Raw genomic sequence first — 57671 nt, forward strand, 5'->3', positions numbered from 1 at the left:
ACATCGATGTTTTTCTTATGTAAAGCGTCAATTGCAGACTTCAATTGTGCTTTCGTCCCATATTTCGTCCGCACTGTTCCCTTTTGATTGAATTCCCCCAAATCATATAAATCATATGCTCCATATCCTACGTCATTTTGCGTAGTTCCTTTATATGCAGGTGGTATCCAAACAGATGTAATTCCTTTTTGCGCTAAATTTTCAGCATCAGTACGCAAACGATTCCAATGATCCCCATCATTCGGAGCATACCACTCAAAATACTGCATTAACGTTCCATTGTTAACTGTATCTGCATATGCTTTACTCCCCTCATATATACTAGGTAAAAACATAACAACTGACAATCCGACTATTGTTACTCTTTTAAACATCTGTACACCATCCCCTTCTAAGAAAGCGTTTGCATAGTTTATCAGAATTATTATAATATTCGTTCCACCGTTAGTAAAGTAGCAATCTCTCACTCTCCCACATTATTTTTAATCTCACTTCAAATATTCAACGTAGTTTTAATTTCACATCCTATTCAAGATTGTTTACAATTTACCTATAAAAACATAACGGAGGGATTTCTATGACAGACTTTCAAAAACAATTTTTCGCACGATTATATATAGAAGAAAAAGACACAGTTTCATTTGAAGATTTATCTAACATTATGTACGCAATGGCACAAACTGTTCCTTTTGAAAACTTAAATATTCTCGAAAAGAATTTTAAAGAAATATCAAAAGAAAATTTGAAAGAGAAAATTTTAGTAAATAACCGTGGCGGTCTTTGTTATGAACTCAATCCTACTATGTATTACTTCCTGAAAGATTCTGGATTCGATGTTCATCTCGTTTCAGGAACAGTTTATAACGCTACAAACTCCATATGGGCTGTTGATTCTGGCCATATTGCAACCGTTTTAACACATCATAATGAACTTTATTTAATTGAAGTAGGATTCGGATCATACTTACCTCTTGCCCCTGTCCCTTTCTCAGGTGAAGTCATTCACTCTGTTACAGGAGATTATCGTATTCGTAAAGAAATGACCGAAAAGGGAAACTACATTTTAGAGATGCGGAAAAACAATGAGTTCTTGGATCAATCTTCTGCTGATGATTGGACGTTAGGCTATGCATTTTATATAGAAGAAGTGGATGAAGAAAAAGCAAATACAGCACAAAAAATTATCGTTGAACATGAAGGATCACCCTTTAATAAAGTACCTCTTATTGTAAAACTAACTGAAGATGGGCATGCCTCTTTAACGAAAGATAGCCTTACAGTAGCGAAAAATGGTAAAAAAACGAAAGAAACCGTTACAGACATGCAATATACAAACCTTTTACATTCAAAATTCGGAATTACACTATAAGTATGTAAGCCTTGTTATTTTAGCAAGGCTTTTCAATTTTCAGCAGGGATTTTTTGCAATTTGTTGTATTTCATAGTTATATAGAAATATAACTACATGTTTAGAAAGGAAATGATTATGACAGAACTTAAAGATCGATTACAAGTAGCTGATATAGAAAAATGGGATTTAACAGACATTTACCATACAATTGAAGATTGGGAAAGTGATTTTCATAAAATTGAAGTATTAACGAAAGAATTACACGAGTTTAATGGCAATATTCACGATGGCAATAGTTTATTAGCTTATTTAACGAAGAGTGAAGAAATTTCTAGCATAATATCTTTAATGTTCGCTTATGCACGATTACAATCTGACCTTGATACACGCGATACTGACGCGCAATCTCTTGTCGATAAAGTATCACAATTACACGTAAAAGTAAGTGCAGCTAAATCTTTCTTTTCCCCCTTCTTACTTAGCATAGACGAAAGCACATTACATTCTTACATAGAAGAAACAGAAGGCTTACAATATTATAAAGAAGACTTATTTGAATTATATCGTTATAAAAAACACGTATTGAATAAGGACCAAGAAGCAATTTTATCACAGATGGGTGAAGCTCTTTCTTCTCCACAGCACACATTTGGTATGTTAAACAATGCAGATATATTATTTGGTGAAGTGACGACTGACGATGGAGAAAAAGTGAACTTAACACGCGGAATGTATGCAAAGTTAATAGAAGATACGAATCGTGAAAAGCGTAAAGAAGCTTATAAAGCATATTACAAACCATATGTTCAGTTAAAGAATTCCATCGCATCTACTTTATCCGCTGCTATTAAAAATAATGTTACCGTTTCGAAGCTAAGAAACTATCCATCAGCGCTAGAGAAATCATTATTTGGCGATATGGTTCCGAAAGAAGTATATGAAAACCTTATTGATACAACGAAAAAAAACATTCAAACATTACATACATACAATGAAATTCGAAAAGAAAAATTAAACGTAGATGAACTAAGACAATACGACTTAGGCGTCGATTTAGTAGAAGGTGCAAAACAAGACATCCCATATAGTGAAGCATTTGACATTATGATTGCATCACTAGCTCCTTTAGGAGAAGAATATATTGAGACATTAAAAAGTTTTAAAGATAAACGATATATAGACGTAAGAGAAACACCAGGAAAACGTTCTGGTGCTTATAACTTTGGTGTATATGGTGTTCATCCTTTCATTCTTTTAAATCATCACGATGATTTAAATAGCCTGTTCACTCTTACTCATGAATGCGGGCACGGTATGCATACGCACTATTCACATGGATACCAACCAAGAATTTCTGCACATTATTCTATCTTTGTGGCAGAAGTCGCTTCTACAGTAAATGAAGTGTTATTAATTCACTATTTATTAAAAGAAGCAAAAGAAACGAACGTGCGTAACCATTTAGTTAACCATTTTATTGAAAAATTCAAAGGTACTTTCTTTACACAAATTATGTTTGCAGAATTTGAAAAAATCACACATGAAATGGCGGAACAAGGTAAACCATTAAATGCACAAGTCTTCAGTGAAATTTATGAAAAACTATTTAAAGAATATAACGGTGATTCACTTGTATTTGATGAAGAAGTAAAGTACGGATGGGCTAGAATCCCTCATTTCTACCGCCCGTTTTACGTATACAAATATGCAACTGGATTCGCATCTGCCATTCAAATCGCTGATAAACTATTAAGCGGTGATCCGAATGCTCAGAAAAATTATATTGAATTCCTGAAAGGTGGAAGTTCTGATTATCCACTAAACCTATTGAAAAAAGCTGGTGTTGATTTAACTACGCCAGAACCGATTGAAAGTGCATTGAAACAATTCACTCAACTTGTTGAGGAGTTTTCAGCATTATAAAAAGCATGCAGAGTATATGCTCTGCATGCTTTTTCATTTGAATTACTCTATTCTATATGCTGCTGCGTCACACAGTGAATCATACCACCATACGCATACAATTCATTCACATAAATACCGACAATTCTTCTTCCTGGAAACTGACCTTCAATAATTTGCAGCCCTAACTTGTCATGTTCATCACCATATACAGGAACTAATACGACTTCATTACCAATATAAAAATTCAAATATGAACCCTTACAGTCTGCTTCTTTTACCACTTTTCTTGTTACTGGTACTGGAATGAGCTGAAATGGCTTTCCATCTATATTTTTCGCTTGTCGCAATTCTTGATAATGCTTTTCGTACGCCTCCAAAAGGTATGGCTCTCCTTCACCGAAAGGATCATATTCATACAGTATCGTATTTTCATTTACAAACCGTGCCGCGCCATCAATATGATAATCCGTATCTTCATCATAATTATCTTCTCCGCGTATACCAGTTATCCATATAAAATTCGTTATTCCTAAATATTTCGTTAATTCCATTTCAATTTCTTTCTGACTTAGTGTGGGATTTCGATTTTCATTTATAATAGACGTTTTCGCCGCCATTAAGGTCCCGTTTCCGTTTATCTCAATTCCCCCGCCCTCTAGACAGACACTAGATTCAACTTTTGGAATGCGATACATTTCACTTATTTTATTCGGAATATTAGCGTCTTTTTCGTACGGATATTTATTTCCCCAACCATTAAATATCCAGTGCGTTAGGCAGCGATTCCCTTCCTTATCCGTTACAAAGATTGGTCCGTTATCTCTTATCCAAATATCATCAGTTTCTTGAATTAAGAAATCAATTTTATCCATATTTACATTAGCTTCCATTAACTTCGATTGGACATGTATTTTCTCTTCTTCATCACATACAACAATATGGACATTTTCTCCATAGTGAAGCTCCTTTGCCATCGATATCCAAATATCATCTAACTTAGCTCTATAACCTTCACCTCTATGTGCTTTATCATGTGGCCATTGGAGCCATGTACCTTCATGTTTCTCCCATTCCGCAGGCATATAAAACAAACTATTTTCTATATTTCTCATACGTGTTCACCCCTTATATGAATGTACGTACAGTCTATACTTTGACATCGTGTTAAGGTCAACAGGAATATCTTCATTTACTTGTAGCAACTTTATAAGGTGACTCTTTATTTCGCCTTTTTATTATGATAAATTGCTTTCGTACATAGAATAAGGATTGACATAATATTAATGTCAATCCTTATTCTCATTCTATTTTCGTAACTAAAAAACAAATTTGTGTCACATACTCTTCTGCTAAACAATCACATTCAGGTCCCTTTATATAAACCTCATATGGCGAATTAACTATTACATACCCATTTTTTTCAACCCATTCTTCTAACGCTATATAAGCGTAACCTATATAGTCGTAACTTCCATAATGCATAGTAGTAACGATTTGATGTGGACTTAGTTTTTTCATTTCATATTCTTGTACTACATCTTCATCATTCCCCTGCATAACCGGGATTCTTAATTCAATATCACTGTTACTTGGAATATATTCTTCATCATAAAAGACTGCAGATGGCGAACCGACTATTTGAAAGTTATTTTTTTGTACCTCTTCATATAAATCATAAAAATAATCATCTATATCATCTATATCATCTATATCTATTTTTACTCTTTGAGTAATTATCGTTACTTCGTTCCTCATTCCCATTAATATATCGTAACTTCTATGGCGAGCAATATTTAGACTACTATTCACCATTACCATTTCATTCATTTCTGAAATAACCTGTAAATTTTGCTTCACTTCATGAGACAACTCGATAATTTGTGATTGTATATGTTGAACAAACGAATCTTGATCCGATGATTGCAAAACAATTTTAATTTTTGGAAGAGGAAATTTATACTCCCTTAGCTTTTTTATTTTCAATGCTACTTCCAGCTGCTCTTGTTCATAATACCTATACCCATTAACCGGATTCACATATGCCGGTTTTAATATCTCCTCTTTGTCATAATGTCTTAACATCCGCGTACTCATTTTACAAATCCGAGAAAACTCAGCGATGGTATACATATCAATACTCCTTGAATATATTTTCTTTTCATTACTTATTTATTAAAACCAATCAAAAATCTTCATTCTGATTTTTCAATCTTCTCATTTTCGAAGGTAACAAATGGCTTGGACAATACCACGTTAAACAATTCATTGCGCCTCCCATTGTTGATATTTCTCCTACATGAATTTGAATAACTTGCTTCTCCGTATACTGTTGAATATATCGTAAAACTTCCTCATCTTTAGCTAGTCCAAACTTAGGAACATAAAGAGCATCACATGATTCTAACATATTTATATACAACCCTTTTGCTGATGCTATCTCTTGATCATATTGTCCTTTCTCTGTATATGATGAAGGAACAACTATAAATGCAGCTTCTGGCATTTGTTCTTGAATAATCTCTTGAACACTATATCTAAATTCATGATCCCCTAAAAAATCACTAATAAACATTGTATGTTCATAAATAAATTTAACCATTCCGTCTGCGTGTGCTAGTACATCCCCTTCTTCAGCAGGAATAATAATAACTCGGCTCACATCTAAATCCCATTCTAACTGCTCAATAATTTCCTCTTCTGTCCAATCATCGTTATCATCAAATATACGTTCTGTTAATATTACGGTATCTTTTTTATTCCAAATAAGATTACCACCATCTAATATTAATGGGGATTTCACATATTCAAAGTCATTCTTTTTCAACCATTTATTAAACTGTTGATCTAAATATCGCCCCTGATCATCTGGCAAATAATTGGGTCTATATTTAAATTTAACTAGATGAGTTGTGACAACCGGTGCAACATCTCTTAGCCAAATATCATCATACTCAAAACAGCTCGTATGAAAGTCTTGTTCTTCAACAGATAAAGATATAAGTTGATCCGCAATTGATTTCTTTTCATTTAAACATTCATTAAAGTAAATCAAGTCTTCATAAAATGGTTGATAATATTCATTCGATTCGTCTGGTATTGCAGTAAAAATAATCCCATTATGTTTTTGTTCCATATTATTTACCTCGCTTTTTAATAGTAGTTACATAACTGATTTCACAAAGCCAACTATTCCTCAATTCATTTCTCTTTTCATTACAACTCATGAACCGCGTATATTTCATGAATGGATTATAGCATGGAGAAATATTATATATTTATATAAAAAATATAAAGCTGACGTTAAGCCTTAAATTGACTCTTGACAAGTTTTTTAAATAACCTATTTTAAAACAACAATAAATGATTAAATGATTTTTTTATCAAGATTCAAACCCATTACTTCTAATAGATCGTTTTGATTATATAAATTCACTAAATGCGCTTCTACTCCTATACAAATTCCTTCTAGCGGAAGATCATTTGGATCCTGACCAAAGGGATCTTCAATTTCAACCCCTATTGCTTCAATACCTATGAATGCAAAACTTATAAATGTAAACTATTTTGATTATTGTAATGAACCATATTTACAAAAACCTCTTTCTCTATTAACCTTTTATTCTTTTAAATCACGAAAGTATACAATTAAATAATAGAATCATAAACCCTATCATTATGAGGCTGGTTAAGATTATTTCTTTCAATACCGTTACTCCTTTTTTGCAAAAAGATAAAATATCTTATTTAATTCAACAACAAATGTTCACTATTCTAAATCCCGACGCATCATTTTAGAATTCGCAATGAACAACGCACTAATTAATACAAAGATTGCACAGGCATATAACAATAAATCTAACGGACTATCGTGATCTATAATGATGAGACGCACAATAGCTGTTATACCTATATATATAAAATATCGTAATGGAAAATGAAAATTCATTTGAAAATACTTTATAATCATTACGATGAATTCAAAGTACAAAAAGAATACGACGATACTATCAATTAAATGATAACTAGATTCATTACCATCCAATTTCAGTTCTTGTATAAACTGAATGACTTCTTTCATAAGAAACACACTTAGAACAACCCCTAAGCAAATTAAAGCTACATTTAAAATGTACTGTAAAACGATAGGAAAATACGAAAACACTATTTTAAAATTCTTTAACACAAACATTTTTCTCCTTTACCATATAAAACGAAAAGCGAACATACACTACAATTCAATTATCATCATATTTAAATTTTATTTTTACAAATAATAAGGAATGACAAAATAGGTAAAGATAAGATTTCACCTATTTTGTCTATATAGCAGCACAACGAAATTACAATTAATTACTTCAATGCAATTGGTTGTTGTTGTGTCACACAATGTATCATACCGCCGTTTTTATACAACTCCCTCACATCAATACCGACTACTTTACGATCTGGGTATAACTTCTGAATCGTATAGTTTGCGATTTTATCATTTGGATCATTATAATTAGGCACTAATACAACTGTATTCCCAATATAATAATTGATATACGATCCCTTATAATCGAGAGTTTTTCCATTCTCTAAAGCAACCTTTTCTTTACTAAGCGGCAAGTATTCATACTTATATTTCTGTCCTGAAGCATTTTTGGCATCTAACAATGTATCCATATCTTTATTGGATAAACCCCATTCAGCTAGGTCATCTTCTTTCATCGTTACAATGGTAGATTTATTATGGAATTTAGCAAATCCATCAATATGAAAGTCCGTAATATCTAAATTAGGTACTCCGTCTAACCAAATAAAGTTTGATACCCCAAGATCACTTATATATTTTTCAATTTCCTTTTCTGATAAATCAGGATTTCTATTTTTATTCGTTACCGCACTTCGAGTTAATAACGCAGTCCCATTGCTGTCTAATTCAATTGCGCCGCCTTCAAGGACAAATTTCCCCCAATCAATTCTTTCAATTCCTGATTGTTTACTCACATTCTTACGTATTTGAGCATCATTTTTATAAGGTGTTTTCTTCCCCCAACCATTAAATGCTGGATCTAATATTTTGAGATTTTTATTGCTGTCATAAACAAAAATTGGTCCACTGTCCCTTGCCCATACATCATCAGTAGGCGAGATAAAGAAATCAATCTTCTCCATATTTAACCCTTCATCTGTTAAAAGGTTATTGATTCTTTCTTTTTCTTCCTGGTCATATGCAACAATGTGGACTTTCTCACCCTCAGTTAAAGCACTTGCCATCTTAACCCAAATAGGTTCAACTTCCTGCTTATACTCTTCACCATATGTGTATTCATGTGGCCATTGTAGCCATGTACCTTCATGTTTATCTTTTTCATCTGGCATCGTATATTTCCCAGCATTTTTCTGTACCTCTACTTTTTCTCCTTCTTTCCCTTTAACATTTTCATTGTTACCCTCAAAAGAGCATCCACTAATAATCGTTGTAGATAATGTAGCTATTAAACAAAACTTTATTGCTTTTTTCATTTTTTCAACCTCCTGTTCTTGTCTCCAATACTGTAAAGCTTCACATAGTGTGAAGCTCAAGCTTTTTTATCAATGTAAAAATTACCAATTGTTCTTTGCATTACTTAGCATTTAACGACCTATTTAGATTTATTCAAATGCCAATCACCTTTTTCACCTATTTATCCCGCTATTTGTGGGCAGTAAGACCCCCACCTCAAAATTCAGCGAAAGCAAAGAAGTTAGGTGGGGCCCTGCTGATTAAAGTTTCACTTTATTCAGTAAGTAAAACTTTACAAAATAAAAAAATCGGTATTGATAATTACATATCAATACCGATTTTTTTATAATTACTTTCCTTCTATTAAATCATTCGCCATTTTCCTAAATTCTTGATTAAATGCATCATTCATACCATTTTGGACGTTAGAAAATAATATGACAAACGTTCGTTTATCCCAGTTAAAATTATTAAAAGTGTTCCAGCCAGCTAATACACCGTGGTTATGATAATAATCTGGGTAAATATAGAAACTAAATCCATATTTTCTTGCAGGTGATGCAGAAAACATATCTGATATACTCTGTTTAGAAAGTAGTTTACCATCCATAATAGCTTCATCTAACTTTTTCATATCTTCAACAGTCGTATACATTTCACCACAGCCATACAACCAGTTCATTTTTAAGCGAGGCGTGGCTATTAACTTATTATCTTTTTTCGTATACCCTTCTGCTAAGAAAATATCTTCTGGGAGTGTTGCGCCCATTCCAGATTCATGCATTCCAACAGGAGTCAAAATATTTTCTTTCACATATTCAGCAAGTGGTTTATTCGATATTTTTTCTACAATATATGCAAGCACCATATAATTATAATCTGTATATTTCCAGCCTGTCCCTGCTGGAAATTGTAACGTTTGTGCCCCAATCCACGTTACTAATTTTAACCGTGATGCTGCGTCAACACTACCTTGTCCCTGTTCTGGTAATCCAGACGTATGTGTTAACAAGTTTCGTAACGTAATATTTTTATCTGCTGGAAACGATGGGATATATTTATTTACATTGTCTTCAATGTTCAACTTCCCTTTTTCTTTTAGTTGCATAATAGATATTGCAACTACTGTTTTCGTAATAGACCCAATGCGATATTTCGTTCTTGGCGTTGTTAATACTTGATCTTTCACATTCGCATAACCGTAGCCTTTTCGTAAAATGACATGATCTTTACTTGCTACAAGAACACTCCCATTAAATCCTTTATCTTTTAAGTACTGATCTAGTTTTCCAGCTGCAATTTCATAACGCTTTTTCTCATTCGCATCAACTTCCTGCTTAACATCTTTTTGCTTACTATTTACATTAGAAAATGCCTTTGTATCATATTTTTTTCCTTTATTTGCATGTATTAGTGTAACAACACTTCCACAAAAAACAGCAAAAATAAAGAAAACGATTAACCATTTCTTTAACATACTAGGAACCCTCTTTTATCTAGTTTCACTTAACGTACATCCATTCTATTTTATATCTTTTAATTATCAAGTATATTATAATATTATTTAATATTCACTCTGTTAAAACTAGATTCCTTTTTCTCATTTTCAATTTTTACTACTCTCTATTGTATTTCTTTCTTGCAAAATTTCCAACATACAATCGGATGCATTAAACTATAATTTCAAATTCTTTTGTAACATTTGTTACATACTAAAAAGAATGGAGATGTAATATGAAAAATACCGATAAACGCAATCGTTTAGATGATAAAATGTTTCATTATCGGATAATAAAAAACAACATGGTATTAATTTAATATTACGGAAAACAGATTATGGTATTAAAAGGAAATGATGCTGAAAAATTTTTAAATAAAATAAATCATGCAAATAACGATAAAGAAAAACAGCTAATTATGGCTAAAATTACAGGTAATTTCAAAAGAGGTAATGAACGAAATTGAAAACGAATCTCATTTACATTTTGATTATACAACAAATAAAAAAGAAATGTCGCTCATTCAACATTTCTTTAGACTTTCTTCATAAAAAATTTACATTGCTAACATTCCTTCATTTTCTATACTTCCTATATAAGCTAACCGCTGAAATAGTTAGTAATACAACTATGCATAACCACGCGTACGTATATCCCTTCTTATCTACAATATAACCAAATAAAGCAGGCGCAACAATAATAGCAATTTGATTTAATGTAAGTGCAAAACTCACTGTCATCCCTACCGATTCTTCACTTGCTGATTCCGCAACTTCAGTTATAAAAAGACTAAACCATCCAATTGAAAAGAACCCTAACAATGCACTTACGCCATACAATACATTCGTTATTGTATGTATGCTCATTACTAATATTAGAATGAAGAAAATAGAAATACAAACAGTTATAAATAAGGGGGTACGCCTATTCCCCTTATAAAATAAATCACTAGTAGCTGCTAATATAACCCTACCAACCATTCCAGAAAAGAACATAACGGAAAATACTTTTCCAGCTAAAATTGGCGTGATTGATTGTTCCAATACTAAAAATTTTATAAAGTGTGCAACTAACACCATTTGCAATGAAATCATACAAATGCCAGTTATATAAATTGCATACAACTCTTTTTTACACATCACTTCTTTTAACTGCATCCAAAAAGAAAGTTTACTACGTTCTTGTTTAACTTTCTCTTGAATATATGGTTCCTTATAAAATATAAAAAATAAAAACCCTCCAATTATACAAATGCATGCAATGCTATTTACCGCATAGGCCATATTATATTTTATTGTAAGAAACGGGATCAATACTCCCGCTAATGTACCACCAATCGGTATACCGGCTTGTCTAATCCCCATCGCTAACCCGCGATTTTCTTTTGAGAACCACTTCATTATCACCTTACTTCCTCCTGGCTGCGAAACACTATAAAACGTTCCTACTAATAAAAGTACAAAGAGTAACCCATTAAATCCATTGACCATATTAGTCAGTAAAAACGAACCCCCTAGTAAAAATAAACTTATCGAAATTAACAACTTTTCATTGTATTGATCAAGTAGCCGCCCAACAAAAAGCATACAAAATAGCGGTCCTATATTTACAACACTTACTAACAATCCACTCTCCGTATTCGTAAGTGCATATTCTTCTTTCCAAAATAAAGCAAATGCTCCAACACCATACGTTATAAGTGTCGCTGTTGTTTGAGCAACTGTCGCAAAAATTAACATAACCCACTTATAAGTACCATTCATCCTTTCTTCCATTAACACAATAATCCCTCCATCCCCTTCCATTGTATGAAAGTTCTGATATCATATAAAATAAAGATTTATCATATAATCCATCAAAAAAAATGATACCTTTTATGGAGGGATGATACTTGGATATAAAAGATTTAACTGTATTTTACGAAGTTACGAAAGAAAAAAACATATCTCACGCAGCTAAAAATTTAAACTATGTACAGTCTGGCGTGACAATGCGTATGAAACAACTAGAAAACGAATTAGGTGTGCCTTTATTTTACCGAAACGGAAAAGGTGTAACTTTAACTTCTAACGGTGAGATTTTATTACCATACGCCAAACAAATTATCCACTTAATGAATCAGTCTGTTAAAGCAGTTCAAAGTAATGGGATCGAACCAAGAGGCACTTTAAAAATTGGATGTACAGAATCTACAACCGCTGTAAGACTTCCATCTATATTAACGGCCTATTATGAGGAATACCCAAAAGTCGAATTGATTTTAGAATCAAATACGACGGAACAATTGATTAGACTTGTATTAGAACGAAAACTAGACGGGGCGTTTATCGCTGGAACCACTCAGCATGCTGAACTTCATACAAATATATTTCATGAAGAAGAATTAGTTCTCATTAGCAAAAAGCCTTTATCTTCCTTTAAAGACATAGGAGACATGAATTTACTTGCATTTAGTCACGGGTGCTATTATAGAAATTTATTAGAAGATTGGCTTCAAGAAGAAGGAATTTCACCTAAACGAGTATTAGAGTTTGGAACAATTGAAGCGATACTCGCATGTGTAAAATCAGGTATGGGCGTAGCAATTATGATGAAGTCTATTTTAAATGGTCACAAACATGACATATCATTCAATCCTTTACCAAATAGCTTCAAAAAAGTTCCTACTACTTTTATTACTAGAAAAGATATATATCACTCTGCTGCATTACAAAAATTTATGGAGATGACTCTCAATGCGTGAAAAGAAAATACGTGGTATGAAACGAAAAACAAACACTATGATAAAGCGAATTGAGGAACATACAAAAACATTCCCTTCTACTTTCTATAACGATGAATATTGGAATATGCTATTGCCAGTTTCGCAAGCTTTTATTGACTCTCGTAAAACACCTAGAAAAGTAAAGCGATTGTGTATTCAAACCTTATTAAATCAAGCAAATCATTTAATAAATATGAAACCGAGCGATACACATACATATCGAGTTGTTGTTTTGATTTCTATAAATAATTTGTGGGATTCGCAAATCATTATATTTAAAAATGAGGACTATTTTCATAATTTCTTTAATAGAAATAGTGAATGTCAAAAATGGATCCTTCTTTCAAATGAAATTGATTTTGGGGAGACATAGGAAATTTCAGTTTATCATTCCTTCCAAACACTTCGCTTTCAAGAAATTATTTATGATGAAGATGAATGCTATGAAAAAGAGATTCTGTTTATCGGGGAGTTAAATTAAAAAGGGTATACCTAAAACACTGGTATACCCTTTTCCACTTATTTTTCCTTCAATACACTATGTAATCGATCCGGATAATTTGTAAACATTCCTGTAGCACCCCATTTGATTAACAATCTCATATCTGGTTTCTCGTTAATTGTATAAGGGTGAATTAACAGTCCATTTTTCCTAGCCATTTTCATATATGACTCATCAATAATTAGTTCTCCGTTATCATTACGTAAGTTTGGTCCAATACCAGCTGCATACTTTTTAATTTCTTGAAAATCATCATTCGTTACACTTTTCGGTTCATGTGTAATGCCAGACCATTCGACAATTTCATTGTTTTCATTTGGATAATACCAAAGCAATTGAACTAACGGAATATTTTCATTCATACTATGAATCTTTTTCAAACTATCTTTACTAAATGATTGAATCATAACACGGCTAGAAGACATGTTTTGACCTACTAAATTATATTTTTGTAACAACGCCAACAATTTCTCTTCCATTCCTGGATACACATCTGGTGATTTTGTTTCAATATAATACTTCATACTTCTTCCATACTTTCGAAAAATTTCTTCAAGAGTTGGAACTTTTTGCCCAACATACTCTTGCTTAGCCTTTTCTGGATACGCTTTATTAAACCATGATCCTGCATCTAAACTCTTTATTTCGCTTAACGTTTTATCACGTACTTCGCCTGTTCCATTTGTAGTGCGATCAACCGCTGTATCATGCATTGCAATTAATTGGCCATCCTTTGTTAATTGAATATCTAACTCTAAATAATCCGCTTTCATTTTTTTCACTAAATCATAAGAAGCAAAAGTGTGCTCAGGTGCATGTCCACTTGCTCCGCGATGTGCAATATTTAAAAACTTATTCGCATTCCATTCATGCTTCCCTTCTGCTTTCGCATGAACAGCTCCCCCAGCAAAGATACTTCCCGTCATAAAGAAAATAACTAAAACGCTAATAATTTTTCTCATCCTTCTAACCCTTCCTACGTTGCAAATTTCAACAAGTTAATGAGATTTACACGAAATAGAAGATATACTTTCATTATTTTTATAAGCTTATATGAAAATTCCAATCTTACAAATACAATTCCCCTATGTTATTACTATACTATTTATTTTCCATATCCCTCCTATTCACATGTAACTCCTTATTGATTACAGTTCATCAATAAAAAAAGCCATAATTTATTTAGAGGACACTTCTGTATCCCTAAATAAATGTATGGCTTATCTCAAATATCTCCGGCCTCGATTAACTTGTCGAAATTAATCATACCAAACCTATTAATATTTGTGAATATTATTTTTTCAGTACGACGAAGCTTTAACCAGTATAAGTTATATATCTCATACTAATTAGTATTTGAACCTATCGAATTTTTCTGTACAGCCTGATTCCTATCTAACTTCTTTAATTTCCATTCATACAAGATAAAATTCTATTATCATTTGACGTGATATTTACGTAAACCTAGGTTTTATTTAATTACAAATTCTTAATTTCGTATATCTTTTCTTGTAAGTTTAGGTTTCTTTTGAGAATGTGGTATATTTACATGTCCCGAAGCAGCCGTGGATTGTCTCCTTTCCTTTCTTGACAGTCTAGGCTTCTTTTGAGAATGTAATTTTTTTAAATGTCGCGAAGTAATACCTTGTTTTTTGAAATCAAAGTAAAAATACAAATGTGTACTTAGCGCTAGGAAAACAACTGAAATAAATGACAATATAACGATTAGCACAATCGCCATAGCTTTTTGGCTCAAAATCCCAATAATAACTTGACCAATCATATAACCTAAACCAGAAAAATATACAATTTTAGGAATTTTCACATCTTGATCAGTTGTCCCCCTTAAGCGGGCTGTAAAATATTTAATCCAGAATAATTCAGATTTATAAACAATTAAACTATATGCAATAAGCGATAGAGTAAAAAATAAAGGTGACTCTATTTCTACGAATTCGTAAGCTAACTTTTGTACAGCTATGAAGCTACAAAATGAAATACTTAAAGCAACAAATCCAGAATATAGTAAATGTTGCAATTGAGGCTGCCGAGGCTTATGAATAGAAACCCAAATTCCCCATAGATTACATATCACATAAAATGGTAAGGCTACGTAAGAGTATATATTGAAAGGTGGAAATATGAATAAAATGATAAGTAGCATAAAATTCATGATAACCCACATAAAGGCCCCTACAACATTCCTTATATCAAATGGTATTAATATTCGTATACAATCCACTATGTTGTTGCCATTATATTTGTCCATTATGCATCCCATCCATTTCCTCTCTCTTCAAATCAATATATATGCATATATACGCTCCAGATATACTAAACACAACAGCCAATAAAGAAAAGACTAAAATTAAGACCGTCGCTAAACCGTTTTGTGATAATGTACCTATACATATTTGTCCAATAACATATCCCAATCCTGATAAATAAACAATTGGAGAAATTTTTATATTCTTCATTGTTTAATCGCCTTAAAAAACTTTTCATTCCAATAGAAATCAATTTATAGATTGTAAGAATGTAAAGCAGAAAAGTAACAATAAAAAATAGAGGTGTTTCAATTTTAATAAAAGTATATGCAATCTTTTGAATCACTATAAAGCTTCCAAAAGAAAAAGTTAGCCCCATAAATCCATTATATAAAATGTGTACCAACCTTGGCTCATTTGGTTTATAAAAAAATACCCATACTCCCCATATATTAGCAATGGAAATAAAAGGTAAAATCACGTATAAGTATATAGTAAAGGTTGGAGGAAATAAAAATGGGGTTAAAATCATAAAATTAATAACTACCCATACCATAACGACACTCGATCTTACACTGCCAGGCATCAATTTCTGAATAATTTGTTCTGTGCTTTTTCCGTGGTATTTTTCCATATTACTCTCCTAAAAACTAAAAAATTTTATCTAAAGTTGCTCCGATTCCAGATTTAACTCTATCTTTTATCGAATCCTGTTTACCATCATGATTCCAATCACCTTTGTTAAATTTGATTCCATCAGTTTCTATATTAATTTCTATAAAAACATCCAAGCTTATTCCACTCCAATAAAAGATCCGTTTGCTGCATCACTAATAAGAAATAATGTAAAAAAAACTGCTTGTTTAAACAGTTTTTTACATTATTTCTTATTTTATTTTAGATAATACATTTTTTTGGAAAGTACGCTCTTCCTGATCTTCATATCCAGTTGAAACAACTTCTTGAATATCATCATGATTAAATAAATAAGTGAAATCTGGATTAATATAGCCTTCTGGATAAGGACATCCCATATAATCGAATTTTCTTACCTCATCTGTTGCTACTTTTTGTTTTCGCCCAAAAATCATAAGTTTCTTTGTACCTTCTTTTAAAATTACAATAGATCCTATAGGAAAAAGTTGCGAATTCATTGTATGTCCTCCTCCTTATTAATTGTTTTTTTAAGAATTTAAGGAATCTAGATTGGTTTTCCATCTCTTTAAATCAATATATATACATATATATACACCATATATACTAGACACAACAGCCAATAAAGAAAAGACTAAAATTAAGACCGTCGCTAAACCGTTTTGTGATAATGTACCTATACATATTTGTCCAATAACATATCCCAATCCTGATAAATAAACAATTGGAGAAATTTTTATATTGTCATTTTCTTCATTGTTTAATCTCCTTAAAAAACTTTTCACTCCAATAGAAATCAATTTATAAATTGTAAAAATGTAAAGCACAAAAGTAACAATAAAAAACAGAGGTGTTTCAATTTCAATAAAAGTATATGCAATCTTTTGAATCACTATAAAGCTTCCAAAAGAAAAAGTTAGCCCCATAAATCCATTATATAAAATGTGTGCCAACCTTGGCTCATTTGGTTTACAAAAAAATACCCATACCCCCCATATATTAGCAATCAAAAGAAAAGGTAAAATTACATATAAGTATATAGTAAAGGTTGGAGGAAATAAAAATGGGGTTAAAATCATAAAATTAATAACTACCCATACCATAACGACACTCGATCTTACACTGCCAGGCATCAATTTCTGAATAATTTGTTCTGTGCTTTTTCCGTGGTATTTTTCCATATTACTCTCCTAAAAACTAAAAAATTTTATCTAAAGTTGCTCCGATTCCAGATTTAACTCTATCTTTTATTGAATCCTGTTTACCATCATGATTCCAATCACCTTTGTTAAACTTAATTCCATCTGTTATTATACTAGCTCCTATAGAAACACCAAAGCCAATACAAGCTCCAGCAACAGTTCCGATTGGACCGCCAAAAACAGTTCCAACAGCTGCACCTAGCTTGGCTCCCGCAAAGGCACTTACAGCAGTTGTACCAACCCCAATTGCTGCATCACCAATAATATCACCAGCTATCTTAGTTTTTGACGCTTTATTTTCAATATTTTCCTTTGTATCATTAATTACATCCCATCCTACAGCTGCATAGCCTAAAGCATTTGTTTTTAATTTCAATGAATCTTTAAGAAATTCTTTTGGTGATAAAACATGTCTTTTTACATCGTCTATTTGCTTTACTTCGGCTAAAGGTAATTTTGTACGCCTTATCACATTAAGTCCATTTTTATCCTTTAGTACGGTCCGATTTTGAAATCTTACCATTTCTTTTCCTTTTCTATCTGTGTAGGGTGTTACACGCAAGCCTTTATTATGTAAAGATGCCAATTTATAGGCAGCTGCACCTTCCGTTACAGTACCCAGTAAAGTAAATGCAGACCCTGCAGGGTTATCTTTCCAATCACCAATATCGCCACCAAACGGTGCGAACCAATTTATATCAATTGCTTCTTCTCCAAATGAAACTTCTTGTTGATCAGCCTTCTCAAAACGATCAGCAGCTTTTCTTAATGAATCACTATGTTCTTTTAAAGCGGTCGTTATAGTAGCTAACATTGATCCTGCGTATTGGGATTGATTTAACACAGCATCTCTTCCAGATATCTGGAAAGGCAGATCGAATAACTGCTGATTGATACGTTGATATGTTTCAGATAGCTCATGAGCTGTTTGTTCTATATTAGAAGCCAGTTTCCTTAAATGGGCAGGAGTAACCTTAATTTCACCGCTCACCTTGTTTCACCGCCTAATGATTTAAGATAAAGCACCATCTTTTTTATCTCTTCAGTAAGAGTAAAGGTATCAAGACAAATAAAATTTGTTTGTGTTTGTTCATTATCTAATACTTTTTGGATTAGCCAATATTGGTTTTGACTATATAAAAACTGAATACAATCTGTAGACCATGAGTCCTTTATATAATAATGAACTTGAACAGTATTTAATTCTTCACGATTATGTATAATGTTTGCTAACTCTAAGGAAGCTTCATCATCTAAGTAAAGTTTCAAGTAATCTACTAATTGCTTGTTTGATTGATTTAAAATAGTTTCCTTATATGCAGAAGAAGGGATTTTAAATGTATAATTTGGACAAGAGAAAGTATTTTTAGGCTGTAATGCTTGATATATATATTGCCAAGCTACCTCTGGTGTCCCGCATTCTTTAAATGTACATTGTTTATCACCGTTAGCATCTGTTATTACATTTTGTATAACTTTTTTTTCACTAAAATAGAAAATATTTTTTTCTAAAGCGCTGTTTTTACCTATCTGTACTTCAATAACAAATCCTGTAGTTAAACAAATGCGGAAATATTCTAAAAGTTGTTTGTTACATAATGTTTCATCTTCTTTTATTATGAGTAGTTCTTCGTTTGTCCAATGCTCGTGCATTACATCTAATTCTTTGTCTATTTCTTCATCTGACCAATTTTCAAAGGGGTTCTCAATTCCAATCATAGTTTCACGGTCAAACATACCAGTTAATACATATACTTCTTTATTTGATAAAATAAGAGGTTCAATAGTCAAACAGTCCCACTCCCTAGCGTAATATGTAATCCCTAAGAAATATAATACAATAAAAAAATGGTTCAATCTAGTAATAGTCAACACTTAAAACTAAAAACTAAAAAAATTCTAATAACAAAAAAAAGAAAGAGAATTAATTTGCATATATCTTTATAATAATAATGTCTCTTCACTACACAATCTTTATTTTTTAAGCCAAAAAAATAGAAGTATCGTCCTATAAAAGACAATACTTCCTTAGTTACTTAAAAATCACATAATAAATTACTCATTACCTCCTCCAGCATTACATCTGGATTTACCACTGCTTTTTCTGAACGCCATCCAATAAAGCCATCTGGTCTAATTAGTACAACTCCTTCATTCTCTATCCCATATAATTCACAAAAAACATTTTCTTGAGCAATAAAATCTCCGCTTAACCCAACTCGATACACTTTAATATTTATCCCTAATTTAGATGAAACATCATATACAGCTTCAGCCCAAGAACTATTGTCTACTCCAGTAAGTAATACAAAATGGTTACCAAATAAGTCTAATATAGAAACTTCTTTCCCTTTATACATCCCCCAAAAGTGAGGTGCTCGTGTTCCAGGTCTTCCATTCAAATCTACGATATCCATTCTATGTGGAGTGGCTGATTCATCTAGTATTGCTTCTGAACAATACTGATACCCGACAGTTACAGCTAAACCATCCATATTATTCAAACTGCCTTCCTCTCTATTTGCAGCACGGAACAACAAACTACTCGCATACTCCGTCGTTAATTTTGCAACAGGATATCTCTCTTCACGATATGTTTCTAACAGTTTTGGTTTTGCCTTCCCTTTTATAACAGCCGCTAATTTCCAGGCTAGATTGTGTGCATCTTGTATTCCTGTATTGGAACCAAACCCTCCTGTTGGCGGCATAATATGTGCGGAATCACCAACTAAAAAAATACGATTTTCTTGAAATTTTGTAGCAGTACTTTCAGCCGCTTTCCACGGTAAAACACTTACTATTTCCGGCTCAACATTTGTGCTTCCAATTGCGGTTTGAATGATTTGTTTACAACGTTCTATAGTGAAATCCTCTGGTCGTTCTCCTTTTAATGGATCGTAGGATACATGGTAAATCCATCTTCTTTCGTTATCAACTGGAATAAGCGCACCAAGAACTTCCGGATGAAGTACCATAGAAAAACCAAATGCATCTCCTTGTATAAACTCACTTAAATCCGCTTCAAAATAAATATTCATATAATAGCCACCGATTGTACCTCGTCCCTCCGTACTTATCCCTAGTTGCTTACGTATTTTACTTTTCGCTCCATCCGCTGCAATTACATAATCACAATAAATAATACTTTCTTCTTCCGTTTCGCGATTCCGAATCGTTGCGATTACTCCTTGCTCATTTTGTTCATAAGAAACTAATTCATGATAAAAAGATAATTCTCCGCCTAGTGTTCTCGCTTCTTGTAACATCATCTCTTCTAAAATAATTTGATAACAAGCGGTTTGTTTTGATGGACTAATCTCTTCTATTTTTTGAAGTAACTTTTCATCGTTTCCATACTGAGCCGCCCTCATTTGTACCAATTCTTCCTTATTCGCCTCAGCTATTGTATGAACTGCTATTCTTCCGCGGCAATTTTCTAACGCTTTACCCGCTGATCTAATTCTTTGTTCTAAACCCAATTCTCGAAATAACTCCATCGTACGAAAAGTGATTCCACCTGCTTTTGGATGAATTGCAGTAGACGGGTGCCTTTCAACCAGTAAATAATCAACGTTATGTTTTGCAAGGAATAGCGCAGATGCTAATCCTGATAATCCTCCTCCAACAATTAAAACTGGTACATCATTCGATTTCATATATTTACCCTCCACATCATTGTTCTGAGCTCAGTGACATAAATATAATCAAAAAAACAACAAAGATATAGACTTATATTTCATTTTAAATTATCATATAGATAGATTACGCCCCAAATTACTTTTACTTTTTCATACATCTATAATCCACCTGAATTGTGTCTGTATGAAAGTGTAAAACAAAAGAACGTACTTTACGTTGAACCATGTTCTATCGTAAAAATCAAAAATAATACAAACATTATAAGCGATTGTAACCTTATGGATTATACAAGGTTACGACCGCTTATTTTATTGTTACATCATTTTTTGTTTTTAAAACCTCATCTATTGTGTTATGTAGTCCTTCCAATCCCTTTTCTATCTCCCTATAATTTTCAACAATAAAAAATTCATTCGTCTCGATTTTCTTTCTCAATATTGCACCTCATACAACAATCATGTAGCATTACCGTATCGAAGTAATGGTTCATCATCTTAAACCTTTCGACTAATTACCTGGAGGCAAAGTGATTGAAATGAATAAACAAGAACAATTAAATATTATAAAAAAAGATTTTATTGATTCTCAAAAAGTATTATTGGCAATTGGTGATGAAACGCGTCAAGCTATTTTATTAGTGCTAATGGAAACGGAATGTCAAACAGGATTACGTGTAGGAGAAATCACGAAGCAAACACATCTTTCCCGTCCAGCAGTATCACATCACCTTAAGATTTTACGAGAAGCTGGCATTATTTTAATGAGAAAAGAAGGTACAAAGAATTTTTATTATATTGATATACGTACAAAATTAGGTTTATTAAAAAATCTTGTATTAGATATTGAGAAGCTATTGCAAAACTTTTATTAAAACTTGGAGGTATAAGAAATGAAAGCAATGATAATTGATAGATATGGAAAAGTCCCAATGCGTATGGCAGAGGTACCTACTCCTGAAATTAATGAGTATGAAGTGCTCGCAGAAATTCATGCAGCTAGTATTAACCCAATTGATTTTAAAATACGCGACGGAAAAGTAAAAATGTTACTGAAATATGAAATGCCCCTAATCCTTGGTAACGACTTTGCCGGTGTCATCACGAAGGTTGGATCAAAAGTAACTCGTTTTAAAGTTGGTGATGAAATATATGCTCGTCCAAGAAAAAATAAGATTGGTACTTTCGCGGAGTATATAGCCATTCATGAAGATGATATAGCTTTAAAACCGAAAAATTTAAGTTTTGAGGAAGCTGCTTCGATTCCACTCGTTGGCTTAACATCATATCAAGCATTACATGACATCATGCAATTACAAAAAGGACAAAAGATTTTAATTCACGCCGGATCCGGTGGTGTTGGTACTTTCGCTATTCAGCTAGCAAAAATAATGGGTGCCATTGTTACAACGACTGCTAGTGAAGCTGGTGCGAATTTAGTAACGTCTCTTGGCGCAGATGAAATTATTAATTACAAAACAGAGAAATTTGAAGATATACTAAAAAATTATGATGCCGTATTTGATACAATCGGCGGTGCAACACTTGAAAAATCATTCAATATTATAAAAAGGGGAGAAAACATTGTTTCCGTTTCAGGCATGCCGAATGCTCGCTTCGGTAAAGAATTTGGTTCAGGATTCTTTAAAACTCTCTTATTTTCATTAGCCAGCAAAAAACTTACTGCACTTGAAAAAAAGCATAATGCTCAATATTCATTTTTATTTATGAAGCCAAGTGGGGATCAATTACGTACTATTGCAAACTATATTGAAGCTGGACAAATCAAACCTGTAATCGATCGAGTTTTTCCTTTTGAAGATGCGCAAAAAGCAATGGAATATTCAGAGTCTGGAAGAGCAAAAGGAAAAATAATTGTAAAAATTAAATAATAATAAAACCTCCATTTTTAAAAATGGAGGTTTTAAATTTGCTGTTAAATAGACATAGTGCAATGAAGTCCTTACAATAGATTGCAAGGGGAAATATTATATTATACTTTTAGTTAACTTTACAAAGAATATATACGTACAAATACATAATTTAAAATACAAAAAGGAGGAGATACAATGACTAAAAATAATGAAACAGGTTGGAATTTAGATAATAGTTATACGACTTTACCACAATCATTTTATACAGAAATCCCCCCTACTCCCGTAAGTTCACCGGAGTTAGTTAAACTAAACCATTCATTAGCGATATCTCTTGGCTTAACCCCTGAAGAACTGAAAAAGGAAGCTGAAATTGCCATTTTCGCTGGCAATGGACTTCCAGAAGGAGCTCATCCATTAGCTCAAGCATATGCTGGTCATCAATTCGGACATTTTAATATGTTAGGCGACGGTCGTGCTCTTTTAATTGGCGAACAAATTACTCCTTCAGGTGAGCGTTTCGATATTCAACTGAAAGGTTCTGGCCCTACTCCCTATTCACGCCGAGGAGATGGCCGTGCTGCACTCGGTCCGATGCTACGTGAATATATTATTAGTGAAGCAATGTATGCACTTGATATTCCGACTACTCGCAGTTTAGCAGTTGTTACAACCGGGGAACCAACATATCGTGAAACAAAATTACCTGGAGCAATTTTAACTAGAGTCGCTAGTAGTCATATACGGGTCGGTACATTTCAATATGCTGCAGCTCGTGGTTCAATAGAGGACCTTAAATCGCTAGCTGACTATACGATAAAAAGACATTACCCAGAAAGTGAATCCCATGAAAACCGATATACTTCATTACTACAAGAAGTCATTAAAAAACAAGCAAGTCTTATCGCAAAATGGCAACTTGTTGGATTTATTCACGGCGTGATGAACACTGACAATATAACGATCAGTGGCGAAACAATTGATTACGGTCCTTGTGCATTTATGGACAATTACGACCAAGGAACCGTATTTAGCTCTATTGACACACAAGGCCGTTATGCATATGGAAATCAACCATATATGGCCGCATGGGACCTCGCCCGATTAGCAGAATCTTTAATACCAATTCTGCACGAAGATGAAGAAGAAGCACTAAAAATCGCTCAAGACGAAATTTCGAAATTTAGCGTACAGTATGAAAACAATTGGTTCCTTGGAATGAAAAAGAAATTAGGACTATTTAGCAACGAAGAACAAGATCAATCACTTATTGAGCAACTTTTAAAAATGATGGAGAAATATAAAGCAGATTACACTAATACATTCCGTTCATTAACTCTTGATACGTTAGAAAATACCCCTCTATTCGATAGTCCTGAATTTAAAGACTGGTACAAACTGTGGCAATCTCGATTAGAAAAACAAGAAGAATCGAAAGAAAACGCCTACGAGATGATGAAAAATAATAACCCATCAATCATCCCGAGGAACCACCGTGTAGAAGAAGCACTAGAAGCAGCTGTTACAAATGACGACTATAGCGTATTGGAGAAACTCCTTGAAGCTTTATCAAATCCTTATGCGTATTCTACAGATCAAGAAGAATACTGCATTCCGCCTGCACCGACGAATCGCCCTTATCGTACTTTTTGTGGGACTTGATTGTTTAATATGTAAAAAGGTGCGTTCATATAAATTGTGTGAACGCACCCTTTTTATATCCCCCCACTCAACTAAAACTTTAAAATGCACATCCCCCGATGCCATTTCTTTAATCCAAAATAAATTCTACACTATTCCAATAGAATTACCCGTAAGCTTGTTAAACAAATATTGAGAAATATAAAACATCATTTCTAAATATTTTTATTTTTGATACTATATTTTATAAGAATATTCAAAAAGTGAGGGGATTTCATGAACGTTCAACTACAAGGTAATGAACAAATTACAAAATTATTTAATGACTGGTATTTGGCTATGCTAAAACAAGATGTGTCCCAAGCGACAAACTTAAAGCATGAAATTGAGGAAAAGGAACTAAACTTTGAAGAAGATGAAAACTTAGCATTATACTATTCTCTACTAAATTTTCGTTTCAAAGTTTTAACTGATGGTTTAAGTATCACAAAAGACAGTTTTAATAAGATAGATTCTTACGCGATTTCACCTAATCACCAACTTTCTTACTACTATCATTTATTTAAAGCAATTCATGCTACTTTAACAACAAATTATAATTTAGCAAGTGAACATTATGAAAAAGCTGCGAGACTACTGGTAAATGCCATTGATGATCTAGAAAAAGGGGAATTTAATTATCGAATGGCTATTTTCTATTATCATTTTTACCAGCCAATTGAGGCTATTGAATATGCAACCAAAGCGAAAGAATTCTTCATAAAAGCTGTAGGGTATGAAAAGAATGTCGCCTCTTGTGAAAGCGTATTAGGCGCAGCATTTGTATATTTAAAACAATACGAGCAAGCAGAGGAAAAATATAATTCGGCAATCAACATTTTACAGAAACAGGATGAAGAATCATTACTGTTAAGAGTACGTAATAACTTAGGGTGGCTATATGCTAATCAAAACTTATCAACATTAGCTATTCGTCATTTATCTGAAGTGACAACAAAAATGCCTACACATTTTAAAGCAATTTTCTTACAAGCAAGAGAACATTCTAAACTTGGTGAAATAAATATCGCTTCAGAATTTATTAAAAAAGGATTAAAAATTTGTACAGAACTTAACAATGAAGAATATATGCTTCACTTTAAAATTTTAGAGTCCCTTAACAATAACGAGTCAACTGAAGACTTAGAAAAAATTATTCTTGAAGGAATTACGTATTTCGACAAAGAATCTTTATATAACTATACTCAAGAATATTCAGAAAAGTTAGCCGTTAAACTTTACGATGAAAATAACCATATAAAAGCAAGTGAGTATTTTCATAAAGCGTTACAAGCAAAAGAAAAAACGTTTGAGAAAGGGGCATTAAAATGATAAAAAAAATTAGTTCTATCGTTTTAGGATTATCTGTACTAAGCATTGTATCTATTGGTCTAAATAGTTCATTTACATATCAAGCAGGTCATGCGGATTTCCCGGCACCCCAAAGACCTGACCTTGTTCAATCCGTTGACGTAAGTAAAGACTACAACTCAACAACAACTGAAAAAGCACTTTAAAAAACGGAAGACCTTCAATTAAGAAGGTCTTTTTAAATACGCTTATTTAGAATATTTTCCTTTCATGTAGACTTTATTTTCTCATCAACTCCGCAATCCTCTTACTCCCCTCACTACCAACTTTCTCAAGTTTCTCCACAACTAAATTTCGTCTCTCTACAGAATGATTTTGACTTAACTTCGCTTTTCCTTCTATTTTATTTATCTTTATTTTGAATCCAACTATTCCCTTACTTAATCCTCCCATATAATTTGGATCTACATCATTAAGTGAGTAGGTGCTCTCTGGATCTTCATATTTATTTACTAAATCTTGAAGAGAATCTACTAATGTCTTTTCATCTTCAACAATTTCTAATTCACCGTATACATGCACTGCAACGTAATTCCATGTTGGTACTGCATTGTTTGTTTCATACCATGACGGAGAGATATAACTATGTGGTCCTTGAAATATAGCTAGTACTTGCTGAGTCCCAATATCTTTCCACTGTTCATTCGGCCGTGCGAAGTGACCATGTAAAGTAAGGGTCTCCCTATTTAATAACAACGGCAAGTGCGTTGCATATGGTTCTCCGTTATGTTGAGAAAATAATGTCGCAAAGCTATTTTGTTCCATTATTTCGTACTTCATCTCTTCATCTTGTATTGCGAAATATTTTGGTATGTACATAAGCTCCCTCTTTTCCGCTCTTTTCTATTTTATTTCCTATTATATTTAGTAACCGCATCAATCAACAGGGCCAGTTTGCATTTGTTTTATAATGGCAGCTTTCTATTTCAAAACAATAGGCAGCATGTATTCCATGCTGCTTTAGTTTATTTTTTCTAATATATTTGTAATAAATACGGTCTTACCCTCAATATAACTAGATCGATTTTTCGACTCTCTTGCTAACTCTTCCTTCAAGTTTCCATACTCATTAGCTACTTCAGTATGTTCACGAAGGTAATCTCGAAACGCTATATGCCTTCTCAACTCTTCACTATTTTTATCACACACATATAAATGATGTTCCATCCAAACTGTATTTCCCTCGTTCCATGGAACGAACATATCCTTTCTTCCAAACGCCTCTCTTCCTTTAAAGCTCCATTCTAACTGATGATAGTACCCTATCTTCTCAAGTTTTTTTACTACCTCATGAAAAATTTCGTACTCTTCTATTACAACATCAATATCTAGTATTGGTTTTGATGCAAGCCCTTTAACAGATGTACTCCCAACATGTTCAATGGATAAAATGCTGTCTTCCATCACATCGTTAATGAGAGTTTGTAGCTTATTAAATTCACTTTCCCATTTGATGTTATATTCTTCGATAGTAATTCTCTGTTTCAACGTATCCCTCTCCTCAAAAGCAATTATAATCTTTGAATATGGGTATCCTTAAAATCCGTCTCATATTTCAACCCATATCCAAACATTCGATCCATTCCAATATGTGCTGTCCATATTAAACCAATCATAATAACGGTATCTATCTTAAAATAGACACCTATTAGAACAATTAATATGGATATGATATATGTGTGACATACATTATATATTTTCGCACCAACGTGATTATTAATCCCATATGCTAACATTGATAGATCCGGCGCTAAAAGGAATACAAAAAATATAATCCAACTAAACTCATATATCGAATACATATAAATCGTGGCTAAAAATACAACCATTCCTTCAAGATGTACAATACGTTTTTGCATTATTTATCATTCCTATTTTTCTATATTTATTAATACATTTTCATCGCTAAAAGTATTCTTTGCATTCTTTGCATTTTTTGACCAGATGGTTGCTAATATTGGCCCTGCAATGTTATGCCATACTGCCGCTAATACACTTGGGAGTGCAGCAGCCGGTCCACAATGCAAAATACTTTCCAGCTATATTACTTATCGCTTCTAGTACTTTCATCCAATCAGCCCCTATCTTTTAATTGAAACACCTTATTCGGATTCAAAATATTTTGCGGATCAAGAGCTTTCTTTATTTTCTCCATTACAAATAATGCTGCCCCATGCTCTTCTTCTTGATACTTTCGTTTTCCGATTCCAACGCCATGTTCTCCTGTACACGTTCCTCCTCGTTTAAGAGCATACTGAACGATACTTTCATTTATTTCGTCTGCCTTCTTCACTTCCTCTTTATCATTTGTATCAATCATTAAGAGTACATGGAAATTCCCATCCCCAACATGACCGAGAATACCGCCAATAAGCCCTACTTTATCTAATACCTCTTTCGCATGTTGAATCGCTCCAGCTAATTCCGAAATTGGCACACATACGTCTGTACTCATTAGCTTTTTACCAGGGTAACTATGCACGTAAGAGTACGCTAAGTTATGCCTTGCATCCCACAGTTTATTTCTCGCTGCTGTTTCCATCTCAAACGCAATTTCTATACATTTATGATCAAGAACGATTTCTTTCGTAAATTCAATATCTTGCTTTAACCCTGCTTCATTGCCGTGAAACTCTAAAAACAGTGTCGGTTCTTCTCTGTAACTTGTTTCATTGTAATAATTTACTTGTTTCATAGATAATTCATCAACGAGTTCAATTCTCGCGATTGGAATACCTGCTTGTAATATGTTAATTACAGCTTCTACTGCATCATTTATAGTTGGAAACGATGCCCTCGCAGCCATAACATGTTCTGGTATACCGTATACTTTTAAAGTTAACTCCGTGAAACATCCAAGTGTTCCTTCTGATCCTACGAAAATACCATTTAAATGATAACCTGATGATGACTTCGCCGCTAAATTCCCGGTATGTATTACTACTCCATCAGCAAGAACAACTTCTAAATCTCGAACTTGATCACGCATTACACCATACTTTACCGCTGTCGTTCCGCTCGCATTTGTAGCAGCCATTCCTCCTAACGTTGCATCAGCTCCTGGGTCTACACTAAAAAACAATCCATACTTTTTCAATTCTTTATTAAGCTGAGAGCGCGTCACCCCTGGCTGTACTCTCACAAGAAAATCCTTTTCTCTTATTTCAAGTATTTTGTTCATAAGAGAAAAGTCCATTGTAATTCCTTTTTCGTAAGGAATTACATGTCCCTCTAAACTGGACCCTACTCCAAATGGAACGACAGCTGTTCCGTGCTGACTCGCTATTTTCATTATCGCGCTAACTTCTTCGGTCGTTTTTGGAAAAACAACTACATCAGGTAAACTACTAACGTGGTAAGATTCATCTTTACTATGTAACTCTCGTACTGTCATATTTATTACTACTCGATCTTCAGGAAGTATGCCTTTTAATTCATTTACTACATGTTCAATTGTTATTTCCATAATCAACTCTCCTTTTTAATTTTAAAACAAGTATACCATCTTTATACAAAATAATTAGAAAAATAAGATTATTTAACCTGAACATACAAAAAAGAACCTGCAGCACACGCTACAAGTTCTTTTTCACTACATTTTAAACGATTTCTTTATTAACAACATAAACCAAATTAAAGTAACTGCCATCAACGAATGAGAAAACCCTACAATATAAGTTAACCCTTTAAAGTCAGCTCCATTTAACTGAAGAAGCCCTCTCGCTGCTAGCGAACCTAACATTAATGTTAATGCAATGTTATGTAAAACAAACCACTTATTAAACCCTTGCACTTCATGAAACGCGAATACTTTTGCTAATCCTAAAGCAATTAAAAAGAAGAAAAAGCCAAGTACAAGTGTATGTGTATGCAAAAGATTTAACAAAGTAGATCCTAAAATCCCTTTATACTTACCATACTCCCTAGCGAAAATCCCTGATAATAAACCTATAATCAAATACGTAAACGATGCATTATATAATTTCTTCATTATATACCTCCTTGAGTAGAATGTGTAGTGTGTCATATTTAGTAATAATGATAGTTATATAGTAAAAACTCCTAGTCACCTAGGAGTCATTGTATAAGCATCTCACTCTTTACACTCAATCCTAATTATAAAATATCTCTCTATACAAAACAAACGAACTTTATGTGAACAAACAAAGCCCCATTAAAATATGTTGCACTTTTGTTTTACACAATCCATACTAATTGTTATAACTTTTTAAAGGTGGTGTAATCATTGATAGTTCTTGAAACCGAACGTCTTAACCTTCGTTGGTTTGATATAAAAGACGCTCCTTTTATTCTGGAGTTAGTAAACGATCCTGCATGGATTCAGTTTATCGGTGACAAAGGAGTTAGAAACTTAGAAGATGCAAAAAATTATATTGTAAACGGTCCCATCGTTATGTATAACCAACTCGGATTTGGCCTTTACTTAGTAGAACGAAAAGAAGATCTCACTCCACTTGGTATGTGTGGCCTTATTAAAAGAGACTCATTAGAAGACGTTGATATCGGATTTGCCTTTTTAGAAACATTCCGTTCAAAAGGATATGGCTACGAATCAGCTTCTGCGATAATCGAATACGGTGTACAAAAGCTCGGCATGAAACGAATTGTAGCAATTACTTCTATAGATAACATCGCCTCAGGAAAGCTTTTAGAAAAAGTAGGATTACGATTTGAGAAAATCATTTCAGGGTCTGGAGAAGATTTAAAATTATTTGGGTATAACGCATAGTAAAGAAGGTCGCCGTGAATGGCGACCTTCTTTACTATTTTACTGATCTCGTAATAATATTTTCCTACACATTGAGATTGCTTGTTGTATAAGGAAGCCTTTCTTTTTTCCATGCAAGAAATCCTCCCTTTAAATTCACTACTTCCTTTATACCAGCTCTTTGTAAAATACTAGCTGCTATAGCGGAACGTAATCCGGTTCGACATTGCAAAACTATTGGAAAATCTTTCGGTATATAATCTAGTTGTTCAAATAGATTACCTAAAGTGATATGTATTGCATCATGAAGGTGTCCTTCCTCCCACTCTTTTTTACTACGCACATCGATAACCTTAACGCTTCCACCTTTTATATGCGGATATAATTCAATCGATGTTTTTTCTTTGTAACTTTCAAATCTATCAAGTCTTTGTATTACTTTTAAGGGTGAAAAAGCAATAATATTATCTAACTCAATAGATTCAAATTCTCTAATAACTGCCTCTATTTTAACCTTTTCCTCATCTAGAATTATTAAAGTTTCTTTTTTATAATCTAATAACCATCCACACCAAGTTGTGAAAGAATTGTTATAAGGTATGTTAATTGACTTCTCGATATGACCTGCAGCAAAACTCTCTACATCCCTTATATCAACTATTTGATGAACGCTCTTCAAAATTTCTTGAAGTTCTTCTACTGTATTAATAGCAGTACTTTTTCTCTTCTTACGAATTGGCGGACCATACTTATTTAAATTCTTCATTAATGAAAAATACTTTGGAGGCTCTGGCTGTCCCGTCAATAAAGTCGATATAAAATCACTTTCTTCATTACACTGAAATGCCCAATTGAACATCTTTTCATAACCTAATGTAGAAGTTGGAATTGCTCCTAATGCTTTTCCACATGCGCTTCCCGCACCATGTGATGGCCATATTTGCAAATAATCAGGAAGTATTTTTATTTTTTGTATAGAATCAAATAATTGTTTCGCTCCTATTTTTGCAGTATCTTTCATACCGACAGCAGTTTCTAATAAATCCGGCCTTCCTATATCTCCTACAAATATAAAATCACCTGTGAATATCCCTATCGGCTTATCATTCGTATAATTATTTTGACTTGTATCAGTTACTAAAAAAGAAATACTTTCAGGCGTATGCCCTGGGGTGTGAATTACATTAAATTTTATATGACCTACTTTAAACTCTGTGCCCTCTCTAACCAATTTGTATCGACCTTCGTTAAGATATTGATATTTCCAATCACAATCTCCTTCATCAGATACATATAAATTTGCATGGTAAAGATTAGAAAGTTCTCTAGACCCAGAAAGAAAATCAGCATGAATATGAGTCTCAGCCGCAGCAATTACTTCCATCCCCTCTTTCTTAGCAAATTCTATATATTGTTCTATATAGCGACTAGGATCAATAACGATCGCTACGCCTTCTTTCTGACAACCAACTAAATAGGAAGCATGAGCTAATTTTTCATCATAAAAATATTTTAAAAGCATAACTATTCCCTCCGAATACTTATTTCAAATTACTTTTCAATTTTTACAACTACTCTCTATCTTTCCTTACATAATCCCTTTCAACATTAAATTCCAATACATATATGGCAACATATATCTTTTAAGTAAAAACATACTATACCGTTCTTTCGCTTGATTAAATGGAAACGTTTCTTGTGGCTCATGTTCATAGTTAAATTCAGCGAGTATAAGACTTTTATACCCTGTAACAATCGGACATGATGTATATCCATCATATTTAGCCTGCAAGTCTCTTCCGTTAAGTACGTCCATAATATTTTGTTTTAAGACAGGTATTTGCTTTCGAATTGCTGCTCCAGTTTTAGAAGTAGGTAAATTGGTACAATCTCCAAGTCCGAAAATATTTTTATGTTTTACATGCTGCAAAGTATAAGGGTTTATATCTACCCATCCCTGATAATCACTTATTTCACTCTCTTTAATAAAATTAGGTGGCCCCATTGGTGGAACAACATGTATCATACTATATGGTATGGTTTCTCTTTTCAGCGTTTGCGTATCTTCAAAAATTGCTTCTCTCTTTTCGGCGATAATTTCTACTAAGTTTTTATTATAATTCGTTATAATTTGCTTTCTTTCTAGTACTTGTTCTAAAGTATTTGCATATCGTGGAACCTGAAATATGTCAGTGTTTGCAGAATAAAACATTACTTCACTTCTGTTTCTTACACCACTATTACAAAAATACTCCTCTGCTAAATACATAATTTTTTGTGGAGCACCACCGCATTTAATAGGAGTATTAGGGTGGGTAAAAAGCGCATTTCCTCCTTTAAATTTTTCGATTTCTCTCCAAGTAGAATCAACATATGTATAAGAATAATTGCTACATACCCCATTAGTCCCAATAGATTCTTTTAAGCCTTTAATACCTTCCCAATTTATTTGTATACCAGCTGCTACAATAAGAATTTCATACTCAAGCAGCAGTCCGTCATCTAACAGTATCTTATTTTCATCCGGAAATAACTTAACAACACTTTTAGGGATCCACGTTGCCCCTTTTGGAATAAGCGATTCTTGATCACGCATTGTACTTTCCTTTGAAACAATTCCTCCCCCCACTAAACTCCATAGTGGCTGAAAATAATGTTTTTTTGACGGATCAATAATCGCTATACTTTCTTTCAATAGGGGGATATTTCTTAATAAATGTGCAGTAGAAGATATTCCTGCAGTCCCAGCACCAATTACAATAATTTTATAAGTATCTCTGGTCTTCATTATCCTCTTCCTATCTAAAATTGATTTTTAATTAACTAATTAGTAGCTGTATTTTCATCCTAGTAACATTATTATAATTTAAAAACACCATGTATTTATTTGATTAAAATGAAAATTTTGTTAATTTAACCATCAATATTACTTTATGCGTAAATCCCCTTTGTTACTTCCATTTTTTATATTTCTCAATGCTAGTCTTTGTCCTATCTTACTTTAATCACAGTTTCTCTCTACGCCCCAGGCTATCTTTAAAGACCCATATGATTTCATATGTAAAAAAGCCCCTTTTATATCTAAAGGAGGCTAAGGATTATTCTTATTAAGCTAACACTTTGAGGTATCCCTAAAACAAAAATTTTATATAACTACAACCATTATTTATGAGAATTCAGGTCATTTTTTTCTTTTTGAGGAACAATGAATTTCTTCGGTTGATGGGCATGGATTAGTCAATATATGTTGTAAAAACTGAACGGCTGATTTATTAAACCGTTGATTCAGCCCTTCCAGACTAATGAGTACTTCTGTGGATGCTTCTAAACAGCTAGATGACTGAGCTAAAGAGATTGTAGCGATATTTTGACTCATCCATATATATAAAGCGACTAAATCTTTTGCTTGGTTCTTACTGGTTCGTTGTACAAAACCAGCATCTCCAGCAAGAACCCGTAAGACATTTGGAGATAGGACACTCTGAATCCCTTGAACAAATAGTTGTAATTTATCAGACACAGACATAAAAAACGCCATCCTTTCCCATAATTCTACAGAAAGAATAGCGTACTTTTACACTTTAAAGAAGAGTAAGAGAAACAACCAAAAGAAAAGTAGATATTTAAAAAGGATTTTGAATACTTGATACAATAAAAATCTAAAAATTGTTATTCTTTCTGAATGTTACTTAACCCTTGTTCTAATTCGTTCTCTGTTCCCTTTTCTAATCCTTTTACCAATTCTTTCTCTGTTCCTTTTTCTGTCTCTTTCTCCGCTTCTTCATTCTTCTTACTATACCCCTCTAACATTCCCACCAATATTTCTGTAATTATTGACATAGGTACACCCATATCCAATAACATTTTAAGAAATTCAAATATACTGAGACCCTGTGAGTTAATTGCATTATATTTGTTATTGATATGTTGTTCTATACTTTTTTCGGAAAGTTGATTATCCTTAGTCTTACTTTCAGGAATATATTTTTGATTATTGTTCACTATACGTGAAGTTGTAGTACTTAAAGATTTATTATTTAAAACTATAGTATTTAAAGGATAAAACCTGTTATTTATGTTTGAACTGATTTTCATCTCTCATTTTCCTCTTTCTTTTTTGATAAATTTAATATAAAAGTTCATCCCATATTGTTATATCCCATATCCATTTATTATAAGTATAATATAAATTTCTTTTAAACTGAATAGAACGTTATACATATATATTCTCTATTTTGCAATGCTTAAAAATCACTATAAATAGATAAAATTCCCTTCTTTTTTGTAGGAAATCTATAGGACTGAATTGAATTTGAATATGAAATATAAATTTATACATAAAAATACAATCTATTCTTATGTTTCGATAGAAAGAATAGATTGTATCTTTTCATTTAGGAGGTAGACGAAAGTCTTAGCTTGATAGCGATGGGGTACCACCAAACATTCATCAACCCAAGATTTTTAAAGTACCCCCAAACGAAAAATTTTCTTTTCTACAGTTAGTTATTTATGAGGATTCAGCTCATTTTCTACATTCTGCGAGTAATTATTTAATCATTTTCGTACTTCTGTTTGAATATAAATAAAATAAGTTCCATTCATCCAAAAAACACCCCTGATTTCCATTGTTCATAGGAAATCAGGGGTGTTTATCGGTATATAAACCTTTAAAATTATTAATAAGTCTTCTTTTAAAATATAAATGGTTAAACAGATGAAAGAACTTCGACTGTTATATTATCCCTTATTTCTTAAATACAGGTGCTATTTTATCAATGCGATTTGTCCAAATTCCACCTGTATAATCATCAGGAAGGCGTTTTATATCTTCAGATGAGTCAAATCCACTTGAAAACCCAAACCCATTTCCTCCTACAATGATAACTCTAGTATCTGCTTTATCCATTCGATTAAGAAAACGATTTGGCCATCCCCAAAGCCAAGGAGCTACTTTGTCTGGTATATGTAATTCTCCATGCTTCAGGCTTGAAGGTATGTAGCCAGTCCACCCTAATGCCATATAAGTAATAAGATCTTTTTTCATGGTCGCTTTTGACATTATTCGTAAACTAGGGATGCGCTCTTTTATTGCAGCAATTGGTTTATCGCCACCATATACAGTTAATTGATCAAGGCGCTTCGCTGGTAATTTCTTGAGGTAAGTAGCCAATTGGATTCCTTCATTTTCATCATCACTTTTAATATGAATAAGAAAAGAACGGTCTGGAAAATAGGTAAGTACTTCATCAAGTGTTGGCATAAGATTAGTCCCTTTGCCACGAAACGGGAATGTTTTACCCCCATCAGCTGTATAACCGTAACCAATATCAAGTGCTTGTAGTTCTTTTGTTGTAAAATCTCTTGTAACACCTTTACCATTAGTACGGCAATCAAGAGTCCAGTCATGAAAAATAACAAAATTATTATCTTTAGTTGGTTGAACATCAAACTCTACTAGATCAGCTCCAGCTTTAAATGCCGCTTCCATAGATGGAATTGTATTTTCTAAATAAGAATGTTCAGGTTTATTTATACGTTCTGCTGTACATGTATCGCTCTCAATCTCTTCCATGCTAAATGTTTGCGAAAGTCCTCGATGAGCAAGAAGAAGAGGAGTTCCATCGTCCCTCTTAGCAAAAAAAGAACTGTTATTTACATAAACAAATGCGAATAGGATAAGAATTATCCAAGTCGTTTTACGTTTCAATAACCTTTTTAGTTTGTTCATTGTATGCTCCTCTTAAATTTTGGTTGAAATGCCTTAAACAATCTTCGGCATTTAAATACTGGTAAATATTAAAGCCTATCTTATTTTTTCGCAATGGATATAATTGTTAATTAAAGGCTGTTACTATGATATAAAACGGGAGCAATAGAAATCATTTCAATAACCACTCAACCTTCAATAAGAATAGTTTTGAAAGATTTCTATGAGAATTTAATATAAATGGGTATTTGTAATATCCTATTATTTAAGAATCAATTTACTATATGTATATAATTATCTGACAGCATCTTAATAACCTTATTGAAGGATTAGAGGCCGTCTAAATATAACTGGATAATAAATTAACATCATACCTACAAATGAGCAAACTAAATAAAAAATAGCCTCGTATTTTATTACTAGAGAAATATTATTATCAATCTTTTTTTCATCTCTTTTATAAAACATTTTGAATAACACTCTATATAATAAATACCCAATAATTGCTCCCAGGGTGTTCATAGATAAATCATCAATATCTGTAATTCTATTATCTAGCAATTGACCTAACTCAATAGCCAATGAAAAACCGAATCCAGCATAGGCAGTACTTTTCATTCTTCTAAACTGCGGCCAAATAGTCGGTAATAAAAAACCTAATGGCATAAACAGTAAAATGTTTAAGACATAAGTAGTCATACCTTCAGAAGCAAATGGAATCAAGTTAATTTGATTTGCACGAATTAATGTTTCGTATCTACCTATGTCCCATATAGTCCCTATCTGCGTCACCTTATACACCAATGAAAGGTAGAATTGAAAAACATACACCCATAGAAAATGCTGAATAGATATATTTTTTTTCGTTTTAAAATAAAATCCAATTTGAAACATTATACAAAAAATAATAGTAAAAAAATAAGTATATAAATAATTAATCAAAACTCCTGAATGCATTTAAAATCTCCTAACTTTACATTGTAATCTATAACTTTGTCATTTTAGAATATAATTCAAGAACTGGTGGTCATAATCACCCCATCCATATTATTTACAGATATTTCACGAAATTCGTTCAATGGTATTTCAACGTCCATTGTCTTGTTTTGAAAAAAGCGATAATATGACATCGTATATTTTTTCCCCTCAATACTTGCTGAAATGCTCTCTTCTTCTTTTAAATAATTCAGGTATTCTTCCAAGGCTAAATTCATTTTTTACATAATCGTACTGTGAGGCAAACCGACATAGCGAATATGCCAAGGTTCATATTGAATACCTGTAACATCCGTTTTATCCGAGGGATAGCGTAAGATAAAGCCGTATTTCCAAGCATTTTTTTCTATCCACTTCCCTTCAGGTGCTCGGTCCATTTGCGTTAAGCCTAATCCTACATCAAGTGATAAACCGGAATTATGTTCACTATAACCTGCTGGTAAGGATAATCAGCCCCCATCTCATGGTAAAGTCCACTTTGCTCATCAAAGTCACGATAACTACTATTAATTAAAAATTGATTAACGCCTTCCTTTACAACATTATTAATCATCTCTGAAAATTTTTTGTTATTTATTTTGATAAATAAATATTTGTATTAAGCAGCCCGTATCCGTTTATCAATTCATTATGTTTAGATAAATTTACGATATCTGATTTCACACCCTCTTGGCGCATAGAATATTTACTGTTAATTAAGAGCAGATTCCCTTGATAGATGTGTTCTTTTACAATCTCTTTCTTTTGAATAATTAAGGTAGTCCCTGTATTATCTATGTTATCTTTGTGATTTTGATCATATTTTTGAACCTCTACTTTATTCTGAAAAAACAGTGCTTTATTCATGAAAGCAAAACCTAAGAGAAATAAAAATAACAATAAAAAACACCACTTCTTCATTTTCAGCTTCCTCCTTAAGCAAATGACTTGACGATAATGTCACGCTGATTCAACGCTGAAGATTTTGGATATGTAACTCTTAACGATTACTTTCTGCAAAGCGATGCTATATCTATATGTGGATACTCTATCCAGTGGTGTGTGCAGAAACATCCAAAGCAGCAGATTGCTCATTTGACACAATTGGCTAAAAGGAAAAGAAATATTTGTGTCACTCTTTTTCTACACATGTAAGCTATTTTAATCCACGCATAAGTTATCATATCTTTCTTTGACGAAGTAAAAAAAGCTCGTTCTTATGGTTTAATTCTACCGCATAAGAACGAGCCATTTTTTAATATTAAATTGTTAATTTCCTAAGAAAAAGTAGAGATAACCTTAAGAATTTCTTAAGAAACAATGATTATTTTCTAAGAATCCCCTTTATTAACCGAGTCTTGGAAGACTGGAAGTTCTACCGTGAAAGTCGTAGAGTTATCATTACTTTCCGCGTAAATCTGTCCGCCATGCTGAACAATGATTTCTTTTGCAATCGCCAATCCAAGTCCCGCGCCGCCCGTATCAGAAGAACGGGCATCATCCAATCTGTAAAACTTTTCAAATATGGTAGCGAGTTTATCTTTCGGGATATTTCCGGCGTTCTCAAAAACGATGGATACCACATCATCGGAGAGGTCCGCCGTAATGTCAATTACGCTGTCGTTCTCGCTGTATGCAGCGGCGTTTTTCAAAATATTGTTAAAGACCCTCGCTAGCTTATCAGGGTCACCAAATACGGTCAAATCTTCAGAAGCATGGAGTACCACCTGTTTCCCCTTCGCAGCAAGCTGGGGATAAAATTCATCAGTCATTTGCACCAGCATATAGTATAGGTCTATGTGCTTTTTCGTGAGCGTAATCGTTTGAAGATTATATCGCGTAATCTCAAAAAACTCGTCGATTAGCTGTTCCAGGCGATACGCTTTGTCTAACGTGATATGCACGTACTTTGCCTTTTGCTCTCTTGGCATGTCTGGTGCCTCGTCAAGCAGGATCAGATAACCGATAACTGATGTAAGAGGCGTTTTAATATCGTGTGCCAAGTACATAACAACTTCATTTTTCCTTTGTTCGGCCACCTTTGCATCATGCTCTCGCTTTTCAAGGGTTCGCTTTAATGTGTTGAGCTTCTGTTCCATGAACTCCATTTCCGCAGAAAGCTCAATTTGTTTATCTTCGTTCTGAATAAGTATATCAATACCGGTATTTATCTCTTCAAAGTATTTTACAAATTTTAAAAGCATAACTCGGCATAGAATAAGAATACTAATGGCAACCGCCACATAAATAAAAATTTCTATATTGTTCCGTATAGTATACTGATATATTATCATTGCGTCCCAACGCTCTAAATGATAACTGTTTTCCAAAAAACGTACGATCCACTCCCCAAGTGTCCCTTGGATAAATAGACGCACAAACAGCACAAATACAACTGCTGCCATGACAATCGTAAGGATATATTGGTAGAGTTTTCGTTTTAATTTTAAATAATCGATTTTTTTATTCTTATTTTTATTTTTATTTTTCAATTTTATAGCCGATCCCCCATACCGTTTTTATATACTTCGGATTATCAGCCGTGTCGTTCATCTTTTCTCGCAGATGTCGGATATGCACGGTGATAGTGTTATTGCTCTTGCTGAAATATTCGTCACCCCATATCTCTTGAAACAGCTGCTCAGAGCTAACCACATTCCCCTTGTTTTCACAGAGGATACGCAGGATTGAAAACTCGGTGGGAGTGAGAGATAACGGCTTCTCGTTCAGAGAACACTCATGCGTGCTTATATTAATGACAAGACCAGAGTGAACGATAACATTCTCGTTCTGTGCCGTTACTCCATTATATTTTTTATATCGGCGTAACTGCGCCTTGACTCGCGCAATTAACTCTAGTGGGCGAAAGGGTTTTGTAATATAATCGTCCGCACCAATTGTTAGCCCTGTAATTTTATCTACTTCCGTATCTTTCGCCGTCAACATGATAATTGGATAGGTGTGCTTGTCCCTTATTTTTTGACAGATAGTGAGACCACTTACGTCGGGAAGCATGATATCCAATATTGCAAGGTCAAGCACATTCTTATCTATACATTCCAATGCTTCTTTGGCGGTATAGTATTTGAAAACCGTATAATTCTCGTTTTTTAAATACAGCTCAACCAAATCGGCAATTTCGCGTTCATCTTCCACAATAAGTACTTTATCACTCATGGTTACCAATCCTCCTCTATGGATGTGCTTTTTTCAATTGGAATTTTTTCCGAATAACGAGCCTATCATACCTATCACTCCAAGTAAAGTCCTATTGTTGTATACAGACAGAGTCGGTTTCACAAAATATATTTTTGGATTTACCCATTTATTAAGATTTAATTTTATGCCAAGAATAAAAGATCTATCGGATTCAAAATCATTTACAATAGATAGAGCAATATACTCTCCCTTTAGAAAAAGGAAACAATTCCGCCTTAAATTGACTTTGTATAATCTTAACTTGATAGCAATGTCGCGCTAGCCAAAATACAAATATCTTCTTCAAAAAAAGAAAAGCGGTAACTAATGTATGACTGTGACCTAGTTTTACCTAACTTGGATTAAACCCCCTTGTTGTAGATTTTTATGGTATTATTAATAAATTCGGTACATGAAATTATTAATAATACCATAAAAAAAGCTCCCCTGAAAGGAGCTCCTTACATTACAAAACACTTAAGAAATCCTTCTGATAACAGCTCTACTTAAGATTTAGAGTATGGTTATAACTCATCCCTCCCTGTTTGTTACGATAAATCATTGGTCAAAGACTAATCTTTTTCTTTTTATTATTTCAAGCTCTTTAGATTTTTTCTTTTTGTGAAATTTACCTCTATACAAATTAACTAGATAACAAAACGTAAAATAACAATGCAGTTGCCTCTTGTCGTTTCATACTTTGTTTTGATAGATAATCTGCTGATCCATCTTCATTATATATAACCTCAGGCCCTACTAAGCGATGACCTACAATGTTTTTCACGGATTCTATTGCCCAATCATCAGTTTCTCCCTTTAAAGTTGCATCTGCAGATGGCGCTCCTAACATTTTTAAATACTGCCAGGTAATCCATGCTGCTTCTTGTCTAGTAATTGCACGATCTGGATGGAATTGTTCCCCTTCTTTTTCATATAAAATACCAATTTCATATAACTTTTGAATATGTGGTGCATAAGGATGATTTTTCACATCAGAAAACACTGGTTCTTTTTTTGAAGGTGGCGTAAAGTAAGCAATTTGAGATAACCAATATGCAAATTCTGCTCGTGTAAGAGAAGATTCTGGAGTAAAATTCCCCTCCTTATTTGCTTGTAATACCTCGTATTGATGTAAAGGATTTATAAACTTAGCATATGGATGATTTTCATCTACGTCTTTAAATCTCTCAGGCTCACTTAACTTCACTGCTGAGCTGCCAGAGTTCCAATGTATCATTTCTTTTACGGTACCATCTTTGTGAAGTTTAAATGCCATATAATTCCCTTTTTCATCTTCAAATAGTAAAGGGTCTATTTGTTTTAGCTCCTGTTTACCATATACTTTATCACTTACATATAACTTCCCTTCACTTATGTTTACATGTGACATTAGGTTTTTTAATCTCAAATCTCGGTAAACCCCTTCAAATTTCTTTAATTCTTCTTCATTAGGGTTTAAATATTCAGGCTTTGTTTTATCTGGGAAATATTGATTCATAAAATCATCAAATACTTCAACAGGTAGTGCTGAACTATCTTTATTTGTAACAACAAAAACTCCAATTTTATGCTCTGGAATTAACCACATTAAAGATGAAAAACCTGGTATATTTCCACCTTTACCAAACACATATTGTCCATTATGACTTTGCGGTGAAAAGAACTCAAATCCGTATGTCATATTAGGGTATTTGGGATGTAAAGCAAATTTTGTTTTTTGCATATCTTCTACAGTTTCTTTTTGTAGTATTTGGTTATTTTTAAATTTACCATCATTCAATTGAGCAATCATGAAATTGGCTACATCACTCCCTGTAGAAAACATACTCCCTTGTGGCATATCTGTTGGTCTTGTTTGATAAAATGGGATGGCATTACCTTTAGCATCATATCCTGTTGCCAACTTTTCTTTAATAAAATTAGTCATAACAAAACTACTATTATGCATTTCTAGAGGGTAAAAAATATTTTTGGCCATATATTTGTAAAAAGGTGTGTTTGTCAGATTTTGAACAATATACCCTTGAAGCATAGAGGCAAAATTATCATATGTATATGTATCTCCGGGCTTTCTCACTACAGTGGGCATATTATCTTCTACATAATCTTTAAGCATTGTATAATCATTTTCTTGATAATGGATGTCCTCGGGTCTAGGATCTACGTAATCAAACCCTGTTGTATGGGTAAGTAAGTGTTCCATTGTAACTGGTTCACCCATGTTATTTTGGTACTTTAATCCCCCCATATAATTTACTATATCTTTATTTAAATCAATTTTTCCTTGTTCAACTAACTGCATGACAGCACTTGCAGTAAAAACTTTTGATATTGATGCTAATCGAAAAACTGTTTTTTTAGGATCGATGGGAGTATTCTTTTCTTTATCAGAAAATCCGAATCCCTTTTGAAATAGAATTTGATTATCCTTTACAACGACAAGAGCTACACCAGCTGCATTTTCTTTTTTCATTTTCTCTGGAATCACTTTATTGGTGAATGCTTCTACATCTTTAGGATTTAATGTTATAGATGCAACAGTTTCGGCTTTTGAATAATTGCTCCCCAGAAAAAATAACAAAAAACAAACACTTACAGCTATTAACCTTTGAAAATAAATTTTCATTCTTTTATTCCTATTACCCAAATTAATTCCCCCTTTAATACTAGATTTATTGATTAATCAGCCACCGGCCGATCAACCATATTCTACCATTACATGGTTATTTTTTCTAATTTTTCTTCTATTCCGTTATTTGTTAACTGTTCGTCTGAGGAATTAGTCTATATATAATTAGTTCTTAGTTATAGAAAATGATTTAGCATACAAAAATACTAGAAAGTCTTTAATATAGACTTTTGTCGGCAAGTTTTTCCTAACATCCTATATACTGAAAACACCCATCCTTTACCATTGATAAAATTGGATGGGTGTTTTGTAAAGCTTTAATTCTTACTGGGTATTAAGATATCTAAATAGACCAATTATTACAGTTAAAACATCGTTCAAAAGCTTACTCTCCTTGAACTCCATCCACTTTCACTTCATTTAGAAATGAGGGATTCCTAAGTAAAGATTCTTTCAAACTCTAATTGATTAGGCTATCCCCGCATCCCTTGCGGTTTGAAGCCTTATCGCTTCATTCTTTAAAATAAAAAAATGTGAAACTTTATATCATTATGTAAGACATTTAATATCAAATATATTACATTCACTATGAAATTAGTTTATTTATAGGATTTCTATAGATAAACAAGGTACTAAATTGACTCTTAAGAAGTCATAACATTATATTTGTCTAAAAATTGAAAAAATATGTGTAGATATATATCATCTTAAATACATATATAATTAATTTTAATTCTCTGACATAATCCCACATCATTCTTAAAACCGTTTTTTGTGCATTATGAAATAAAATATTACACAATGTCAGTCTTTAAAAGATTATATATCAAAACTTTTAGAGAGGAAGAAAAACTATGAAGATGAAAAGAAAAATCATTATGACAACAGCACTTGCAGCTACGTTAGCTACAGGTGCACTACCTACTACCTCGGTGTTTGCTGCAGAAAAGGAGGCTCCTATTCAACAAAAAGAGGCACAATTGAGTATTCAACCTTTTGCACAAAACAATTTGGAAACAGCCGTTCAAGCTGCCTTAAATGGTCCAGAAGTCAAAAAAATTAAAGTATTTGAACATGAATTTAATGTAAAAGAAATAGAAGTAGTAAATCTAGGTGCAGGAAAAAAATATGTTAAGGGGCAAATCTCTCATCATTTAAGTTTTCGTCCAGATGATCAATTTTATTATGAGTTTACAGTACAAGATGGAAAGGTACTAGATAAACCTGTATTTAATATTGATAGAGGTGGTTGGACACCATTTGCTGCTCCACTTTTATCAATTCTTGCTGCGTATAATGGAATTCCAGTTAATCCAAATGATTTAAATGCACTTGGTCAGCAGATTGGTAAAGTTATAGATGGAAGCTGGGAACATGCAGCCCAATCAATTGCAACTGTAGTTAGTCTAAGTTTTAATGAGTAGAATTTTTCAATTTTTATTAGCAGTGTAGAGATCCGCTTTTTGTAATCAGCCTTTTTATAAGAGATTCTAAAACAGCTATTAATAAATTTTTACCACTCAATCACATTATCTTGATTTGTTTACCACCTTATCATTCATTATATGTCACAAAATAGAAGTCTTTTTTAGGACTTCTGTTTTGTTTGTATTCAATACGATAAACAGTTGTTTTTTGGAGGCTATACTTCGAGTTTTCAAGAATCTGTTTGGCTATTAGGGACAATTTATAATAAAAAATTATTAAAGTCTCAAATAACTTACTCCCCCTACTGTTAATTATTTTTAAATACAAAAATTTATTATCTTAAGAATAAAAAACAATAAATATAGTAAAAAATCATCTAACAATTGTTTAAAGGTCAGGAGAGAAAAAATGAACAAAATAAAAATGAGAAATTTCTTTAAAATTAGCATCCTTACTTGTATTACACTAGCAAGTTTAAGTACACCATCTACTATTTTAGCTGATAGTCATCCAGGTTACTCCTATGAATCCAATATAGGGTATCAAAATCCATCGTGGATGTCGAAAATAGAAAATTCAACAAAAATAAGTGAAATATCTATTCCAGGGACTCACGGTACAATGGCTTTACATGGAGCGAGTTTTCTTGATGAAAATTTGACAAGAAATCAAACTATGAGTTTATCCCAACAATTAAATTCCGGAATTCGATATGTAGATATGCGTGTTAAACGTGTAAAAGATTCTTTTGCAATGTATCATGGCGTTGTAAATCAAAAAGCTGTGTTTGAAGATGTATTAAAAGAGACCATTCAATTTTTAAAAGATCATCCAACAGAAACAATATTAATGCGCTTAAAAGAAGAAACTACTCCTGAAAGTGGATCTCTATCATTTGAGGAGATATTTTTAAAATATAAAAACGTTAATGCTTCATATTTTTGGGATCCTAATTCCGTACCAACTTCAGATAGAAATAACCCTACTTTAGGAGATACCCGCGGGAAAATTGCAATCTTACAAAACTTTACATCCACTCAATTGTACGGGATTGATTACGAAGGTTTGAATATACAAGATAAATTTGAAATTGGAAGCGGACCAGACGAAATATATACAAAATGGATTGCGATAAAAAACCATCTACAAAATACAAATACTAATTTTAATACTGGAAAAATTTATCTCAACCATTTTAGTGGTACGGGGGGCGCAGCCGCATTTTTAAATAATGTATATCCTTGGTTTGTTGCAAGCGGAAAAGAGAGTAGAAATACTGACAGTAGTCCTAAATTAATTCAAACGAATTCCACTAATGCGTGGAGTGATTTCCCTCGCGATAGAAACGGACAAGTATACTATGGGGGGATGAATACACTTGGGACCGAACTCTTACAACAAGGCGCAATTAAACATTCTGGTATCATCGCAGCTGATTTTCCCGGTCCAGGTTTAATTGATAGTATCATTAAATTAAATGGTATACATTCAAATGAAAAAGAAATATTAATTTCACAAATATCATCTGAATCTAGTCCCTTATCAGGGCAACAAAATCGATCCAGCCAAAACTTTAAAATTGATAGTTTACCTGTAGGTACCAAAGAATTAAAATGGGTTATTGAGCCTTCAGAAAAAGATTATCCTTCTACTATTTCTTTTAATGTAATGATTGATGTTTCCATAGGAATAGATTCTACTCGTTGGAAAAATATTTCACATGAATCTAGGACTGAAGCTTACACAAATACTAAATATTATATTGCAAGTCCAATTGGTGCCACTAGAAAATTCACAGTGAAAATATACGCTATTACAAATTAGAAAAAAAGAATCCCAATGGAATTCCATTGGGATTCTTTTTTAATTTCATTTCGTTAACATTAGGATGGCGTTTAAATTTTATCCCGCATTAACGGGCGCCCGTAAAAGCCCGATTGGTGAGGGATGATAATCAGTGGGGGATGAACAAAACCTTCACTGATTAAAATTTCACTTTATTAACATATTATTTAATCCATTAGATAATTATATTTGAAACAGCCCTTAATTTTTAAAGAGCAATCCAAAATTGTTAACTACCTTTTTCAGCTTATCATTTATTCAAAACTGGCTTCCAAAGCGATAAAGCAAAAATCCAATTTGAGTCGCCATTTCCTTGATGATTTTGAACCGCTTCGTACACTTTCCCCTCATGTACTACTCTATCACCTTTAGTATATGCTTTTCTTGCATCCCATTTTTCATATGCGGAATCCTCTAACTTTGTTGTTACATTCAAAACATCACTTCTACTAGATTCATTTCCAGCTAAATCAACCGCCGTCACTACATATTTATACGATGTATTAGCCTTCAAATCTTTATCCATAAAGGATGTATTAGCCGCCGTCCCAATTTTATTCATACCCCCAGCGCTTTCTCTATATACAATATAATGGTCAACACCTACATTATCTTCTGACGGACTCCACATCAAATCAACAGTTGTCGCCGTTGTACCCATACTATGTAATCCTTTTGGTTGAGTTGGAGCCTCTATATCTGGGATTGCATGTGTTGTCTTAACCTTTAGTTTTTCACTTTCTTTTGATATGTTTCCAGCAGAGTCTAATGCCTTTATTGTATAAGTATATTCCGTATCTGCTTTTAGTTTTTTATCAATAAAAGTTGTACCTGGTACCCTATCAATTACTTCTCCATTACGTAACACTTGATATTCTTTTACACCTATATTATCAGTAGAGGCCTTCCATGTTATTTCAACACTATTGGCAGAAACTTTAGAGGCATTTAATTCAGTTGGTTGACTTGGAGCTACTGTATCAGGAGTTTCATTATTTACTAAATTTACATCAATTACATTATAAAACGCATTTGACGTATCTGCTACATCCCATACAGCTAAAATAACATGATAACCATTACGATCAGTTGGTACATTAATTGTATGTGTTAAATTATTTGATGCAGCCGAACCGTCATGTTTCACAGTTCCGATTGGTTCTAATTCAGCACGTGTTAATGGTTTGTTAGGGTCCCATCCCTTTTTTGTAATGTAATAATGCCATTTACTTGTAGAATGTGCTGCTGTATATTTCCATGTAAATGTATTTACTCCACCTTTAATTGTGTTTTTGAACCAACGATTTGATGTTTGTTGGTCAAGAATACCTCCAAACAATCCTCCTGCCGAAGCAATTTTCCCATCAATCGGTCCACTATCTGGAAATCCTTTAGGTGCTTCTAGACTTTGAGGTTCGTACATTACATTTCCACAATTTAAATTTAATGCCCCATAATTCTGACTACATAAAGCAGCACGACTACTCGGCTTTTCAACAAACCCGTGTGCATACGCACTTTGAGGAGTCATTGTGATTGCTGTCATGCCTGCAGCCAAAACACAAGCACCAATCCCCTTTTTACTTGTTCTTAATCTTTCCAATTTAGATGTTAATTTCAATTTCATTTTTGTCCCCCCAATATATTGCTTTCGCTAATATAATAGCAATATAGGGATAAACGAACAAATCGTCAATTAATATATTAATATCTCTCATAAATTGGTACATTTATTATTATTTTTAATCTCCTATAAAAATAAAGTAAATACAATTAAGCAATTTTGTAACATTATGTATTAAAAGAAGAATAAAAACTCCATTTAATTTCACAAAAAATTCAAATATTAAAACAAAAAATTCCTCATGTAGGAAAAATAAATTTTTTATATTACAAAAAGCAAAAAAGTCTGGAAGAAACCGATTATATCCGTTTCTTCCAGACTTCCGCTACTTTTATACCACTCACAAATTCTTTAACCTTAAACATAGTTAAAACACATATAATACCCCTACTAATTCAAACTAACGCTTAATTACTTATAAAATAACTTAAGGTATCTAGCTTAACTGTATTTTCTTTATTAATAGCTATTTTCTATCCTGTATTCCCTTACTTTAAACAGATTATCAAGAAATTGTTAATGTTTAAGAAAAGAGAAAAGATTTAAAAATACAATTTTAACTATCGAACTCTAATAATTTATTGTGTTATTTTTATCTAATAAGGCACAGAAACAAAGGATGAACTTCAGTGTGCTTGAGAAAAGTTCTTAGGGTGAAACGTTTAAAGGGTATTTTAGTACTGAGTTTTTATTAAATGTTCCTGTACCTAATATTTAAATTAACGTATGTCAAAATATTTTACAATACGGGTGTTAAACGTTACATATTTCTATATAAAATGATACATTTCATCAGCACGCCTCCCTAATATTTATGCTAAATATAGAAAATTCAGCTCGTTAGGATTTAATTTTAGAATTCTCATAAAAGCATATGATAGATTAGGCACGTAATTGTCACAAATTAATAGTCTATCTACTTTTTAATTACCTATGAAAACTTTATTATCGCTTTATTATTTACTCCTAAACCAAAGCACATCTATACCTACAATTTCTTAAAACTCTTTTAGATAATCTTTCAAAAGATTTGATAGTTTTATATTTTATATTTTTTTATTGTACATTTTTGCATTTGATGTTAGGATTATGCCTATTAAAATTGAATCGTAACGATTCTTCTTTATAATTTCCATATTTTAATTGTTAAATAAAAATATAGATTCTGATATATATATTCAAAATCAGACCTACAATATCTTTATTTTACAATGATTTCGTGGCATACCTTTAGAATGGAAAGATATATGCAACAACGTGTTAAGGGGTTACAGGAGGAACAAAAATGAGAGACTTTTTTGATGATAAGTACAAAAATATTGAATTAAAAAGGAGGTTAATCAATTTAATAAGTGAAATTAGCGAATTCAAAGGAAAATTAGCTGCTTATCAGGAACAAAACCCTGACATATTTAATAGTTTAGAAAAAACTATACCACTACATTACATAAAAAATTTCACAACTATTTATGAGGATATAAAAGTTCCTAATAAAAGATTAAAAGAACTTATTTTAGATGATATAGTACCTCAAAATATTTCTGAAGATGCTATTTTCTGCTATTATCAAACACTTTCTTTTGTACATAAAAACTCCTGTACTTTATTAATTAATCCAGCAACTATACAGGAATTACATTTTCAACTAATACATTATATTACCTCTGACAGTGCCAAATGGCGTGAAAAACCTTTTATTATTCCAGGAGTTCCAGAACATGGAATGCACTTGAATAGTTACCGCATTCTTCCGCATGAACTTATCCCACGGTTTATGGAGCAATTATGTGATCAATACAACTCATTAAATACTAGTAAGGGGCTACATTCACTTTTATTAATAGCTCGTTTTATATTAAATTTTTATTGCATAGTCCCTTTCAATCAAGGTAATAACAGGCTGGCATTTATGTTAATGCAATTGCTGTTAATTAAGAGTGGACATACATTTGTAAAATATGTATGTTTGGATAAATATATTAAGAAAAACGAATCTGATTATTACAATTCGATTTATAAATCTTCGGTGAATTGGTACTGCGAGGAACATAATAATAGCTTTTGGTTAAAAACGTTTTTAACCATTATATTAGAGGCTTACAAAGATCTACATAACACAGTTCTAGATTCTATATGTAAACATACTAAAGTTGAGAGAATTCAGGATTTTATACTTAAACAAAAACAACCCTTTACTAAGGAAAGTATTCGTAACACTTATCCAGACATTGCAGAAAGTACAATCAGTAAGGCTTTAAATTCCTTGCAAGTGTTTGGCCATATTAAGCTAGTTACAAAAGGAAGAAACGCAACGTGGATTAAGATTTGACCATACTTTCAATACACATGAGTTTTAAAAATTCAATTATAACCTTATCATTGAATTTCATTTTAATTTTAAGATAATATTACTTTTTTAGTTATTTCTAATTCCAACAAAACATTTTATAGGAAAAGGTCCGCTTTCCCCCGCCTTTTCCTATAATAAAATGAAATATAAACATAGAATGATTGTCGGAAAAAGTCGTATTTTAATATTTTTTCTTTATTTTCTGGTTGTAAACGTTTCACTTTCATGTTACCATCTTAATCAAACAATAGATGGTAATAAAAATGAAAGTATTTCTTTCCCTTAGAAACATATAAACGTACGGTAATATCAAGAAAATAAGGTCAAAGAAATATTTGATACCTACCAAAATAATGAATAGGAATTTTGTCGCACTGTTTTTTCTGATAATTAAGAAAACTCATTTTGTCCCTAAACAAAATTTGTTGGTGCGCAAAATTCAAATACACTAGAACACCCAAATAAATGAAATATCCTTTTTCATTGAGTATGAAGGTATGAAAAAAAGAATTCTTCCTACAAAATTTAGCTGATTAACATAAAGACATCTAAATTACTACCTTTATCGCCATCTATTGTTGACATCATATTTACCAACTAAAAAAAGAACCTATGAAGGGCTCTTTTTATTATAATCATTCAAATTTCAATTCTATCTTAATACTGAAATTTCCACACAAATTACATCTGCTTTTTGCTCTCAATTATTGAATTAATAATATAGCACATCAAATTTATTAATTCTTATCTCCAATTAGTTTAAATTAGTGAATAAAATTCAATCATATAAAAATAATAAATACAACTAATCGTTATATATTAAAGAGGTGTCAATTTTGTCCTTAAATGAAGAGACCTTAGAAACTAAGACAGATAAAACCATTGAAAGGATCCAAACAAGTAACTTAAAACAATTTAAAAATACACTAGATAATATCTTTGATATTAGTGCAGATTTAATTGAACATCCTTTGCAATTAAAAACAAACACGAATATTTTACTATATTATTTTGAAGGCCTTACAGATGGTGTTGCATTAAAAACCAATGTTGTTACACCATTATTACAAGAAGTAAATGAAGACAGTCAAATATTTAATTCTAATATTATTGCTACTCATACCAAAATAGTATATACATGGAATGAAATTAAAGAAGGATTACTTGAGGGGCAATGTGTACTGTTTATGGAGGGAGAAAAGCGTTCACTTCTAATAAATACAAAAGGCTGGGCAGAGAGAGCAATTCAAGAGCCAATTTCAGAAGTTACTATAAAAGGATCCCATGATGGATTTATTGAAAATGCCACAAAAAATATAGGCTTAATTCGTCGATATCTTCCTTCTGCAGAGTTAAAAATCAAAAAGCTGACGATTGGAGAACGAGCAACTTCTGTTGTTTATTTAATTTATTTAGGTGACGTTGCGAATGCAGATGTAGTTCAAGAAATAGAAAACAGAATCTGTAGAATTAAAACGGATGCGGTATTAAGCATTGGTGAACTATCTAATTTTACAAAGGATCAAAATTGGTCTCCTTTTCCACAGGCTTATTTAAGCGAACGCCCAGATGCTATTTCAAACCATATACTTGATGGAAAAGTAGCGGTGTTAATGGATAGATCCCCTGGCGCAATGATTGTTCCAATGAATTTAATTGGATTCTTTCAAACTCCAGATGATTATAATATTCATTGGCTCATTGCATCATTTTTTCGCTTATTACGATTTGCAGGATTTATTATAGCTATTTTTTTACCAGCATTTTATATAGCTATAGTCTCTTTTCACTTTGAAATCATTCCTATAGATTTATACACTTCTATTGCAACGTCAAGAGTCAAAGTCCCTTTCTCTCCCTTATTGGAAGCTTTTATAATGGAAATCACACTAGAAATGCTACGTGAAGCTGGTATTCGCTTACCACAACCAATTGGACAAACCATTGGAATAGTTGGAGGGATTGTAATTGGACAGGCGGCTGTTCAAGCTGGTCTTGTTAGTAACGTTATGGTTATTATCGTATCTATTACAGCCATTGCTTCATTTATTGTTTCTAATTATGATTTATCAAGTTCTATACGCCTTATTCGTTTTCCAATGATGTTATTGGCTTACTTTTATGGCATTGTAGGTATTGTTAGTGGATTAATGCTCTTATTTGCTCATTTTGTTTCACTAACTTCATATGGTTCACCATATGGATTGCCAATCGCGCCATTTCGTCTTCAAGAGTTAAAAGATTCTTTTGTAAGATTTCCTATTTCTATGCTTACCAGCCGTTCGAGTACAGGGCAGCCGAAACAAAGAAAGAAAAAAGAAGGTGGTTAACATGGGGAATCTTAAATTCAAAAATATAACTTTATTCGAATTTATTATTTTCATCCATTCGCTGCAACTTGCATCTGGTATGTTAATTATGCCAAGCCCACTTGCTACTACTGCTGGCACAGATGGCTGGATTTCAATCATTCTTGGATGGATGATTACTTCTATAATCGGTGTATTTATTATATTAATGTTACAAAAAAATCCCAACAAAAATTTCTCACAAATCTTAAAAACATACTTTGGTAAATGGCTAGGGACGATTCTTTTTCTTTTATATGCCTGTTATCTATTTTTTGCTGGCTTTAATACTTTACTAAAGGCAACTGACATTGTAAAAGTTTGGATATTCCCTTCCACTCCTGCTTATCAAATCACCATATTATTACTATTACCTTTTATTATTTTAGCTCTGAGTGGGTTAAGGGCTCTTACTAGTTATTCTATGCTTGTTTTCTTCTTCACTACTTGGATGCCACTATTTCTTCTTTTTTCACTAAAGAGTAACTACAACCCTTTACACCTACTACCTATTTTTAAAGAGGGATTATACCCTATTTTAAAGGCAACAAAAGAAACTATTACTCCTTATGCTGGCTTAGAAATTGCATATTATATATATCCTTTCTTACAAAAAAAACAAAAGGCCATAAAAGGACTACTAATAGCAAATACTGGAACCATGATTTTCTATCTATATGTGACTATTCTTTCTTATATATACTTTAGCCCCGAGGGGATAAAAGACGTGATTTGGCCCGTATTTCATTTGTTACAAGGGGTTCGTTTTTCTTTCATGGAACGATTAGAAATTATTTATATCGCTTACTATTTAATTGTATTCTCCACTACTTTATATCCGTATTTATTTTTCAGTTTTGAATCTATGACCATATCACTTCAAAAAAACGCCCAAAATTGGGCGCTGCTTGCTTTTATGTTATTTATAGTTGGGCTATTTATTTTCCTAAATCCCGATGTAGATCAATATTTGTTTATATATTCTCTTATGGATATCTTAAATGTCATTTTCTTTATTCTTTTACCAATCTTATTTTTCGCTTACAGTATTCTTTTTACTTGGGTTACTAGGAGGAAACAACTTTGATTCGAAAATGGATATGGATTGTAATTTGTTGTGTGTATATAATTGGTTGTAGTCAGAGAGTTCCTCTTGAGAAGGTTTCATTAATCCTTTTAATTGGCTTGGATAGAACCTCTAATGGAGACATAAAAGTTGGAACAAGCATACCACTCTTTCATCATAAGCAGCAAAAAAGTACTATAGAGCATTGGACACAAGCATCAACTGTATATAATGGATTCAGTAAGATAGATACGAAGTTAACGGGATATCTGACAGCTTCCAAAGCTCAAATCATTTTAATTGGGAAAAAATTAGCGCAAGAAGCAAACTGGTTGCAGGAGCTTGATTCTTCTTACCGTGATCCTTACGCTACCATTAATGCTAAAGTAGTACTTGTAGATGGGCCTGCAGAAGAAATTTTTAAAATTTATAAGCCTAGTAAACCATCACTATCATCTTATATAAATGGTGTAATCGAATCCTCAATTCAAAATAACCAATCCGTCTCTTCTACAATTCAGCAATTAATGAGAGAACAAAATGAAGATGGAATGACGCAAACTGTTCCAATTATCAAAAAAACAAAGAATGAAATCGACACAGTAGGAATTGCATTTTTAGATCGAAAAGGGAAATATTTAGCGTATATCCCTAAAAAAAATGTTAAATTTTTCAATCTTATAAATAAGCCAAAAAGTAACGGGCGAATGATATTACACCTTGCACTTCCTCCTAAAAATTCCAACAAAAAAACAAATACTTCTATCTTCGTACAGAACGCGACAAGGAAGGTAGTTGTTAATTTTCAAAACGGAAAGTTTGTATTTAATCTCGATATATATGCTAATGTAGCTTTAATAGAAAAAACCAATGCGAATTCAATTAAGGGACACTATGATAATAAAAAAAATATAAATAATTTAAAAAGTGCTATTCAAAAAGAAATTAATAATAATTTACAAAATATGTTGTATGAAATACAGCAGAATAAAATTGATCCAATCGGATTATCCCTATATGCTAGAGCATTTCAATATAAAGAGTGGAAAAAAGTAAAGGGAGATTGGTTGCAAGCGTTAGCAGAGGCTAAAATAAATGTAAAGACACACGTCAAAATAAAAGATACTGGGACCATTAGAAATTAGACTAGTCTATTCTTCTGCTTAAAATTATTTCTAAGTGGAATTTTTCATCTTCTATAATTATGATGTAAAAGATAATAACTCAAAGAAAAATCTACTGGTTAAATGCTAACCAATAGATTTTTTTATCTAAGGATTCTTTTAAAGGTACAACAATTTTACTGTAGTAATCAAGGACTGGTTTCTAATTTTAGTTACTGGAGAGTATAATCCCTACCAGCTTTCATCCCAATAGCAACTCAATGATATAACATTAAAGATATAATCCCTTAACTTAGGGATTTTGACTTTTCAAATTTATACCAATGTCTTAGTTCTATGTACTTTGATATATATGTCCACATCAATATGTTATTGCATCATATACTGAATAGATAATTTAAATTACTTTTAAAAAGGATGATGAGGATGAACCTAGATGATATACAAAAATCCTATGGCGTAATTGTAAGTTTAGGAGGATTGTGTCAAGTCACTAACCAAATCAAAAGGCACCATTTAAGAACATTTTCTGGACCTTTAGATTGGTTTTATTATCCATCACTTTCAGATGTAAACAGATTACTTCAAAATCGGTTTGAAAAATTTATGAAGTTGGAAAATATGGTCATAGAAGGTTCAGAAAGTTACGGTCTTATTGAATCAGAATTTGATAATCAAACTAAATGGGCAGAACGAATTACCTATTGTATAAAGGACACTTATTATAATTGTTTTTCAATGCATGACTTTCCTATTGACTCAGAAAAGGATTGGAAATCAACTTATCCTTCTTTTAAAGCTAAATTAGACACTAGAATTAATCGATTCCTTGAAAAAATAAATAGTAGTGAATCGATTTTATTCATTAGGATTTGGGGAAATCGAGATGAAGCGATTGAATTAAAAAACGTATTATCCAAAATTACAAATAAAGATTTTAATATTCTTATTGTCAATTTTAAGGAGGATATATCTAATATCGTTGAGCAAAATTGGAGAATATCAAGGGTTTGTTCAATTGAACTCCCACGTTATCAGGATAGATGGGAAGGTGATGATTCCGATTGGGATTATATTTTAAATAAAATAACATTAACTTAATACTTTTCTTCTTACTTTTAACATAATTTTTCCATTAAATTAAAATAGGTGTAGAGAAATAAAATTGCCAACTAATTGATACACACTTAATTAATAAACCGTTCATATAATAATTCATAAGTCCTTCTTTATTGAATAAATGGTTCTTTACAAAATTGATTCCATCACTAGAGCACCTTTATACGGTGCTCTTTTTTAAATTTGTAAAATCTACCATTCGATATTTGTTCACTTTTCCTTTAAATAGTTAATTTCCTTCTTAGATTTTTCATTATAAGCTTCTTCAATTCCCTTGATTCCCCTCCCCTTCTTTTATCTTATAAACAAGCAATTTCTTTCATTAGTATTAAATAAAAGAAAGCATTGATTTTAAAATAACCTAATTTACATAAGATTGAGAATAAACTACAGTGCGTATTCTTCACGTTTAATCAGCATTTGAATTATAAATCTAACATATATTTTTTAGTTGATTGTCATTATGGTACAACCGTGTATACATTTATCAAACAAACTACATAGTTTAAATTAGTAAAATATATAGAGAGGAAGGAAATAAATCTATGAAAGTCATAATTTTGTGTGGCGGAAAAGGGCTTCGGATGCAAGGAATTTTAGAGGACATTCCCAAACCATTAGTTCGAGTTCAAGGAAAGCCTCTCCTCTTGCATATAATGAATTGGTATAGAAAATATGGACATTCTGATTTCATTTTGCCCTTAGGATATAAAGGTGAGAAAATTAAAGAATATTTTATGGACTTTAGCTGGAAAGAGAATGACTTTAGTTTGAATTTTAAAACCAGTCAATATACGCTACTTCAGGAATTAGAAAATTGGAATATACACTTTATAGATACAGGAATTGATACAATGACCGGGGCAAGACTAAAAAAACTTGAATCCTTTGTACAGGGTGAAACCTTTTTATTAACTTATGGTGACGGATTAGCCAATATAGATATTGATCAACTAGTAGCATTCCATAAAGAAAAAGGAAAAATTGCTACATTAACTGGAATTAAAAAAAATAGTCAATACGGCCTATTGGCGGTCGAAGATGGAATTGCTATTGATTTTAAAGAAAAACCATTACTCGATGAAGTAATTAATGGCGGGTTTTTTGTATTTAACAAAGAAATATTCGATTATTTAAGTAATAATGATGATTGTGTTCTAGAAGAAGATCCTCTTCGAAATTTAATAAAAGACAATGAGCTCGCAGTCTATGAACACAATGACTTTTGGGCTAGTGTCGATACACCTAAAGATTTAAAAACTGTAAATGAAAGTTGGAATCCAAATAAATTTTAGTGGAGAGGACTGAATAAGCATTGAACTCTAATGATAAAA

The 57671-nt window shown here is 32.4% G+C and carries 52 protein-coding genes and 6 pseudogenes (2 of these 58 cut by a window edge); 21 read left to right on the plus strand and 37 right to left on the minus strand.

Features of this window, described 5'->3' with window-relative positions; genetic code table 11:
* A protein-coding gene (gene amyS, locus ACS2FK_RS20435; RefSeq protein ID WP_063548192.1) for an alpha-amylase crosses the window boundary here: on the minus strand, nt 1-374 show its start. It extends 1168 nt beyond the left edge of the window; only the first 374 of its 1542 coding nucleotides appear in the window; it begins with the start codon at nt 372-374; its stop codon lies beyond the left edge, outside the window.
* A 203-nt stretch (nt 375-577) separates the two neighbouring features.
* Between amyS and ACS2FK_RS20440 the strand changes: the two genes are divergently transcribed.
* Both ACS2FK_RS20440 and pepF read left to right on the plus strand, forming a co-directional pair.
* Nucleotides 578-1369, plus strand: coding sequence for an arylamine N-acetyltransferase family protein (locus ACS2FK_RS20440; RefSeq protein WP_063548194.1), 792 nt, complete (start codon nt 578-580; stop codon nt 1367-1369).
* Between the two features lie 117 nt (nt 1370-1486).
* Nucleotides 1487-3274, plus strand: a complete 1788-nt coding sequence (gene pepF, locus ACS2FK_RS20445; RefSeq protein ID WP_000137534.1) for an oligoendopeptidase F — start codon at nt 1487-1489, stop codon at nt 3272-3274.
* A gap of 47 nt (nt 3275-3321) precedes the next feature.
* Here the strand turns inward: pepF and ACS2FK_RS20450 are convergent, their stop codons facing one another.
* The 7 genes and pseudogenes from ACS2FK_RS20450 to ACS2FK_RS20480 form a co-directional block, all read right to left on the minus strand.
* Nucleotides 3322-4368, minus strand: coding sequence for an agmatine deiminase family protein (locus ACS2FK_RS20450; RefSeq protein WP_063548196.1), 1047 nt, complete (start codon nt 4366-4368; stop codon nt 3322-3324).
* A gap of 187 nt (nt 4369-4555) precedes the next feature.
* Complete coding sequence (locus ACS2FK_RS20455; protein WP_063548198.1) at nt 4556-5386, minus strand: MerR family transcriptional regulator; 831 nt, start codon at nt 5384-5386, stop codon at nt 4556-4558.
* Between the two features lie 52 nt (nt 5387-5438).
* Nucleotides 5439-6389, minus strand: coding sequence for an agmatine deiminase family protein (locus ACS2FK_RS20460; protein ID WP_063548200.1), 951 nt, complete (start codon nt 6387-6389; stop codon nt 5439-5441).
* Between the two features lie 231 nt (nt 6390-6620).
* Nucleotides 6621-6812: pseudogene (locus ACS2FK_RS20465) on the minus strand (bestrophin family ion channel); the annotation flags it as partial.
* A 210-nt stretch (nt 6813-7022) separates the two neighbouring features.
* Nucleotides 7023-7439 carry a phosphate-starvation-inducible protein PsiE gene (gene psiE / locus ACS2FK_RS20470; RefSeq protein ID WP_000916570.1) on the minus strand — a complete coding sequence of 139 codons (417 nt, stop codon included), beginning with the start codon at nt 7437-7439 and terminating at the stop codon, nt 7023-7025.
* 167 nt (nt 7440-7606) lie between these two features.
* Nucleotides 7607-8764: an agmatine deiminase family protein gene (locus ACS2FK_RS20475; RefSeq protein ID WP_063548202.1), complete on the minus strand. Its 1158-nt coding sequence runs from the start codon at nt 8762-8764 to the stop codon at nt 7607-7609.
* A gap of 329 nt (nt 8765-9093) precedes the next feature.
* Nucleotides 9094-10221 (minus strand): serine hydrolase domain-containing protein, encoded by a 1128-nt coding sequence (locus ACS2FK_RS20480; protein ID WP_000915205.1) that lies wholly within the window; start codon nt 10219-10221, stop codon nt 9094-9096.
* Between the two features lie 359 nt (nt 10222-10580).
* On the opposite strand from ACS2FK_RS20480, the gene ACS2FK_RS20485 reads away from it, so the two are divergent.
* Nucleotides 10581-10709: a hypothetical protein gene (locus ACS2FK_RS20485; RefSeq protein ID WP_063548204.1), complete on the plus strand. Its 129-nt coding sequence runs from the start codon at nt 10581-10583 to the stop codon at nt 10707-10709.
* A 109-nt stretch (nt 10710-10818) separates the two neighbouring features.
* Here the strand turns inward: ACS2FK_RS20485 and ACS2FK_RS20490 are convergent, their stop codons facing one another.
* On the minus strand, nt 10819-12048 hold the full coding sequence (locus ACS2FK_RS20490; protein WP_033657483.1) for an MFS transporter: 1230 nt from the start codon (nt 12046-12048) through the stop codon (nt 10819-10821).
* Nucleotides 12049-12134: 86 nt separating this feature from the next.
* On the opposite strand from ACS2FK_RS20490, the gene ACS2FK_RS20495 reads away from it, so the two are divergent.
* On the plus strand, nt 12135-12986 hold the full coding sequence (locus ACS2FK_RS20495) for a LysR family transcriptional regulator (protein WP_063548206.1): 852 nt from the start codon (nt 12135-12137) through the stop codon (nt 12984-12986).
* Nucleotides 12979-13488 (plus strand): annotated as a pseudogene (locus ACS2FK_RS20500) (DUF3916 domain-containing protein). Before ACS2FK_RS20495 ends, ACS2FK_RS20500 begins: the two are co-directional and overlap by 8 nt.
* A gap of 38 nt (nt 13489-13526) precedes the next feature.
* Here ACS2FK_RS20500 and ACS2FK_RS20505 read toward each other — a convergent pair.
* The 10 genes and pseudogenes from ACS2FK_RS20505 to ACS2FK_RS20550 form a co-directional block, all read right to left on the minus strand.
* Nucleotides 13527-14471, minus strand: a complete 945-nt coding sequence (locus tag ACS2FK_RS20505; RefSeq protein ID WP_063548208.1) for a glycerophosphodiester phosphodiesterase — start codon at nt 14469-14471, stop codon at nt 13527-13529.
* A gap of 527 nt (nt 14472-14998) precedes the next feature.
* Nucleotides 14999-15790 (minus strand): hypothetical protein, encoded by a 792-nt coding sequence (locus ACS2FK_RS20510; protein WP_016512497.1) that lies wholly within the window; start codon nt 15788-15790, stop codon nt 14999-15001.
* Nucleotides 15765-16410: pseudogene (locus ACS2FK_RS20515) on the minus strand (hypothetical protein). The gene ACS2FK_RS20510 and the pseudogene ACS2FK_RS20515 overlap by 26 nt, the downstream one beginning before the upstream one ends.
* Nucleotides 16411-16426: 16 nt before the next feature.
* Nucleotides 16427-16546: pseudogene (locus tag ACS2FK_RS20520) on the minus strand (type VII secretion protein); the annotation flags it as partial.
* A gap of 117 nt (nt 16547-16663) precedes the next feature.
* Complete coding sequence (locus tag ACS2FK_RS20525; protein WP_001088075.1) at nt 16664-16930, minus strand: DUF4176 domain-containing protein; 267 nt, start codon at nt 16928-16930, stop codon at nt 16664-16666.
* Nucleotides 16931-16960: 30 nt separating this feature from the next.
* The gene (locus ACS2FK_RS20530; protein WP_063548210.1) at nt 16961-17611 is read right to left on the minus strand and encodes a hypothetical protein; all 651 of its coding nucleotides are present in this window, start codon (nt 17609-17611) and stop codon (nt 16961-16963) included.
* Between the two features lie 16 nt (nt 17612-17627).
* Nucleotides 17628-18623, minus strand: a complete 996-nt coding sequence (locus ACS2FK_RS20535) for a WXG100 family type VII secretion target (RefSeq protein ID WP_000012250.1) — start codon at nt 18621-18623, stop codon at nt 17628-17630.
* Complete coding sequence (locus ACS2FK_RS20540) at nt 18620-19423, minus strand: hypothetical protein (RefSeq protein WP_000151461.1); 804 nt, start codon at nt 19421-19423, stop codon at nt 18620-18622. The genes ACS2FK_RS20535 and ACS2FK_RS20540 overlap by 4 nt, the downstream gene beginning before the upstream one ends.
* 245 nt (nt 19424-19668) lie before the next feature.
* Nucleotides 19669-21288 (minus strand): FAD-dependent oxidoreductase, encoded by a 1620-nt coding sequence (locus ACS2FK_RS20545; protein WP_000839990.1) that lies wholly within the window; start codon nt 21286-21288, stop codon nt 19669-19671.
* Between the two features lie 286 nt (nt 21289-21574).
* Complete coding sequence (locus ACS2FK_RS20550; protein ID WP_001227549.1) at nt 21575-21706, minus strand: hypothetical protein; 132 nt, start codon at nt 21704-21706, stop codon at nt 21575-21577.
* Nucleotides 21707-21797: 91 nt separating this feature from the next.
* Between ACS2FK_RS20550 and ACS2FK_RS20555 the strand changes: the two genes are divergently transcribed.
* From ACS2FK_RS20555 to ACS2FK_RS20575, 5 genes are all read left to right on the plus strand, one after another.
* Nucleotides 21798-22142 (plus strand): ArsR/SmtB family transcription factor, encoded by a 345-nt coding sequence (locus ACS2FK_RS20555; protein WP_000571870.1) that lies wholly within the window; start codon nt 21798-21800, stop codon nt 22140-22142.
* 18 nt (nt 22143-22160) lie between these two features.
* The gene (locus ACS2FK_RS20560; RefSeq protein WP_063548212.1) at nt 22161-23159 is read left to right on the plus strand and encodes an NADP-dependent oxidoreductase; all 999 of its coding nucleotides are present in this window, start codon (nt 22161-22163) and stop codon (nt 23157-23159) included.
* Nucleotides 23160-23336: 177 nt separating this feature from the next.
* Nucleotides 23337-24803 carry a protein adenylyltransferase SelO gene (locus ACS2FK_RS20565; RefSeq protein WP_063548214.1) on the plus strand — a complete coding sequence of 489 codons (1467 nt, stop codon included), beginning with the start codon at nt 23337-23339 and terminating at the stop codon, nt 24801-24803.
* 255 nt (nt 24804-25058) lie between these two features.
* Nucleotides 25059-26153: a Rap family tetratricopeptide repeat protein gene (locus tag ACS2FK_RS20570; RefSeq protein ID WP_023522647.1), complete on the plus strand. Its 1095-nt coding sequence runs from the start codon at nt 25059-25061 to the stop codon at nt 26151-26153.
* On the plus strand, nt 26150-26338 hold the full coding sequence (locus tag ACS2FK_RS20575; RefSeq protein ID WP_023522648.1) for a Phr family secreted Rap phosphatase inhibitor: 189 nt from the start codon (nt 26150-26152) through the stop codon (nt 26336-26338). The genes ACS2FK_RS20570 and ACS2FK_RS20575 overlap by 4 nt, the downstream gene beginning before the upstream one ends.
* Before the next feature lie 73 nt (nt 26339-26411).
* Here ACS2FK_RS20575 and ACS2FK_RS20580 read toward each other — a convergent pair whose 3' ends face one another.
* The 6 genes from ACS2FK_RS20580 to ACS2FK_RS20605 form a co-directional block, all read right to left on the minus strand.
* The gene (locus ACS2FK_RS20580; protein WP_016512491.1) at nt 26412-27011 is read right to left on the minus strand and encodes an FMN-binding negative transcriptional regulator; all 600 of its coding nucleotides are present in this window, start codon (nt 27009-27011) and stop codon (nt 26412-26414) included.
* 141 nt (nt 27012-27152) lie between these two features.
* Nucleotides 27153-27680: a GrpB family protein gene (locus ACS2FK_RS20585; RefSeq protein WP_000813613.1), complete on the minus strand. Its 528-nt coding sequence runs from the start codon at nt 27678-27680 to the stop codon at nt 27153-27155.
* 23 nt (nt 27681-27703) lie between these two features.
* Nucleotides 27704-28051, minus strand: coding sequence for a DUF4260 domain-containing protein (locus tag ACS2FK_RS20590; RefSeq protein WP_023522650.1), 348 nt, complete (start codon nt 28049-28051; stop codon nt 27704-27706).
* A gap of 12 nt (nt 28052-28063) precedes the next feature.
* Complete coding sequence (locus ACS2FK_RS20595) at nt 28064-28219, minus strand: bile acid transporter family protein (RefSeq protein WP_023522651.1); 156 nt, start codon at nt 28217-28219, stop codon at nt 28064-28066.
* Between the two features lie 47 nt (nt 28220-28266).
* Nucleotides 28267-29658 (minus strand): FAD-binding oxidoreductase, encoded by a 1392-nt coding sequence (locus tag ACS2FK_RS20600; RefSeq protein WP_063548216.1) that lies wholly within the window; start codon nt 29656-29658, stop codon nt 28267-28269.
* A 126-nt stretch (nt 29659-29784) separates the two neighbouring features.
* Entirely contained in the window at nt 29785-30183 is a 399-nt protein-coding gene (locus ACS2FK_RS20605; protein ID WP_000737896.1) for a DUF2871 family protein, read from the minus strand.
* A 255-nt stretch (nt 30184-30438) separates the two neighbouring features.
* Between ACS2FK_RS20605 and ACS2FK_RS20610 the strand changes: the two genes are divergently transcribed.
* Nucleotides 30439-30942, plus strand: coding sequence for a GNAT family N-acetyltransferase (locus ACS2FK_RS20610; protein WP_063548218.1), 504 nt, complete (start codon nt 30439-30441; stop codon nt 30940-30942).
* A 64-nt stretch (nt 30943-31006) separates the two neighbouring features.
* On the opposite strand, the gene ACS2FK_RS20615 is transcribed toward ACS2FK_RS20610, so the two are convergent.
* From ACS2FK_RS20615 to vanR, 10 genes and pseudogenes are all read right to left on the minus strand, one after another.
* Nucleotides 31007-32443 carry an MBL fold metallo-hydrolase gene (locus tag ACS2FK_RS20615; RefSeq protein WP_063548220.1) on the minus strand — a complete coding sequence of 479 codons (1437 nt, stop codon included), beginning with the start codon at nt 32441-32443 and terminating at the stop codon, nt 31007-31009.
* Between the two features lie 66 nt (nt 32444-32509).
* A complete protein-coding gene (locus ACS2FK_RS20620; RefSeq protein ID WP_063548222.1) occupies nt 32510-33709 on the minus strand; it encodes an FAD/NAD(P)-binding oxidoreductase in 1200 nt (399 codons plus the stop codon).
* Nucleotides 33710-34159: 450 nt separating this feature from the next.
* Nucleotides 34160-34447: pseudogene (locus tag ACS2FK_RS20625) on the minus strand (IS4 family transposase); the annotation flags it as partial.
* Between the two features lie 143 nt (nt 34448-34590).
* Nucleotides 34591-35016, minus strand: coding sequence for a hypothetical protein (locus ACS2FK_RS20630; RefSeq protein WP_063548226.1), 426 nt, complete (start codon nt 35014-35016; stop codon nt 34591-34593).
* A 652-nt stretch (nt 35017-35668) separates the two neighbouring features.
* Nucleotides 35669-36652, minus strand: a complete 984-nt coding sequence (locus ACS2FK_RS20635; protein WP_063548228.1) for a glycerophosphodiester phosphodiesterase family protein — start codon at nt 36650-36652, stop codon at nt 35669-35671.
* Nucleotides 36653-36949: 297 nt separating this feature from the next.
* Entirely contained in the window at nt 36950-37588 is a 639-nt protein-coding gene (locus ACS2FK_RS20640; protein WP_063548230.1) for a VanZ family protein, read from the minus strand.
* 263 nt (nt 37589-37851) lie between these two features.
* Nucleotides 37852-38013: pseudogene (locus tag ACS2FK_RS20645) on the minus strand (D-alanyl-D-alanine carboxypeptidase family protein); the annotation flags it as partial.
* Between the two features lie 187 nt (nt 38014-38200).
* A complete protein-coding gene (locus ACS2FK_RS20650; RefSeq protein WP_404222579.1) occupies nt 38201-38527 on the minus strand; it encodes a hypothetical protein in 327 nt (108 codons plus the stop codon).
* A 410-nt stretch (nt 38528-38937) separates the two neighbouring features.
* A complete protein-coding gene (gene vanS / locus ACS2FK_RS20655) occupies nt 38938-40098 on the minus strand; it encodes a vancomycin resistance histidine kinase VanS (protein WP_063548232.1) in 1161 nt (386 codons plus the stop codon).
* Complete coding sequence (gene vanR / locus ACS2FK_RS20660) at nt 40088-40783, minus strand: VanR-ABDEGLN family response regulator transcription factor (protein ID WP_063548234.1); 696 nt, start codon at nt 40781-40783, stop codon at nt 40088-40090. Before vanR ends, vanS begins: the two co-directional genes overlap by 11 nt.
* Nucleotides 40784-40805: 22 nt before the next feature.
* Between vanR and ACS2FK_RS20665 the strand changes: the two genes are divergently transcribed.
* Nucleotides 40806-41087 (plus strand): Tn3 family transposase, encoded by a 282-nt coding sequence (locus ACS2FK_RS20665; protein WP_407708842.1) that lies wholly within the window; start codon nt 40806-40808, stop codon nt 41085-41087.
* 360 nt (nt 41088-41447) lie between these two features.
* Here the strand turns inward: ACS2FK_RS20665 and ACS2FK_RS20670 are convergent, their stop codons facing one another.
* On the minus strand, nt 41448-43430 hold the full coding sequence (locus ACS2FK_RS20670; protein WP_063549350.1) for a serine hydrolase: 1983 nt from the start codon (nt 43428-43430) through the stop codon (nt 41448-41450).
* A gap of 857 nt (nt 43431-44287) precedes the next feature.
* Between ACS2FK_RS20670 and ACS2FK_RS20675 the strand changes: the two genes are divergently transcribed.
* Nucleotides 44288-44857, plus strand: a complete 570-nt coding sequence (locus ACS2FK_RS20675; RefSeq protein WP_063548236.1) for a hypothetical protein — start codon at nt 44288-44290, stop codon at nt 44855-44857.
* 412 nt (nt 44858-45269) lie between these two features.
* Entirely contained in the window at nt 45270-46685 is a 1416-nt protein-coding gene (locus ACS2FK_RS20680) for a phosphatidylinositol-specific phospholipase C (RefSeq protein WP_063548238.1), read from the plus strand.
* Between the two features lie 271 nt (nt 46686-46956).
* Here ACS2FK_RS20680 and ACS2FK_RS20685 read toward each other — a convergent pair whose 3' ends face one another.
* Nucleotides 46957-48333: a lytic polysaccharide monooxygenase gene (locus tag ACS2FK_RS20685; protein ID WP_063548240.1), complete on the minus strand. Its 1377-nt coding sequence runs from the start codon at nt 48331-48333 to the stop codon at nt 46957-46959.
* Between the two features lie 1282 nt (nt 48334-49615).
* Between ACS2FK_RS20685 and ACS2FK_RS20690 the strand changes: the two genes are divergently transcribed.
* The 7 genes from ACS2FK_RS20690 to ACS2FK_RS20720 form a co-directional block, all read left to right on the plus strand.
* A complete protein-coding gene (locus ACS2FK_RS20690; protein WP_001204217.1) occupies nt 49616-50659 on the plus strand; it encodes a Fic family protein in 1044 nt (347 codons plus the stop codon).
* Nucleotides 50660-51516: 857 nt separating this feature from the next.
* Nucleotides 51517-53010 carry a spore germination protein gene (locus ACS2FK_RS20695; protein ID WP_063548242.1) on the plus strand — a complete coding sequence of 498 codons (1494 nt, stop codon included), beginning with the start codon at nt 51517-51519 and terminating at the stop codon, nt 53008-53010.
* A 1-nt stretch (nt 53011) separates the two neighbouring features.
* On the plus strand, nt 53012-54115 hold the full coding sequence (locus ACS2FK_RS20700; protein ID WP_063548244.1) for a GerAB/ArcD/ProY family transporter: 1104 nt from the start codon (nt 53012-53014) through the stop codon (nt 54113-54115).
* On the plus strand, nt 54112-55239 hold the full coding sequence (locus ACS2FK_RS20705) for a Ger(x)C family spore germination protein (RefSeq protein ID WP_063548246.1): 1128 nt from the start codon (nt 54112-54114) through the stop codon (nt 55237-55239). The genes ACS2FK_RS20700 and ACS2FK_RS20705 overlap by 4 nt, the downstream gene beginning before the upstream one ends.
* 405 nt (nt 55240-55644) lie before the next feature.
* Nucleotides 55645-56319 carry a papain-like cysteine peptidase gene (locus ACS2FK_RS20710; protein ID WP_063548248.1) on the plus strand — a complete coding sequence of 225 codons (675 nt, stop codon included), beginning with the start codon at nt 55645-55647 and terminating at the stop codon, nt 56317-56319.
* 563 nt (nt 56320-56882) lie between these two features.
* Nucleotides 56883-57632, plus strand: coding sequence for a sugar phosphate nucleotidyltransferase (locus ACS2FK_RS20715; protein WP_023522663.1), 750 nt, complete (start codon nt 56883-56885; stop codon nt 57630-57632).
* Between the two features lie 20 nt (nt 57633-57652).
* Nucleotides 57653-57671, plus strand: the beginning of a protein-coding gene (locus ACS2FK_RS20720) for a hypothetical protein (protein ID WP_016512476.1). 2048 nt of this gene lie beyond the right edge of the window; 19 of the gene's 2067 nt are visible here — the first part of the coding sequence; the start codon lies at nt 57653-57655; its stop codon lies off the right edge, out of view.

Origin of the sequence: Bacillus cereus group sp. BceL220 (genome assembly GCF_051776965.1) — a bacterium.
Lineage (GTDB): Bacteria > Bacillota > Bacilli > Bacillales > Bacillaceae_G > Bacillus_A > Bacillus_A cereus.

Bases quoted from the DNA above. Each gene is read 5' to 3' on its own strand.
- ACS2FK_RS20440 (WP_063548194.1), top strand. From the start codon at position 578: ATGACAGACTTTCAAAAACAATTTTTCGCACGATTATATATAGAAGAA.
- pepF (WP_000137534.1), top strand. From the start codon at position 1,487: ATGACAGAACTTAAAGATCGATTACAAGTAGCTGATATAGAAAAATGG.
- ACS2FK_RS20450 (WP_063548196.1), bottom strand. From the start codon at position 4,368: ATGAGAAATATAGAAAATAGTTTGTTTTATATGCCTGCGGAATGGGAG.
- ACS2FK_RS20455 (WP_063548198.1), bottom strand. From the start codon at position 5,386: ATGTATACCATCGCTGAGTTTTCTCGGATTTGTAAAATGAGTACGCGG.
- ACS2FK_RS20460 (WP_063548200.1), bottom strand. From the start codon at position 6,389: ATGGAACAAAAACATAATGGGATTATTTTTACTGCAATACCAGACGAA.
- ACS2FK_RS20475 (WP_063548202.1), bottom strand. From the start codon at position 8,764: ATGAAAAAAGCAATAAAGTTTTGTTTAATAGCTACATTATCTACAACG.
- ACS2FK_RS20480 (WP_000915205.1), bottom strand. From the start codon at position 10,221: ATGTTAAAGAAATGGTTAATCGTTTTCTTTATTTTTGCTGTTTTTTGT.
- ACS2FK_RS20485 (WP_063548204.1), top strand. From the start codon at position 10,581: ATGGTATTAAAAGGAAATGATGCTGAAAAATTTTTAAATAAAATAAAT.
- ACS2FK_RS20490 (WP_033657483.1), bottom strand. From the start codon at position 12,048: ATGGAAGGGGATGGAGGGATTATTGTGTTAATGGAAGAAAGGATGAAT.
- ACS2FK_RS20505 (WP_063548208.1), bottom strand. From the start codon at position 14,471: ATGAGAAAAATTATTAGCGTTTTAGTTATTTTCTTTATGACGGGAAGT.
- ACS2FK_RS20510 (WP_016512497.1), bottom strand. From the start codon at position 15,790: ATGGGATGCATAATGGACAAATATAATGGCAACAACATAGTGGATTGT.
- ACS2FK_RS20525 (WP_001088075.1), bottom strand. From the start codon at position 16,930: ATGAATTCGCAACTTTTTCCTATAGGATCTATTGTAATTTTAAAAGAA.
- ACS2FK_RS20530 (WP_063548210.1), bottom strand. From the start codon at position 17,611: ATGGAAAAATACCACGGAAAAAGCACAGAACAAATTATTCAGAAATTG.
- ACS2FK_RS20545 (WP_000839990.1), bottom strand. From the start codon at position 21,288: ATGAAATCGAATGATGTACCAGTTTTAATTGTTGGAGGAGGATTATCA.
- ACS2FK_RS20560 (WP_063548212.1), top strand. From the start codon at position 22,161: ATGAAAGCAATGATAATTGATAGATATGGAAAAGTCCCAATGCGTATG.
- ACS2FK_RS20565 (WP_063548214.1), top strand. From the start codon at position 23,337: ATGACTAAAAATAATGAAACAGGTTGGAATTTAGATAATAGTTATACG.
- ACS2FK_RS20570 (WP_023522647.1), top strand. From the start codon at position 25,059: ATGAACGTTCAACTACAAGGTAATGAACAAATTACAAAATTATTTAAT.
- ACS2FK_RS20575 (WP_023522648.1), top strand. From the start codon at position 26,150: ATGATAAAAAAAATTAGTTCTATCGTTTTAGGATTATCTGTACTAAGC.
- ACS2FK_RS20580 (WP_016512491.1), bottom strand. From the start codon at position 27,011: ATGTACATACCAAAATATTTCGCAATACAAGATGAAGAGATGAAGTAC.
- ACS2FK_RS20590 (WP_023522650.1), bottom strand. From the start codon at position 28,051: ATGCAAAAACGTATTGTACATCTTGAAGGAATGGTTGTATTTTTAGCC.
- ACS2FK_RS20600 (WP_063548216.1), bottom strand. From the start codon at position 29,658: ATGGAAATAACAATTGAACATGTAGTAAATGAATTAAAAGGCATACTT.
- ACS2FK_RS20605 (WP_000737896.1), bottom strand. From the start codon at position 30,183: ATGAAGAAATTATATAATGCATCGTTTACGTATTTGATTATAGGTTTA.
- ACS2FK_RS20615 (WP_063548220.1), bottom strand. From the start codon at position 32,443: ATGCTTTTAAAATATTTTTATGATGAAAAATTAGCTCATGCTTCCTAT.
- ACS2FK_RS20620 (WP_063548222.1), bottom strand. From the start codon at position 33,709: ATGAAGACCAGAGATACTTATAAAATTATTGTAATTGGTGCTGGGACT.
- ACS2FK_RS20630 (WP_063548226.1), bottom strand. From the start codon at position 35,016: ATGAAAATCAGTTCAAACATAAATAACAGGTTTTATCCTTTAAATACT.
- ACS2FK_RS20635 (WP_063548228.1), bottom strand. From the start codon at position 36,652: ATGAACAAACTAAAAAGGTTATTGAAACGTAAAACGACTTGGATAATT.
- ACS2FK_RS20640 (WP_063548230.1), bottom strand. From the start codon at position 37,588: ATGCATTCAGGAGTTTTGATTAATTATTTATATACTTATTTTTTTACT.
- ACS2FK_RS20650 (WP_404222579.1), bottom strand. From the start codon at position 38,527: ATGAAGAAGTGGTGTTTTTTATTGTTATTTTTATTTCTCTTAGGTTTT.
- vanR (WP_063548234.1), bottom strand. From the start codon at position 40,783: ATGAGTGATAAAGTACTTATTGTGGAAGATGAACGCGAAATTGCCGAT.
- ACS2FK_RS20665 (WP_407708842.1), top strand. From the start codon at position 40,806: ATGTGCTTTTTTCAATTGGAATTTTTTCCGAATAACGAGCCTATCATA.
- ACS2FK_RS20670 (WP_063549350.1), bottom strand. From the start codon at position 43,430: ATGAAAATTTATTTTCAAAGGTTAATAGCTGTAAGTGTTTGTTTTTTG.
- ACS2FK_RS20675 (WP_063548236.1), top strand. From the start codon at position 44,288: ATGAAGATGAAAAGAAAAATCATTATGACAACAGCACTTGCAGCTACG.
- ACS2FK_RS20680 (WP_063548238.1), top strand. From the start codon at position 45,270: ATGAACAAAATAAAAATGAGAAATTTCTTTAAAATTAGCATCCTTACT.
- ACS2FK_RS20685 (WP_063548240.1), bottom strand. From the start codon at position 48,333: ATGAAATTGAAATTAACATCTAAATTGGAAAGATTAAGAACAAGTAAA.
- ACS2FK_RS20690 (WP_001204217.1), top strand. From the start codon at position 49,616: ATGAGAGACTTTTTTGATGATAAGTACAAAAATATTGAATTAAAAAGG.
- ACS2FK_RS20700 (WP_063548244.1), top strand. From the start codon at position 53,012: ATGGGGAATCTTAAATTCAAAAATATAACTTTATTCGAATTTATTATT.
- ACS2FK_RS20710 (WP_063548248.1), top strand. From the start codon at position 55,645: ATGAACCTAGATGATATACAAAAATCCTATGGCGTAATTGTAAGTTTA.
- ACS2FK_RS20715 (WP_023522663.1), top strand. From the start codon at position 56,883: ATGAAAGTCATAATTTTGTGTGGCGGAAAAGGGCTTCGGATGCAAGGA.